This window comes from Clostridium vincentii (assembly GCF_002995745.1).
Taxonomy (GTDB): domain Bacteria; phylum Bacillota; class Clostridia; order Clostridiales; family Clostridiaceae; genus Clostridium; species Clostridium vincentii.
On the sequence record NZ_PVXQ01000007.1, the window covers coordinates 57672 to 115342 of the forward strand.

At 30.3% G+C, this 57671-nt stretch carries 54 protein-coding genes, 1 tRNA gene and 3 pseudogenes (1 of these 58 only partly in view); 48 read left to right on the forward strand and 10 right to left on the reverse strand.

All coding sequences use genetic code 11. The features are described from left to right. Positions 1 to 62: 62 nt before the first annotated feature. The 7 genes and pseudogenes from CLVI_RS04795 (at position 63) to CLVI_RS04820 (ending at position 6771) form a co-directional block, all read left to right on the forward strand. Positions 63 to 755: an iron-sulfur cluster assembly scaffold protein gene (locus CLVI_RS04795; protein WP_106058988.1), complete on the forward strand. Its 693-nt coding sequence runs from the start codon at positions 63 to 65 to the stop codon at positions 753 to 755. 24 nt (positions 756 to 779) lie between these two features. Further along, positions 780 to 1781: a GGGtGRT protein gene (locus CLVI_RS04800; RefSeq protein ID WP_106058989.1), complete on the forward strand. Its 1002-nt coding sequence runs from the start codon at positions 780 to 782 to the stop codon at positions 1779 to 1781. Between the two features lie 1068 nt (positions 1782 to 2849). Then, on the forward strand, positions 2850 to 2990 hold the full coding sequence (locus CLVI_RS17370; RefSeq protein ID WP_170065590.1) for a hypothetical protein: 141 nt from the start codon (positions 2850 to 2852) through the stop codon (positions 2988 to 2990). Between the two features lie 1004 nt (positions 2991 to 3994). Beyond that, entirely contained in the window at positions 3995 to 4738 is a 744-nt protein-coding gene (locus CLVI_RS04810; RefSeq protein WP_106058991.1) for a phage replisome organizer N-terminal domain-containing protein, read from the forward strand. 125 nt (positions 4739 to 4863) lie between these two features. Then, positions 4864 to 5136, forward strand: a complete 273-nt coding sequence (locus CLVI_RS17800; RefSeq protein WP_242980560.1) for a hypothetical protein — start codon at positions 4864 to 4866, stop codon at positions 5134 to 5136. 60 nt (positions 5137 to 5196) lie between these two features. Then, positions 5197 to 5567 (forward strand): annotated as a pseudogene (locus tag CLVI_RS17805) (DUF1287 domain-containing protein). A gap of 214 nt (positions 5568 to 5781) precedes the next feature. Then, complete coding sequence (locus CLVI_RS04820; protein WP_106058992.1) at positions 5782 to 6771, forward strand: 3-oxoacyl-[acyl-carrier-protein] synthase III C-terminal domain-containing protein; 990 nt, start codon at positions 5782 to 5784, stop codon at positions 6769 to 6771. A gap of 32 nt (positions 6772 to 6803) precedes the next feature. On the opposite strand, the gene CLVI_RS04825 is transcribed toward CLVI_RS04820, so the two are convergent. Beyond that, entirely contained in the window at positions 6804 to 7172 is a 369-nt protein-coding gene (locus CLVI_RS04825; protein WP_106058993.1) for a hypothetical protein, read from the reverse strand. Positions 7173 to 7425: 253 nt separating this feature from the next. Here CLVI_RS04825 and CLVI_RS04830 point away from each other — a divergent pair, with 253 nt between their 5' ends. The 21 genes from CLVI_RS04830 to CLVI_RS04925 all read left to right on the forward strand — a co-directional run bounded on the left by CLVI_RS04830 (position 7426) and on the right by CLVI_RS04925 (position 30745). Next, positions 7426 to 8403: a D-isomer specific 2-hydroxyacid dehydrogenase family protein gene (locus tag CLVI_RS04830; protein ID WP_106058994.1), complete on the forward strand. Its 978-nt coding sequence runs from the start codon at positions 7426 to 7428 to the stop codon at positions 8401 to 8403. 145 nt (positions 8404 to 8548) lie between these two features. Continuing rightward, on the forward strand, positions 8549 to 9685 hold the full coding sequence (locus CLVI_RS04835) for a 5-methyltetrahydropteroyltriglutamate--homocysteine S-methyltransferase (RefSeq protein ID WP_106058995.1): 1137 nt from the start codon (positions 8549 to 8551) through the stop codon (positions 9683 to 9685). A gap of 134 nt (positions 9686 to 9819) precedes the next feature. After that, positions 9820 to 10224, forward strand: a complete 405-nt coding sequence (locus CLVI_RS04840; protein ID WP_106058996.1) for a pyridoxamine 5'-phosphate oxidase family protein — start codon at positions 9820 to 9822, stop codon at positions 10222 to 10224. A gap of 146 nt (positions 10225 to 10370) precedes the next feature. Then, positions 10371 to 13538, forward strand: coding sequence for a DEAD/DEAH box helicase (locus CLVI_RS04845; protein WP_423237130.1), 3168 nt, complete (start codon positions 10371 to 10373; stop codon positions 13536 to 13538). Positions 13539 to 13657: 119 nt separating this feature from the next. Further along, positions 13658 to 14299, forward strand: a complete 642-nt coding sequence (locus CLVI_RS04850; RefSeq protein WP_170065591.1) for a flavin reductase — start codon at positions 13658 to 13660, stop codon at positions 14297 to 14299. A 101-nt stretch (positions 14300 to 14400) separates the two neighbouring features. Then, positions 14401 to 15348 (forward strand): AEC family transporter, encoded by a 948-nt coding sequence (locus CLVI_RS04855; protein WP_341458734.1) that lies wholly within the window; start codon positions 14401 to 14403, stop codon positions 15346 to 15348. Positions 15349 to 15431: 83 nt separating this feature from the next. Further along, the gene (locus CLVI_RS04860; RefSeq protein WP_106058999.1) at positions 15432 to 15701 is read left to right on the forward strand and encodes an ATP cone domain-containing protein; all 270 of its coding nucleotides are present in this window, start codon (positions 15432 to 15434) and stop codon (positions 15699 to 15701) included. A gap of 26 nt (positions 15702 to 15727) precedes the next feature. Next, the gene (locus CLVI_RS04865; protein WP_106059000.1) at positions 15728 to 15985 is read left to right on the forward strand and encodes a hypothetical protein; all 258 of its coding nucleotides are present in this window, start codon (positions 15728 to 15730) and stop codon (positions 15983 to 15985) included. Positions 15986 to 16063: 78 nt separating this feature from the next. Beyond that, positions 16064 to 17272: an NADP-dependent isocitrate dehydrogenase gene (locus CLVI_RS04870; RefSeq protein ID WP_106059001.1), complete on the forward strand. Its 1209-nt coding sequence runs from the start codon at positions 16064 to 16066 to the stop codon at positions 17270 to 17272. A 204-nt stretch (positions 17273 to 17476) separates the two neighbouring features. After that, positions 17477 to 17794: a hypothetical protein gene (locus CLVI_RS04875; protein ID WP_106059002.1), complete on the forward strand. Its 318-nt coding sequence runs from the start codon at positions 17477 to 17479 to the stop codon at positions 17792 to 17794. A 204-nt stretch (positions 17795 to 17998) separates the two neighbouring features. Next, complete coding sequence (locus CLVI_RS04880; protein ID WP_170065592.1) at positions 17999 to 18607, forward strand: DUF3284 domain-containing protein; 609 nt, start codon at positions 17999 to 18001, stop codon at positions 18605 to 18607. Positions 18608 to 18775: 168 nt separating this feature from the next. Beyond that, a complete protein-coding gene (gene polA / locus CLVI_RS04885; protein ID WP_106059004.1) occupies positions 18776 to 21373 on the forward strand; it encodes a DNA polymerase I in 2598 nt (865 codons plus the stop codon). 15 nt (positions 21374 to 21388) lie between these two features. Beyond that, positions 21389 to 22012 carry a dephospho-CoA kinase gene (coaE, locus tag CLVI_RS04890; RefSeq protein WP_106059005.1) on the forward strand — a complete coding sequence of 208 codons (624 nt, stop codon included), beginning with the start codon at positions 21389 to 21391 and terminating at the stop codon, positions 22010 to 22012. Beyond that, positions 22002 to 22547 carry a lytic transglycosylase domain-containing protein gene (locus tag CLVI_RS04895; RefSeq protein WP_106059006.1) on the forward strand — a complete coding sequence of 182 codons (546 nt, stop codon included), beginning with the start codon at positions 22002 to 22004 and terminating at the stop codon, positions 22545 to 22547. The genes coaE and CLVI_RS04895 overlap by 11 nt, the downstream gene beginning before the upstream one ends. A 172-nt stretch (positions 22548 to 22719) precedes the next feature. Then, positions 22720 to 22805, forward strand: a tRNA-Leu gene (locus tag CLVI_RS04900). Further along, positions 22766 to 22927 carry a hypothetical protein gene (locus CLVI_RS17375; protein WP_170065593.1) on the forward strand — a complete coding sequence of 54 codons (162 nt, stop codon included), beginning with the start codon at positions 22766 to 22768 and terminating at the stop codon, positions 22925 to 22927. The genes CLVI_RS04900 and CLVI_RS17375 overlap by 40 nt, the downstream gene beginning before the upstream one ends. Then, positions 22906 to 23826, forward strand: a complete 921-nt coding sequence (locus CLVI_RS04905) for an alpha/beta hydrolase (RefSeq protein WP_106059007.1) — start codon at positions 22906 to 22908, stop codon at positions 23824 to 23826. The genes CLVI_RS17375 and CLVI_RS04905 overlap by 22 nt, the downstream gene beginning before the upstream one ends. A 40-nt stretch (positions 23827 to 23866) precedes the next feature. After that, the gene (locus CLVI_RS04910) at positions 23867 to 25804 is read left to right on the forward strand and encodes a sensor histidine kinase (RefSeq protein WP_106059008.1); all 1938 of its coding nucleotides are present in this window, start codon (positions 23867 to 23869) and stop codon (positions 25802 to 25804) included. Next, the gene (locus CLVI_RS04915) at positions 25794 to 27842 is read left to right on the forward strand and encodes a sensor histidine kinase (RefSeq protein WP_106059009.1); all 2049 of its coding nucleotides are present in this window, start codon (positions 25794 to 25796) and stop codon (positions 27840 to 27842) included. The genes CLVI_RS04910 and CLVI_RS04915 overlap by 11 nt, the downstream gene beginning before the upstream one ends. A gap of 70 nt (positions 27843 to 27912) precedes the next feature. After that, positions 27913 to 28413 (forward strand): TspO/MBR family protein, encoded by a 501-nt coding sequence (locus CLVI_RS04920; RefSeq protein ID WP_106059010.1) that lies wholly within the window; start codon positions 27913 to 27915, stop codon positions 28411 to 28413. 175 nt (positions 28414 to 28588) lie between these two features. Continuing rightward, positions 28589 to 30745 (forward strand): type IA DNA topoisomerase, encoded by a 2157-nt coding sequence (locus CLVI_RS04925; protein ID WP_106059011.1) that lies wholly within the window; start codon positions 28589 to 28591, stop codon positions 30743 to 30745. Between the two features lie 79 nt (positions 30746 to 30824). On the opposite strand, the gene CLVI_RS04930 is transcribed toward CLVI_RS04925, so the two are convergent. The 6 genes from CLVI_RS04930 to CLVI_RS18095 all read right to left on the reverse strand — a co-directional run bounded on the left by CLVI_RS04930 (position 30825) and on the right by CLVI_RS18095 (position 34917). Continuing rightward, positions 30825 to 31541 (reverse strand): LrgB family protein, encoded by a 717-nt coding sequence (locus CLVI_RS04930; RefSeq protein ID WP_106059012.1) that lies wholly within the window; start codon positions 31539 to 31541, stop codon positions 30825 to 30827. Further along, positions 31522 to 31902: a CidA/LrgA family protein gene (locus CLVI_RS04935; RefSeq protein WP_106059013.1), complete on the reverse strand. Its 381-nt coding sequence runs from the start codon at positions 31900 to 31902 to the stop codon at positions 31522 to 31524. Before CLVI_RS04935 ends, CLVI_RS04930 begins: the two co-directional genes overlap by 20 nt. A 96-nt stretch (positions 31903 to 31998) precedes the next feature. Continuing rightward, a complete protein-coding gene (locus CLVI_RS04940) occupies positions 31999 to 32787 on the reverse strand; it encodes an ABC transporter permease (protein ID WP_106059014.1) in 789 nt (262 codons plus the stop codon). Next, entirely contained in the window at positions 32784 to 33545 is a 762-nt protein-coding gene (locus CLVI_RS04945; protein WP_106059015.1) for an ABC transporter ATP-binding protein, read from the reverse strand. Before CLVI_RS04945 ends, CLVI_RS04940 begins: the two co-directional genes overlap by 4 nt. Before the next feature lie 89 nt (positions 33546 to 33634). Continuing rightward, complete coding sequence (locus CLVI_RS04950) at positions 33635 to 34654, reverse strand: ABC transporter substrate-binding protein (RefSeq protein ID WP_106059016.1); 1020 nt, start codon at positions 34652 to 34654, stop codon at positions 33635 to 33637. A gap of 152 nt (positions 34655 to 34806) precedes the next feature. After that, the gene (locus tag CLVI_RS18095) at positions 34807 to 34917 is read right to left on the reverse strand and encodes a DUF5670 family protein (protein ID WP_423237131.1); all 111 of its coding nucleotides are present in this window, start codon (positions 34915 to 34917) and stop codon (positions 34807 to 34809) included. 242 nt (positions 34918 to 35159) lie between these two features. Between CLVI_RS18095 and CLVI_RS04955 the strand changes: the two genes are divergently transcribed. From CLVI_RS04955 to CLVI_RS05010, 12 genes and pseudogenes are all read left to right on the forward strand, one after another. Continuing rightward, positions 35160 to 35432 (forward strand): DUF5661 family protein, encoded by a 273-nt coding sequence (locus CLVI_RS04955; protein WP_106059017.1) that lies wholly within the window; start codon positions 35160 to 35162, stop codon positions 35430 to 35432. Between the two features lie 370 nt (positions 35433 to 35802). After that, positions 35803 to 36627, forward strand: coding sequence for an alpha/beta fold hydrolase (locus CLVI_RS04960; protein WP_106059018.1), 825 nt, complete (start codon positions 35803 to 35805; stop codon positions 36625 to 36627). 75 nt (positions 36628 to 36702) lie between these two features. Then, on the forward strand, positions 36703 to 36864 hold the full coding sequence (gene rd / locus CLVI_RS04965) for a rubredoxin (protein WP_106059019.1): 162 nt from the start codon (positions 36703 to 36705) through the stop codon (positions 36862 to 36864). Positions 36865 to 36928: 64 nt separating this feature from the next. Next, positions 36929 to 37303: a desulfoferrodoxin gene (locus tag CLVI_RS04970; protein ID WP_106059020.1), complete on the forward strand. Its 375-nt coding sequence runs from the start codon at positions 36929 to 36931 to the stop codon at positions 37301 to 37303. A 56-nt stretch (positions 37304 to 37359) separates the two neighbouring features. Continuing rightward, on the forward strand, positions 37360 to 37950 hold the full coding sequence (gene rbr, locus CLVI_RS04975) for a rubrerythrin (protein WP_106059021.1): 591 nt from the start codon (positions 37360 to 37362) through the stop codon (positions 37948 to 37950). 663 nt (positions 37951 to 38613) lie between these two features. Further along, positions 38614 to 38796: pseudogene (locus CLVI_RS18100) on the forward strand (hypothetical protein); the annotation flags it as partial. Between the two features lie 152 nt (positions 38797 to 38948). Continuing rightward, on the forward strand, positions 38949 to 39317 hold the full coding sequence (locus tag CLVI_RS04980) for an amidase domain-containing protein (protein WP_278320501.1): 369 nt from the start codon (positions 38949 to 38951) through the stop codon (positions 39315 to 39317). Between the two features lie 7 nt (positions 39318 to 39324). After that, positions 39325 to 39768 (forward strand): DUF4829 domain-containing protein, encoded by a 444-nt coding sequence (locus CLVI_RS04985; RefSeq protein ID WP_106059023.1) that lies wholly within the window; start codon positions 39325 to 39327, stop codon positions 39766 to 39768. Between the two features lie 247 nt (positions 39769 to 40015). Beyond that, positions 40016 to 40660: a CPBP family intramembrane glutamic endopeptidase gene (locus tag CLVI_RS04990; protein ID WP_106059024.1), complete on the forward strand. Its 645-nt coding sequence runs from the start codon at positions 40016 to 40018 to the stop codon at positions 40658 to 40660. A 453-nt stretch (positions 40661 to 41113) separates the two neighbouring features. After that, on the forward strand, positions 41114 to 41728 hold the full coding sequence (locus CLVI_RS05000) for a DUF4878 domain-containing protein (RefSeq protein ID WP_106059026.1): 615 nt from the start codon (positions 41114 to 41116) through the stop codon (positions 41726 to 41728). Positions 41729 to 42352: 624 nt separating this feature from the next. Further along, the gene (locus tag CLVI_RS05005) at positions 42353 to 43060 is read left to right on the forward strand and encodes a ferritin-like domain-containing protein (protein WP_423237132.1); all 708 of its coding nucleotides are present in this window, start codon (positions 42353 to 42355) and stop codon (positions 43058 to 43060) included. A 329-nt stretch (positions 43061 to 43389) separates the two neighbouring features. Then, complete coding sequence (locus tag CLVI_RS05010; protein ID WP_242980561.1) at positions 43390 to 43854, forward strand: cytochrome b5 domain-containing protein; 465 nt, start codon at positions 43390 to 43392, stop codon at positions 43852 to 43854. A gap of 192 nt (positions 43855 to 44046) precedes the next feature. On the opposite strand, the gene CLVI_RS05015 is transcribed toward CLVI_RS05010, so the two are convergent. Beyond that, a complete protein-coding gene (locus CLVI_RS05015; RefSeq protein WP_106059028.1) occupies positions 44047 to 44664 on the reverse strand; it encodes a GGDEF domain-containing protein in 618 nt (205 codons plus the stop codon). 396 nt (positions 44665 to 45060) lie between these two features. On the opposite strand from CLVI_RS05015, the gene ablB reads away from it, so the two are divergent. The 8 genes and pseudogenes from ablB to CLVI_RS05060 all read left to right on the forward strand — a co-directional run bounded on the left by ablB (position 45061) and on the right by CLVI_RS05060 (position 56197). Beyond that, entirely contained in the window at positions 45061 to 45939 is an 879-nt protein-coding gene (ablB, locus tag CLVI_RS05020; RefSeq protein WP_106059029.1) for a putative beta-lysine N-acetyltransferase, read from the forward strand. Positions 45940 to 46016: 77 nt separating this feature from the next. Next, complete coding sequence (locus CLVI_RS05025) at positions 46017 to 47609, forward strand: ClC family H(+)/Cl(-) exchange transporter (RefSeq protein ID WP_106059030.1); 1593 nt, start codon at positions 46017 to 46019, stop codon at positions 47607 to 47609. Positions 47610 to 47931: 322 nt separating this feature from the next. Then, entirely contained in the window at positions 47932 to 48417 is a 486-nt protein-coding gene (locus tag CLVI_RS05030; RefSeq protein WP_106059031.1) for a hypothetical protein, read from the forward strand. 44 nt (positions 48418 to 48461) lie between these two features. Continuing rightward, the gene (locus tag CLVI_RS05035; protein WP_106059032.1) at positions 48462 to 50126 is read left to right on the forward strand and encodes a ribonuclease J; all 1665 of its coding nucleotides are present in this window, start codon (positions 48462 to 48464) and stop codon (positions 50124 to 50126) included. A 283-nt stretch (positions 50127 to 50409) separates the two neighbouring features. Then, entirely contained in the window at positions 50410 to 52272 is a 1863-nt protein-coding gene (locus CLVI_RS05040) for a sensor histidine kinase (protein WP_106059033.1), read from the forward strand. 145 nt (positions 52273 to 52417) lie between these two features. Further along, positions 52418 to 54501: pseudogene (locus CLVI_RS18105) on the forward strand (chemotaxis protein CheB). Positions 54502 to 54504: 3 nt separating this feature from the next. Then, positions 54505 to 55158, forward strand: coding sequence for a PAS domain-containing protein (locus tag CLVI_RS05055; RefSeq protein WP_106059036.1), 654 nt, complete (start codon positions 54505 to 54507; stop codon positions 55156 to 55158). An 88-nt stretch (positions 55159 to 55246) separates the two neighbouring features. Then, complete coding sequence (locus tag CLVI_RS05060) at positions 55247 to 56197, forward strand: DUF3231 family protein (protein ID WP_207655330.1); 951 nt, start codon at positions 55247 to 55249, stop codon at positions 56195 to 56197. Between the two features lie 66 nt (positions 56198 to 56263). On the opposite strand, the gene CLVI_RS05065 is transcribed toward CLVI_RS05060, so the two are convergent. Continuing rightward, the gene (locus CLVI_RS05065; RefSeq protein WP_106059038.1) at positions 56264 to 56515 is read right to left on the reverse strand and encodes a kinase to dihydroxyacetone kinase; all 252 of its coding nucleotides are present in this window, start codon (positions 56513 to 56515) and stop codon (positions 56264 to 56266) included. Positions 56516 to 56574: 59 nt separating this feature from the next. Next, a protein-coding gene (locus CLVI_RS05070; RefSeq protein ID WP_106059039.1) for a DUF4317 domain-containing protein crosses the window boundary here: on the reverse strand, positions 56575 to 57671 show its 3' portion. It continues 253 nt past the right edge of the window; only the last 1097 of its 1350 coding nucleotides appear in the window; its start codon lies off the right edge, out of view; it ends in the stop codon at positions 56575 to 56577.

The window sequence follows — 57671 nt, forward strand, 5'->3', positions numbered from 1 at the left end:
CCTCAATTATGTAGTTTATTATAGGCTACAATTATTTAATAATTAAGGAGGAGAAAATCAATATGATGTATTCAAGAGAAATTGAAGAGATGTGCGTAGTTGCGCAAGGCGCTAACCATGGACCTGCACCAATCCCAGAAGAAGGGAAATGGGTTTTATCTAAAGAAGTAAAGGATATTTCTGGTTTAACTCATGGAATAGGCTGGTGTGCACCTCAACAAGGAGCATGTAAATTAACACTTAACGTTAAAGCCGGAATAATACAAGAAGCATTAATTGAAACAATCGGATGTTCAGGAATGACTCATTCAGCTGCAATGGCTTCAGAAATCTTACCAGGTAAGACTATATTAGAAGCATTAAACACAGATTTAGTTTGTGATGCTATAAATACAGCAATGAGAGAATTATTCTTACAAATTGTATACGGAAGAACTCAAACTGCATTCTCAGAAGGTGGACTACCTATCGGAGCTGGACTTGAGGACTTAGGAAAGGGACTTAGATCACAAATCGGTACTATGTACGGAACAGTTGCTAAGGGACCTAGATATTTAGAAATGGCTGAAGGATATGTAACTAAGGTTGCTCTAGATGAAGATAATGAAATTACTGGATATAAATTCGTTCACCTTGGAAAGATGATGGAAATGATAGCTAAGGGACTAGACGCAAATGAAGCTTTAGAGAAATCATCAGGACAATATGGTAGAGTTGACAATGCAGTTAAACTACTTGATCCAAGACACCAATAATTTAAAGGTAAGGAGGAATAAATTATGCCATTATTTGAAAGTTATGAAAGAAGAATAGGACAAATAACTCCAGTACTAGAAAAGTACGGAATGAAAACTATAGAAGATGCTAAGACTGTATGTGAATCAATAGGAATTGATCCATATACAATAGTTAAAGAAACTCAAAATCTTGCATTTGAAAATGCTGGATGGGCTTACACTTTAGGTGCTGCTATAGCTATAAAGAAGGGTTGTACTAAGGCTGCTGAAGCTGCTGAAGCAATCGGAGAAGGCCTACAAGCTTTCTGTATACCAGGTTCTGTTGCAGATGACAGACAAGTAGGATTAGGACACGGAAACTTAGGAGCTATGCTTTTAAGAGAAGAAACTAAGTGTTTCTCATTCTTAGCTGGTCACGAATCTTTCGCAGCTGCTGAAGGTGCTATAAAGATAGCTGAAAAAGCTAACAAAGTAAGAAAAGATCCATTAAGAGTTATTTTAAACGGTCTTGGAAAAGATGCTGCTATGATAATTTCAAGAATCAATGGATTCACATATGTTCAAACTGATTTTAACTATTATACTGGAGAATTAACAATAGTTAGAGAAAAAGCTTATTCAGAGGGTGCAAGAGCTAAGGTTAAATGTTACGGTTCAAACGACGTAAGAGAAGGTGTTGCTATAATGCATCATGAAGGCGTTGACGTATCAATAACTGGTAACTCAACTAACCCTACAAGATTCCAACATCCAGTTGCTGGAACATACAAGAAAGAATGTATAAATCAAGGTAAGAAGTACTTTTCAGTAGCATCAGGTGGTGGTACAGGTAGAACACTTCACCCAGATAACATGGGTTCAGGCCCTGCTTCATACGGTATGACTGATACTATGGGAAGAATGCATTCAGATGCACAATTCGCTGGTTCATCATCAGTTCCTGCTCATGTAGAAATGATGGGATTAATCGGAATGGGTAATAACCCAATGGTTGGAGCTACAGTTGCAGTTGCTGTTGCTGTTGAAGAAGGAATGAATAAATAAGACTAGTTAACAGTTTTGTACCATTATAATAAAGTTCCCCAAACTCATAATAAAGTTCGGGAAAAATAGATGATGGACGGCCCCGTATTTAGCCCTAATCGGCTAAATACGGGGCTTTTATTTTCGCCTATAATATAACATCAGACCATCCCCAAAGTCCTCCACCCCCCTTTAAAAACATGAATAAAGCTCCTTATTTATTCCCTACATCCTTTCTTGTTTTTACCCCATAAATCGTAGATTAAAGGATAGATTTTTTGCTTGAATAGTAGATAGAAGTATAGAAGGAAGAAAGTCAGCCGAAGGCTTGGAAATGATAGTATTATGGGTGATATGATGATTGATTTAAGTGCGTGAAAAGGATTGAAAAAGAGAGAGAAAAAAGGGTTTGATGAGAGATGAAGAGCAATAAAAGATTGAAGAGATGGCAGAAAAAATGCGTGAAAAAGAATAGATTAAATTGCTTTTGCTTATGCAAAAGCAGATATGAATTAGGGAGAAAAAAGGCGAGAAAAGATGGGTGAAAAGTGATTGAGATTTAGTGTTTATTTTTGGGGAACTTTATTATGATTTCAGGTTTTTACCTTGTTTTTAATCTGTGGATAAGTCGGGAAAAAGGGGCGATTTTTGTGGGGAACTTTATTATGATACAGAAATTGGAAATAGGGCGGGAGGGGAGATGGCGGAAGGGATTAGAGGGTGGTGGGGCGGTGGGGATCTTAATTAGGAGGGATCACATACAAATAAACATCCCCATCTAATAAAAAACCTCCCCATCTTTCAATAAGATTTCGGGAAGAATAGATGACGGACAAGCCCTGCGTTAGCTTTTATCGGCTAAATGCAGGGCTTTTATTTTCGCCTGTTTTCAATATCAAACCATCCACCCAACCCATTTATCACCATCTTAAAGCATGAATAAAGTACAGGATTTATCCCCTGCACCAACTCATGCTTTTATTTTTTTCCTTTCGTAAACAGCAGATTAGAGAGTAGATTTAAGGAAAGGTAAAAACGAACCGAAGGCTTGATGGGCAAGGGCTTGAGTGGGGTATGGTGATAGATTAAATGGCTGAAAAGGAAGAGAAAAAGAGAGATGAAAGATTGAAGGGGTGTAAGAATAAATGCAAGAAATTAGACAGACTAAGTTGCTTTTGCTTATGCAAAACGAGAGATAAATTAGGCAGAGAAAAGGTGGGAATAAAGTAGGGATAAGAGGTGGAAAATAGGGTAGAGATTTTGGGGAACTTTATTATGATTTTTGTGGGGAACTTTATTATGATACAGATTTAGGAAAGAGGGCGGGAAGGTAGGTGGGAGAAGGTGTGAGAGGGAGTGGGGGATTTGGCGAGGTTTTTTATTGGGGAACAAAAATTGTTCATTCATAATAAAGGTCCGAACTTTATAAAATAGTTTGAAAAAATTATAATAAAGTTTCGAAAAAATAAGGTTTTGTATATGACTTTTATGGTTGTGTACAGGCCTTTTTTTACGTTAAGATAGAGCTAGAGAAGAAAATTGTGGTGAAACTTTTGGATCGAAGGCGTAAGGGCAGATGCTAAAGAATAGGATTAAGGTTATATATTAATCTGAATTTATGCTATAGTTAACACTTCACCTGTTGGTATCATGGAGGTAATAATTGTTTAATAACATTAAGTTCAAAAAGTTTGGGAAGATAATATTTTTTAATACACTATTTTTATTTTTATCGTCGTGTATGTTTAGGAACTATCTATCTTTATTATTCTTAGGTTCTTTTGCAGTATATAATAGAAGAGTATTATCAGAAGCACGTGAAGAATCTCGGTCTGAGTACTCATGGACTGGAGCATTAATAGTAACTATATTTATTTTATTTATTATAATCAACTCAATTAGGTATCTTTTGTATTACTCTTAATTGATATATTATAAACTTATATAAATAAAGAGGTAATTAAGCTAAAATAATAAATAAAATCTATAACATATGAAGATAAAAAGAACTCTAGCAATGGGGTTCTTTTTTGTTTTCTGTAAAAATTCATTTAAAAGGAAACCTGACTAGTAATTACTCGCTGCGTAAGCTCAAGTTGTAAAATATAAAAGCCTTTATGAAAAACTTGTAGAAATTTAATAGAAAAAAATCATCCAATTTACTGTAATAATATTAAGTAAAGCATATATATAAAGTGAAAAGACAACTACATTATACAAGGAGGGTTATTATTATGAGACAAAGAAAAATTGTGAAAATAAGAATTGATATGTACGAGGATATCAAATTAAAAATAATTGATACAAGGCCTGAAAGGGATCTTATTCAACATATTTGGTCTAGGCTTGTAAATTTAGCTGGTAAGGTTAATTTGGAAGGTGATTTATACATGTCGAAAAATATGCCATATACTATTGAAACCTTAGCAATAGAATTTAATAGAGACATTAGGCAAATTAAGTTAGCCTTAGATACATTTATAGAATTAGAAATGGTTGAACTTAATGAAGTTAATGTTTATAGAGTTAAGAATTTTGCTAAACATCAAAACATTAAGGTACAAGAAAAAATAAAGTTTAAAGATGAAGAGGTAAAAAATAAGGAAATAGTGGTAAAAGAAGATCTGAAAAAAGAGATATATGATAATAAAGATAAAGAACTTGAGAAAAAAATGGATCAGAATGAAGTTAAAGTTGTTAAAACCCAGGCTAAAGATAACTTGGAATTTACTAGTAGTAGCATTAACAAAGTTGATAATATAATTAAGGACAAGACTAACAATAAATTGCAGGAAAATATTCTTTTACGTTTGGAAACCAAGAGAAATAAGACGATTGATAAAAAGAAGAAAAAAGAGAAAATATTTGATTTTGCTGAGGAAGAAAATGTTGAAGATAATAGTATAGATACTTTTCAGGATTATGATGAGAACAAACCTTTGGGTGAAGGTGATGTTCCTTTGTGGTCTTTTAGATAGAACTATCAATAATGTAGCCTTGTGAAAAAATGGCGAAATACGTTACAATATAAAATATGAGATATTTTGTCAGTCATCATATAATAAGTTGTATTAATGGGCTAAAATTTAATGGGGTGTTAAATGTGAAAAAAAGAAAAGTAATTGTTATATTAGTGAGTTTAATGGTTATATGTTCAATAGCTACAATAGTAGCACTGAAATTTCCATATGATAAATTAAAGAGTTATTTAGAAAATACTGTTGATAATTTGATAATAAATAAAGTTAACGTTCCAGATGAAAGCTCAAAGATAGATACAAATGAGAATGGAATAGTTGACCCTATAGATATAGTGAATTCTGCAAGGCGAGAAGTGCAGCAGCAAACTATATATAAAGATGCATACTATTCTTGAGGATATCCACCAGATGGCGAAGGGGTTTGCACTGATGTAATATGGAGAGGTTTCAAAGAGATAGATATATCAATTAAAGATTTGATAGATAAAGATATTAAACAAAATATGGATCAATATAAGGGCGTAAATGGAAAGGCGGATTCTAATATTGATTTTAGAAGAGTTGTAAATCAAGATGTATATTTCAAAAAAATTGTATTCAATTAACTCTAGAACTTAAGGAAGGTGATATTAATAATTTGAAAGAGTGGCAACCTGGAGATATAATAGTTTTTATTGAAGGATATGAGCATATTGGTATCATTTCAGATAAAAGGGATGAGCAAGGTATTCCTTATGTTATTCATAATTCTCACCCCTCTGCATCAGAGAGTAAATTAAGCTGGTTTACGAGTCCAATTCATGGTCATTATAGATGGCAATATTAGGCTGGATTATCAAGCAATCTTAAGTTGTGGATAATAAAAACAAATAATTTTTGCGTATTAAGTCATATTGTAATAAATAGAAGATAATAATGAATAAAAACATTGTATATATGTAATGAATTCTATAAAATAGAATTATATAGAAATTCATACTATTTTAGCAGTATTTCTATACAATAAAGATATTGAATTATTTCAAGGAGGAAATACATCAATGAAAAATGTAAGAATTAGAGCGGTAGAAGTCTATCATCCTGATAATCAGGTGGATAATAACTTTTATCTTAAACACTTTAAAGATCAAGGAAAAGATATTTCAGGTTTATTAAAATCATTCGGAAGAGATAAAAGATATATAATAGACAATGACTATGAAAACACAATTACTATGGGTATTGAAGTGGCTCAAAAAGTATTAAAGAGTGCAGGATTAGAAGGAAAAGATATGGACATGATACTCTTTTCTTCTCAGCTGCCTGAATATACATTTCCAAGTCAATCTTTAATAGTACATAATGCAATTAGCGGAAAAGAAGACTCTATGTGTATGGATACTAATGCAAATTGTGTTGGTATGCTTATAACAGTTGAAACAACTATAAGGGCTATGATGGGAAATCCTAATGTAAAAAGAGCTTTAGTAATAGGTTCGGATTATGCTTCATTGCACTGTAGGAAAAGTGATGAAATGACATATCCTAATTTCGGAGATGGAGCAGCTGCTATTATCCTAGAAAAGGTAGATGAAGGTGGTTTTATAGATAGCACATGTAAAAGTAATGGTGCTGAGTGGCGTTTAGTTAGGTATCCTGCTTGTGGTATGTCTAAAATATATAAAGATAACTTAACAGTTGAAGACAGAAACTTAGCATGGACACCTTTTAATGGTACATTTGCAGTTGATCATGCGGTAGAGTCTATTCATACTCTACTCGATAGAAACAATCTTAAAATAGAAGATATAAAGAGCTATTGTTTTTCTCAATACGCAAAGATATTTACAATACTTGGATCGGAAAAATTAGATCAAGATATAAATAAATTTATTTATATAGGAGATGAGTACGGATATACAGGGACAAGTAGTCCTTTTATAGCACTCTATGAAGGAATTAAAACTGGCAAGATAAAAAGAGGTGACATAGTTTGTCTATGGTCAGTTGGAACTCATTGGTCTATTTGTACTATGCTTATAAGATATTAAAAAAACGTGGGGTTACCCACGTTTTATTTTTATTAAATAACTTCAAAGTTTGGAAGATCAGCTTTTTTTGCAAGTCTTGATAATTGCATTTTTATTACAATGTTTTTGTCACAAGTAAATATCACTTTTTTAAATCCATCCTTCTTATACTGGTCTATACAAGCTGCTAATAAAGCAGTCATATCTGTTCCAGTTTTTAAATCTTTTCCTGTAACCTTTAAATCCTTGCAATCAAATAAAAGTTCATATTCAGTTGCATTAACAGGTTTAAGAATTGTAAGATATTCTTGTACAAAAGCATTAGCATCATTAGGTCCAAAAGAACCAAAAGCCTTAGCGAACAGTATTTTTTTAGCTTTATCTAAAATTAATTCGTATTTTTTTTCAGTAGTCGTTGTCATTTAAAGCACATCCTTTTCATATTATATTTTCTTAATAAAATTTATTGGTAATTATTGCGAAACTATACTAATTATAAGATTGTACAAAATTAATGTCAAGGATAAAAAGCGTTAAAGAGGCAATAATGTCGATAAATATAAAAAAATGTTAAAAGCAATCAATTAAAAACATACATAGTGAGTTAGAAATTGCTACATGGGTATGATAAAATAAAGGCTTAATAGATATTGTACAAGGAAGGAATTGATGTAAATGAAAATTTTAGCATATAGTCATAGATCCGATGAAACAGAATTTTATAAAAAATTTAGTGAAAAATATAATGTTGAAGTTGTGCTATGTGATGAGGAACCAAGCATGGAGACTGCAGAACTTGCAACAGGATTTGATTGTATTAGTATAATTACAACAATGATACCAGCAGAATTAATCGAAAAGTTTCATAAAGTAGGAGTTAAATTTATTTCTACAAGGACTATTGGATATGAACATATAGATTTGAAAAGAGCTAAAGAATTAGGAATGCATATAGGTAATGTAACATATTCAACAAATAGTGTAGCAGATTATACAGTTATGCTAATACTTATGGCAATTAGAAAAGTTAAACTTATTATGGAAAAGAGTAATGTACAGGATTATTCTTTAAGAGGAATACAAGGAAAAGAATTACCTAATTTAACTGTGGGAGTTTTGGGGACCGGAAGAATTGGGCAAACTATTATTAAAAATTTAAGTGGTTTTGGTTGTAGGATATTAGCTAATGATATATATGAAGCTGAAAGCATAAAAGATTATGTTAAATATGTAGATTTAGATACCTTATTGAAAAATAGTGATGTTATTACACTACATATTCCAGCTACAAAGGATAATTTTCATATGATTAATGAGAGTTCTATTAGAAAAATGAAAGATGGAGTTTTTATTATAAACACCGCTCGAGGTTCGCTTATTAATACTAATGATTTGATAAAAGCAATTAAAGATAACAAGATAGGTGGAGTAGCATTAGACGTAATCGAGAATGAAGCAAATCTATATTATAATGATTTAACAACTGAAATATTAGATAATGAAGATCTAGCAATTTTAAAGTCTTTTCCTAATGTAATTGTAACACCGCATACAGCTTTTTATACCAATCAGGCAGTAAGTGATATGGTTGAGAATTCAATAAAGAGTTGTGTTCTTTTTTCAGAAAATAAGAATAATCCATGGGAACTTTAGAAAATAAGAATATATTTATATATAGATTTTAACTATATCAGGTGATAGTATTTTAGAATTACTCTATATCAAATAGTATATGATATACTAACCTCATCAACAAGAAATTACTAAAATATACATAAGAGATGGGGAGAATATAAAAATGAGTAAAACATTTAATAATGCAAAAAATAGAGAAATACCACCTTTTAGATATGACATTGTGGGAAGTTTTCTTCGTCCTAAGAGACTTAAAGATGCAAAAAAGGACTTAGAGGATGATAAGATAACTATAGATGATCTTAAAAAAATTGAAGATGAAGAGATAATTAAATTAGTAAAAAAACAAAAAGATGCTGGATTGAAAGCAGTTACAGACGGTGAGTTTAGAAGGTCGTGGTGGCATTTGGATTTTATGTGGGAACTTGATAATGTTAAAAAGGTAAAAACTCAACAAGGTTATATTTTCAATGGAGTAGAAACAAGAGCAGAAACTGTTCAACTTTCAGGAAAAATAGGCTTTAGTAATCATCCATTTTTAAATCATTATAAATTCTTGAAAAGTATTGCAGGTGAAGATGTACTAGCTCGTCAAACAATTCCATCACCAGCACAATTTCTAGCGGAGCTACAAAGAGGGGATAATCAAATAATTACTGATAAATATTATAAAAACATTGATGAACTTGTAGCTGATATCGCTAATGCTTATAAAAATGCAATTAAAGCATTTTATGATTTGGGATGCCGTAATTTGCAGCTAGATGATTGTACATGGGGAATGTTTTGTGACAAGGCTTATTGGGAAGCACGCCAAAAAGATAATGTGGATGTAAATGAAATCGCAAAGTTATTTGCAAGGGTAAATAATGAAGCTCTTAAAGATCATCCAACTGACATGATAATTACAATGCATGTTTGTCGTGGAAATTATAATTCTACATGGGCTGCATCTGGTGGATATGAACCTATTGCTGAAATTTTATTTGGATCTGTAAATGTAGATGGTTTTTATTTGGAATTTGATACAGAACGTTCAGGTGATTTTTCACCATTAAGATTTATAGGAAAGAAGCAGGTTGTACTTGGGTTAATTTCTTCTAAAACTGGTGAGTTAGAGAATAAAGAAGATATTATAAAGCGTATTGAAGAAGCCACTAAGTATGTAGATATTAATCAATTATCACTAAGTCCACAATGTGGGTTTGCATCTACTGAAGAAGGAAATATTTTAACTGAGGATCAGCAATGGAATAAAATAGCATTAGTAAAAGAAATTGCTGATTCAATATGGAAATAGTATAAATTATAAAAGCAAGTAGGCCCTCTGTAAATAACTTAGTATAGCTATAGTATCTGCTTGATAGGGTAAAAAACTAATGATATAATTACCATATAGTTAACTAAAATTAAATTATACCAGGGGGGAGAAAGATGGAAGATATACTAGAATTTTTAAGCTCGAATCCAGTATTCTATTTTGCTACAGTAGATGGTGATGAACCAAAGATACGTCCTTTTGGGTTTCATATGGAGTATGAGGGAAAATTATATTTTGGAATTGATAGTCAGAAGGAAACTTATAAACAATTAAAGGTAAATTCTAAATTTGAAGTTTGTACAGCAAGTAGAGATGGAAATTGGATAAGAATTAAAGCTGAGGCTATATTCGATGAAAGAGCACAAGTATTAGAAAAGGCTTTTGAAAACACTCCTAGCTTAAAAGAAATTTATACAAAGAAAAATGGACCAAGGTTTATACTGTTTTATGCAAGTAAAGGCAGTGCACTTATAGAAGATATGAGTGGAAATAAAGAAGTTTATTCTATTAGTGAATAGAGATTAAGGAAATAACCCTATCAAAATAAAGTATTAAATTACTTATATTTGATAGGGTTATTTCTTTGTAAATGTAAAATTATTATCATTAGTAACAAACACAAGGTTTTATAATATATAAATATAGGATATAATGATATATTGAGGTGATAAAATTGCATTTAGAATTAGAGAAAATAATAGATGATTTCAATGACATATGTGAACCAATAAAAGCAGTAAGAGGAAAAAGACTTATAGGGCATCTTACTCATTTGTTAGAAAGAAAACACTACGATAACATGGTCATTGAGGGAAGAGTGAAATCGGAGAATAATAATGCTACTTATTCAACCTCTATAGAGATTAATACAGATAGTGAAGAAATAATTTCAACTGACTGTAATTGCTTTGATTATATAGAAAACAGTCATGATAAGCATATATATATTTGTGAGCATATAGCAACTGTATTTTTTAAGTTTAGTGAAGTGAATGGTAAAAAAACAGGTGAAAGTGAGACTGGTGAGGCAGTAATAGAACTACTCGACCAATTAAATTCACAAAAAACAAGAGCTGATTTATCAGTTACATTAACATTAGATAAATTAGTTGATATTGATTGTGTTAAGGCAGAATTTAGAATTGGTACAAAAAGGATGTATGTATTAAAGAATTTAAAAGAGTTTGTTAATGCCAAAAATAATTATATGGAAATAGAGTATGGAAAAGAGTTCACATATAATCCCTATGAGCAAGAATTTAGTGATGAGGACTATAAAATAATAGATTATATAAACAATTTCATTCAAATGGATTTGTTTGTAAATAAATTTCCTTATGGATCAGCTCTTGTTAATGGAAAGTTTTTAAATATTATAGGTGGTAATTTAGTAGGATTTTTGGAATTATGTATTCATAAAGATATTGAATTTAATGAAAAGAAAGTAAAAATACTAAAAGAAGATATGCCCCTTAAATTTTCTGTAAGCAATGAGGAAGAAGAAAAATATTCGATAAGTTTTGAAGGGGAGATACCAGAGACTTTAAATTCAAAGTTTGATGTATTTTTATATAATGGCAATATATATTTACCATCTAGAAAACAGTGCCAAAATTTAAAAGTTTTCTATAATCAATTGACACATAAGAAAATAATAAAATTCAAAAGTAAAAGTAACATGGAGATATTTAATAAGGTGATACCTGCCTTAGAAAAAATATCAGAGGATGTAGTCCTTGATGATGCAATTAAAAATGTAGTAAAAAACGAATTGCAATGTGAGTTCTATTTAGATAGCAGAGGAAATCAAATTTCATTAGAAGTTAAGCTTAAATATGGAGATGAGATATTAGATTTCTTTGAAAACAATACTGAAAAAATTGTTATAAGAAAAACTGTTAAGGAAGACGAGATACTACAAGCTATAAATAGATTAAATTTCTTAAATAGAAACAAAAAATTCATTTTTAATGGAGATGATGAGGGGATATATAATTTCTTAATAGAAGGGTATAAAGAACTTGAAGAATTAGGTGAAGTATATTACTCAGATAGATTTAAGGCAAGAAGAGTGTATAAAACCCCTACTATTAATGCTGGAGTAAAAAATAGAGAAGATGGATATTTAGATTTTAGCTTTGAGATAGAAGATATTCCTTCAAAGGAATATAATAAAATATTAGCTGCATTTAAGGATAATAGAAAGTTCTATAAATTAAAGGATAATAGTTTTATTAATCTTGAGAATAAAGATACTCAAGAATTCTTTGATATGATTGAGAAAATAGTCAATAATGAAAAAGATATTAGTGATATAAAATTGCATAAGAGTAAGGCTATTATGCTAGAAAACTATGTTAATAGTAAAGATATGACATTTTTTAAGGGCACCGAAATTATTAAAGATATAACTAATAAGCTTGAGGAAATTAAGGAGTGCAATTATGAATTGCCAAAGGAATTAGAAGCCACTTTAAGAGAATATCAAATAACAGGATTTAATTGGCTTAAAAATTTAAGTCATTTAGGCTTTGGTGGTGTATTAGCTGATGAAATGGGCCTTGGTAAAACTGTTCAAACAATAGCATTTTTACTATCAGAAAAGAATAAGAAGTCTTTAATAGTTACACCAACTTCTGTAATATATAACTGGAAAAACGAATTTGAAAGATTTGCCCCAACTGTTAAGGTTAAAATTGTTCATGGAAATAAAAAGGAAAGAGTAGAAATATTAGATAGAGTAAATGAATATGATGTTATTTTAACTACCTATGGAACATTAAGAAATGATGAGGACTACTATGAAAAATTGAACTTTGATTATTGCATTATAGATGAAGGACAAAACATTAAAAATCCTTTAGCACAAAGTAGTAGAAGTGTTAAAAACATAAATTCAAAGATTAAATTTGCTCTAACAGGTACACCTATAGAAAATAATCTTTTAGAACTTTGGAGTATATTTGATTTCGTAATGCCAGGATATCTATATAATGGAGCTATATTTAAGAAAAAATTTATAGGAGCAGAGGCTTCAATAGAAGAACTTCAAAGATATATAAAGCCATTTTTGATTAGAAGATTAAAAAAGGATGTAATAAAGGAATTACCAGATAAAATTGAGAAAAAGTACTATGTTGAACTTCCTAAAGAACAGAAGAAGATATATAGTGTTTTTGTTAAGGATATAAAGGAAAAAATAGGAGATATAAATTTCAAAGGGGATAAGATAACCATGTTTTCTTACCTAACAAAGCTTAGGCAACTATGTTTAGAGCCGAAGCTTATAGTTAAGGACTATAAAGGAAGAAATGGTAAATTAGAAGCTGCTTTGGAGATTGTCACAAACAATATAAATAATGGACATAAGATAATTTTATTTTCTCAATTTACTTCAGTTTTAGCTAGTATATCTAAAAGTTTAGATGAAAATCATATAGAGTATATGTACTTAGATGGAAGTACAAGAGCCTCTAGAAGATTAGAGTTAGTAGATGAATTTAACAACAGTGAAAAAAATATGGTTTTTCTAATTTCATTGAAGGCAGGGGGAACTGGGCTTAATTTAACCTCAGCTGATATAGTAATTCATTTTGATCCATGGTGGAATCCATCAATAGAGGAACAAGCAACAGATAGAGCCCATAGAATAGGGCAAAAAAAGGTAGTTCAAGTATTTAAATTGGTTGCACAAGGGACTATCGAGGAGAGAATAATAAGTTTGCAAGATGAGAAGAAGGAACTTATTGATAAAGTTATGAGTGCTGGTTATGCAGGGGGAAATGTGTTAACATCTCTTTCTACTGAGCAGATTAAGGAACTTTTTGTATAATCTGAAGATTGACTTAGCTTAAAATTAATGATAAAATTAAGTGTAAAGTCGGGACTGTGTATTTGAAAAAGTACACAGTTTTTCTTATATAAAATAGCACATATTGGAGGAGAATGAGAATGGATCAAGCAGCATTATTTACTATACCTTATGGGGTGTATATACTAACAACAGAATATGAGGGAAAACAAAATGGATGTATAATAAATACTTTAGGGCAGGTTACAGATGAGCCAGTTAGAATAAGTTTTACAGTGCTAAAGAGTAGTTTAACTCATGATTTAGTCTTTAAATCAAATAAATGTTCATTGTCTATATTAAGTAAAAAAGCATCTTTAGATATAATTAAGCAGTTTGGATATGTTAGTGGAAGAGATGTGGATAAGTTTAAGGGTATGGAATATAGATTAGATGAACTTAATAACCCTATAGTAGAAAAAGAGTGCGTAGCTACAGTATGTTGTAAAGTCACTGATAAGATTGACCTTGACACTCATACTCTATTCATATGTGATGTTGTGGATGCAAAGAAACTAAATAATGAAAAGTCTATGACTTATAGTGATTATAGAGATATTAAATCAGGCAAGAGATTAAAGGAAGACGAAGCGGAAGATTCACAAAGAGAAGAGGAGCCTATATACGAATGTAAAGTTTGTCATTACATTTATGATGGCGATATTCCCTTTGAAGATTTACCAGATGATTATATTTGTCCAATATGTAAGAAACCAAAATCTGTATTTATCAAACAAAATTAATTATAGTTTTAAATCATTAAAGACTATTTCATTTAGAAATAGTCTTTAATCAAATAATGAATAATGTGATAAATTTTATGATAGTGAGTTAAATTCAGGAGGTGATTGCTATAGAAAACCTCATAATATCAATAAATGTTGTACTTCCATTATTTTTAATAATATCATTAGGATATTTTTTTAGAAAAATAAACTTATTTGATGATCATACATTAAAGGTTATGAATAACTTAACCTTTAAATCTTTTTTGCCGATATTAATATTTTTTAATATTTATAATGCAGATTTAAGTTCAGGAATAGATTTTAAACTCATAATTTTTGCAGTTATGAGTATCGTTTCAATATTCTTAGTAATGACTTTTATAATTCCTAAGATTGAAAAGGATGATAAAAGAAAGGGTGTTTTGGTACAAGCTATTTTCCGTAGTAATTTTGTTCTTTTTGGACTACCAATTGCTATATCGTTATTTGGAGAGGAAAAGGCAGGAAGTGTCTCTATGCTTATTGCATGTATAATTCCAACTTTCAATTTTTTAGCTGTAATTTCTCTTGAAATGTATAGAGGTTTAAAAATAGATGTTAAAAAGATATTAAAAGGGATAATAACTAATCCTCTTATTATAGGATCGACAGTTGGACTCTTTATGTTAGCAACAGGAATTAAACTTCCTAATGTTCTTGAAAGCACTATAGGAGATTTGTCAAATGTAGCAACCCCATTAGCGCTTGTAGTATTAGGGGGAAGTTTTAAATTTGATGCTTCTCAGGAAGGTATGAAACAATTAATAATTGGAGTAGTAGGTAAACTAATTATAGTTCCAGCTGTTTTTATTCCTATTAGCATATTTTTAGGATTTAGAGATGTGGAGTTAATAACTCTTCTTGTTATGTTTTCAGCACCAGGAGCAGTATCTTCATTTACTATGGCAGAGCAGATGGATGCAGATGGTGAGTTAGCAGGTCAAATTGTTGTATTTGGATCAACTTTTGCTGTATTTACAATATTCTTTTGGATATATATTGTTAAAAGTTTGGGATATTTTTAAAGTGGAGATATTAGAAAAATTAGTGTTGAATACTATATGATAAAAAACGTATAATATAATAAAAGAAAGAGGTGGAATTTATAATGAATATAATAAAGAAGAATGGAAAAGTTGAAGAGTTTAAAGAAAAAAAGATTTATACTAGCATATTAAATTCAGCTACTGATATAGGCAAATCTGAACTAAATGAATCTGATCTTAAAGTATTAGTTTCAGATATAATAAGAAAAATAAGCGAAATTAGAAAAGATGGTACTCCAACTTCTTCCTATGAAGTTAAAGGAGTAATTATTAATGTTTTACTAAAGGATGGATTTAATGAGGTTTGTAAGTCTTATATACATTTTAAATAATAAGTAAAATAACTAGGAGCAAAAATATGAATAAAATTTTATATATAATAATAATAGTTTTAATTATGGGAGTCTTTCTTAGGATATTTCCATATTTATTGATATTCGGAATTGTAACATGGGCAATAGTGAAAATTTATGGATTCTTTAACAGAAAACCAAATACAAATAATAAACAAGGTTCAACCTATAAGTATGATGCACAAGAGAAGCAAGAGAATGTTTCAGAAGATGATTCAGATGATATAAATGAAGCAATCGATGTAGATTACAAGGATGTCTAAATTGCATATAGAGTGCAGTTAATGTATAATAATACTATTAAAATAAGTTTTTACAAACATTTTTAGAGGGGGCACACAATGAAGAAAATTAAAATGACTACTCCATTAGTTGAAATGGATGGAGATGAAATGACAAGAATTCTATGGAAAATGATTAAGGATGAACTTATAAATCCTTTTGTTGACCTTAAATCTGAATATTATGATTTAGGATTAGAATATAGAAATAAAACTAATGACCAAGTAACATTAGATTCAGCTGAAGCTATTAAAAAGTATAAAGTTGGAGTCAAATGCGCTACAATAACTCCTAATGCAGGAAGAGTAACAGAATATGACTTAAAGGAAATGTGGCAAAGTCCAAATGGTACAATAAGAGCAATATTAGATGGTACTGTTTTTAGAGCACCTATTGTAGTAGATTCAATTAAGCCTTATGTTAGAAATTGGGTTAAGCCTATAACAATAGCAAGACATGCCTATGGTGATATTTACAAAAATGTTGAAATGAAAACTAAGGGAAAAGGTAAATGTGAACTTGTGTTTACATCTGAAACTGGAGAAGAAACAAGAGCATTAGTACATAACTTTGAAAGCGATGGAGTAGTTATGGGAATGCATAACATAAATAAATCTATCGAAAGTTTTGCTAGAAGTTGCTTTAATTTTGCATTAGATATAAAACAAGATTTATGGTTTGCAACTAAGGATACCATATCAAAGAAATATGATCATACTTTTAAAGATATTTTCCAAGATTTATTTGATGCAGAGTATAAAGAAAAGTTTGATGCAGCTGGTATAGAATATTTCTATACATTAATAGATGATGTTGTAGCAAGAGTAGTTAAGTCTGAAGGTGGAATGATTTGGGCCTGTAAGAATTACGATGGAGATGTAATGAGTGACATGGTAGCTACAGCTTTTGGTTCTTTAGCTATGATGACTTCAGTTCTAGTTTCTCCAGAGGGAAATTATGAATATGAAGCAGCTCACGGAACTGTTCAAAGGCATTATTATAAACATCTTAAGGGTGAGGAAACTTCAACAAACTCAATAGCTACTATTTTTGCATGGAGTGGCGCTTTAAGAAAAAGAGGCGAGCTTGATTCAAATAAGGAACTTATGGAATTTGCAGATAAAATGGAAGAAGCTTCCATAAAAACTATTGATGATGGTATAATGACTAAAGACTTAGCAGTACTTACATCTTTGAATAATGTTAAGACTGCAAATAGTTTCGAATTTATTAAGGCTATTAGAGATAGGTTAGAAAAACTTATCTAATAATTTAGAAAACTAAATCCGAAATTACAAATAATATTGTAATTTCGGAATTTTTTTATATCTTTGAGATTTACAGCTAGAGAAAAATGTTATACACTAGTACTAGTAAATGGTTTCAATAAATTTAATTTATAGTTTGGACGAATAGTATGATAACGTTATAGTTTACATACAGTTATATTATAAACAGGAGGATATGAAAAAATGAATGATGTTTTAGTAATATGTAAAGGTACAACAGGACAATCCAAGGCTTTCCAGAAATTTATGGGTGAGTATATTGTAAAAGAAAATTTACCAATAAATTGGGTATATGCTAATGAAAACCAATATCTCAATGAAATTTCAACAAAGGATATAAAAATGGTACTTATATCACCAGAAGTCCTATTTGTTGAAGCTAAAATAAAGGCAGAGTTAGATTCTAAGGATATTAAATATATATCAATTAAACCAACTGCATTTGGATTAAGACAAACAGAAAAGTTTATGCCAGAGGTTAAAAGTATTCTAGGAATATAGGTATTATTTATGAAAATTAATAGTAAGAGTCATATTTAAAGAGAACATCAAGGGATACATAATATCTTGGTAGAACAATTTATATTTAAAGGAAACAATTTAAATTTTGTATAACTTAATTTAAAGTGTTTCCTTTAATGTTTATGTATGACTTTAATAGATTATAAAAGTCAGAAACTTATATTTTGAAAGGGAGGGATTATAGTGGCATTTTTAAATTCAGCAATAGTAAAGTATCCAGTAGAAGAAGTTTTTAGTGTATTTATTAGAACTGCAAAAAAAGATTTTCCTAAATTTGATGAAAAAAATCCTGTTGGGACATCTGTTGTAAAGAAAGTTAGGGGTGCGAAGAAATCAGCTAAATCTGCAGATTTAAAAGTTGAAATTACTGAGTATAAAAAAAATGAGTTGTATAAAATAACTAGTACAAGTGCTGATACAGTTTATTATTCAACATATAAATTTGAAAAAAGCGATGAAAATTCAACCATGATTACACTGATAGAAGAAAATGAAACAAAGGGAATGATTAGATGGGCTAGCCATTTATTGCAAAGCTTATCTTTTAGTGGGAAAGTCAAGAAAAGATTTCTCTATTTTATGGACATACTAGAGCGAGAAATAGAAAGCATGAGAGAAAAGCTTGAGAAGAATTCCAAATCAAAAGCAGAAGAAGAAAAAAAGATAAATGATAGGGCTGATGCTAAAAAAGTTAAGGCGACTTCATTACTAGCTGAAAAAGAAGCTAAGAAAATTATACTTGAAGCAAATAAAACTGAAGTAATAGAGGCTAAGGAATCAGGAGAAGAATAAAAGTAAGATTTTTAAAACATCCTTGATTAGTAAAAGGAATAATATTAAATTTGTATATATAAAAATGTATCGATGCCTTCGATACATTTTTTTCTTGTGGTATAATGTAACCTAAAGATAATTATATATCCAGCTAAGGCTAGGGTAGAATTGAAATAGGAGGAACCTATGGAAAAATTGTTAATATTAGATTCTAATTCACTTATGAATAGAGCATTTTATGCGTTACCACCTTTAACTAATAGTGAGGGAATTCATACAAATGCAATATATGGATTTACAAATATGCTGCTAAAGTTAAAGGAACAAATAAAGCCAGATTATATAGTGGCGACCTTTGATAGAAAGGCACCTACATTTCGACATAAAGAGTATGAGGAATATAAGGCAGGGAGGAAAAAAATGCCTCCAGAGCTTGCAGAACAATTTCCTTTAATGAAAGAATTATTAGAGCTTTTAGCAATAAGTATATATGAAATAGATGGTTTTGAAGCAGATGATATTATTGGTACAGTAGCAAAAATCGCAGAAAAGAGTAATATGGAAGTATACATAGTTACTGGAGATAAGGATGCGCTTCAACTTGCAACAAAAACTACTAAGATTGTTATAACTAAAAAAGGAGTATCAGAGACAGCTGTTTATGATGAAGATACCTTTATAGAAGAATTTTCAGTTACCCCTAACCAATTTATTGATGTAAAAGGATTAATGGGAGATAAGTCAGACAATATACCTGGAGTACCAGGAATAGGAGAAAAAACTGCATTTAAATTAATTCAAACCTATGGGTCAATAGAGGAAGTATTAAAGAATATTGACAAAATTAGTGGAAATAAACTTAAAGAAAATTTAGAGAATTACAGAGAACAGGCTATTTTTTCTAAAAAGTTAGCAACTATTTTAACTGAAGTACCAATTGATATTAATTTGGATGAAATAAAAAGTAGAGAAAACTACGATAGAGGAAAGCTTAAGAAGCTTTTATTTAGATTGCAAATGAAAACTTTACTAAATAAAATTAGTGAGGGTGAAGAGGAAGAAGAGGATAATATTGTTGTAGAGAAGATTAATACCTTAGAAAAGATGAAGGAAGCATTAAATTCAGAAAAAGATACTTCATATATTGCCTACAAAACATTAAAATCATTACTATATTCTAAGCTAGAACTCGATACTATTATATTAGGTGGAGAAAGCCTAGTAAAAGAAATAAATATTACAGAAATATTTGCACAGAATAGAGAAGAGGCTATAAAGGTTTTGAAAATATTTATGGAGGATGAGTCACTTAAAAAAGTAATTCATGATGCAAAGGAATTAATATCATTTTTATATAAGGAAAAAATACAGTTAAAATCTTTGGAGTTTGATACAGCAATAGCTGCATATTTAATAGATTCGTCTAAGGGGCAATATAAATTAATTAATGTAGTTAATGAATACTTAGGAGAAGATCCTAAGGGTGATGACGGGGAGGCTAAGCTTGCAAGTTACATTAAACAACTAGCAGATGAGTTTAAAAACAGAATCGTGAAGGATAGTATGGAGGAGTTATATTATGATATAGAGCTTCCATTAGTATTTGTTTTATCTGATATGGAATGCCAAGGTTTCAATATAGATAGTACTAAATTAGATGAATTAGCAGTTAAATTTAAAGGTCAGATAGAAGAAACTCAAAAGGAAATATTTGAGCTAGCTGAGGAGGAATTTAATATTAGTTCCCCTAAGCAGATGGGAAAAATATTATTTGAAAAGCTTGACCTACCAGTAATAAAAAAAACAAAGACTGGATATTCTACGAATATTGAAGTATTAGAGAAACTTTTAGATAAACATCCTATTATTGAAAAGATTATTTTCTTTAGACAAATAACAAAATTAAATTCAACTTATGTAGAAGGATTAAAAAATGTAATTGATGAGGATGGAGCAATACATTCAAGCTTTAATCAAACGGTAACTACAACAGGTAGATTATCAAGTACTGAACCTAATCTTCAAAATATACCTATAAGGCATGAAATGGGTAGAGAAATCAGAAAGGTATTTATTCCGAAAGAAAAGGGCGATATTTTATTATCTTGTGATTACTCTCAAATTGAATTAAGAGTACTTGCTCATATAGCAGAGGATGAGAATATGATAAATGCTTTTAAGGAGCATAGTGATATTCATACAAAGACAGCATCTGAAGTTTTTAAGGTTGATTTAGATGAAGTAACTCCAATTATGAGAAGTAGGGCAAAGGCAGTTAACTTTGGAATTGTATATGGCATAAGTGATTTTTCATTAGCTCAGGATTTAAAGATTACAAAAAAAGAAGCTGGTGAATATATGGATATTTACTTTGAAAGATATCCTAAGATAAAATTTTACTTAGAAGATGTGGTTAATACTGCAAAGAAAGATGGGTATGTCCTTACTATGTTAAATAGAAGAAGATTTATCCCAGAGATAAAATCATCTAATAAGATAGTTGAAGCATTAGGAGCAAGGCTGGCAATGAATGCACCAATTCAAGGAACAGCAGCAGATATTATAAAAATAGCAATGGTTAATGTATATAATAGATTAAAAAGAGAAGAATTAAAAAGTACTTTAATTTTGCAGGTTCATGATGAACTTATTTTAAATGTTAAGGCAAATGAAGAGGAAAAGGTAAGAAAATTAGTTGAAGAAGAAATGGAAAATGCCCTTAAATTACTTGTACCTATGGAGGTAGATGTAAATGAAGGAACTACATGGTATGAAGCTAAATAAAGGAGGTATTCTAAAATGTTAAAAATCGGATTAACAGGAGGTATTGGCACAGGTAAAAGTACAGTTTCAAAAATGCTTTTTGTATCTGGATTTAAAATTTTAGATGCTGATCTTGTAGCAAGACAGGTCCTAATTACTTATCCAGAGATATTAGAGAAAGTTAAAATAGAATTTGGAGAAGGATATTTTGATTGGAGAGGGGAATTTAGAAGAAAAGAGTTTGGAAATTTTATTTTTAGATTTCCTAAACAAAGAGTGAAATATGAAGCTATAATAATGCCATATATAAAAGATGAAATCGAAAAAGCGTTTAAAAGATATGAATCAAATGGAGAAACTTTAGTTATATTAGATGCACCATTACTAATAGAAACAGGTCTTTATAAAGAAATGGATTATATAATATTAGTATGGGCAGAAAATAAAAATCAGATTCAAAGAGTGAAAATCAGAGATAATATATCCAATTTAAATGCAATTAGCAGAGTTAATTCTCAGATGTCTATTGAAGAGAAAAAACAATTTGCCAATATAATAATAGATAACAATGCAGAAGTATCAAAGACTGAAAGTCAGGTCAGAGATATAGTAGAGTTCTTGAAAGAATTAGGCTGGAAAGGAGATAAGGATGAAGTTTAAGAAATTAGTTATAGCATTAATATTAGTTGCTATGGTTATAGGTGGTGTTAACTATGTTGTAAAGGAATATATTTTTCCTTTTAGACATAGAGAAGTGATTTTAAAGTATTCAAAAGAAAATAATCTAGATCCTTATCTTGTTGTATCAGTAATTATGGCAGAAAGTAAGTTTAATTCAGAAGCTAAATCTAATAAGGATGCTATGGGACTTATGCAAATCACCACTGAAACTGGAAAATGGATAGCAGAGCAGATGGGGCTTGATGAGTATACTGAGGATAAACTATACCAAGAAGAATATAATATAAAAATGGGATGTTGGTATTTAAATAATCTGTATGAGGAATTTGAAGATATAGATTTATCTATAGCTGCTTATAATGCAGGTAGGGGACGAGTTAATGAGTGGTTAGCTAGTAAAGAATACTCTTTGGATGGGGAAAATTTACATTACATACCCTATAAGGAAACAAAAAAATATGTAGATAAGGTAAATACATATTATAAGATATATGCAAAAATATATGGAAATTAAGAAAGTATAGCACAAGGAAAAAATAATAAAAATTTTCTTATGATTTCTATGAATATTTTAGTAGGCATTGTTAGCTTGGAGGAAATTTTCAAATAATAATTAGAAGTTAACGTTTATTATTAACTTCTAATTATTGCAATATATATATAGATGATATATTATATAGATATAGGCAGATGTGGTGGAATGGCAGACACGATATCTTAAGGGGGTATTGAGTGAATACTCGTGCGGGTTCAAGTCCCGCCATCTGCACCAAACAAAAAGCAGCAACTTTTTTAGCTAAGTTACTGCTTTTTATTATTGTAGCACTAGCTAAAATTAAAATAATAAAACATCTTTCATTAAGGGGTGGAATATGGAACAATTTAATTTTATAGATGAAGAGAAGAAAAGAATTGTTTATTATAAATGGAAATCTGATGATAATAATGTAAAAGGGATAGTACAAATAGCTCATGGTATGGAAGAAAGAGCAGGAAGATATGATTATTTTGCAAAAAAATTAAATAAAGCCGGATATGTAGTTTATGCTAATGACCATAGAGGCCATGGAGCTACAGCAAAGAACAAAGAAGACTTAGGATATATAGCTGATAATGATGGTTTTAATTTAATGGTTAAGGATATGCATCAACTTACTGACATTATAAAAGATGAAAATCCTAATATACCTGTGATTTTATTTGGACATAGTATGGGATCGTTTTTAAGTCTTAGATATGTAGAATTATATGGCGAAAATATAGATTCTTTGATTCTATCAGGTACTAATGGCAAGCCTAAAAGCATTACAAAGCTAGGGATATTAATTTCAAAACATGAAATTAAGAAACATGGTAGAAAGCATTTAAGTAATGTTATGGAGCGGTTAGCCATTGGAGGATATAATAAAAATTTTATGCCTTATAGAACAAGCTCAGATTGGCTATCCTCTGATAAAGAAGAAGTTGATAAATTTGTAGCGGATGAATATTGTGGGTTTATATGTACATCTTCATTTTATTTTGATTTATTAAGAGGTTTATGGGAAATGCATGAAACAAATAATCTTGGAAGAATCCCCAAAAGGTTACCTATTCATATGGTATCTGGAGAAATGGACCCTGTAGGAAATCAAGGTAAGGGTGTAATTAGTCTATATGAGACATTAAAAAAAATAGGGCTAGAAAATGTTAATTATAAATTGTATAAAGATGGAAGACATGAAATGTTACATGAAATTAATAAAGATGAAGTGATCCATAATATAATAGAATGGATAAAAAAGGATATATAGTCTGTATTTAATATCATAAATTACCAATAGGGGAGTACTAATGAATAATAAAGAAAGTTATGATAGGATTTTATATATAGAAAAGAATAAATCTATTTTTGTCGCCATTATCGCATTAGTGATAAGTGGTGTCATAGGAATTTTTTCAAAAGATTTTCCTGATATAAGTGGCCATTTCTATTCTATTATATATCTAGTGTCCTGCTTTATAGTTATCCTATTAATCACATCTATATTAAAAGTGGAGAAGAATGGTTACTATAAATTTATACGTATAATATATTACTGTATTGTAATTTATAATGTGAAGTTTTTATTACCTGAAATAAGTGAACCTAGTTCATTTATTATAATTCAATATAAAGGGGCAGCTACTGTAAGTATATTAATGAATGTGATAGTACTAGTATTTTTGAAAATAACTAGGGGCATAAATAATAAGGGTGTTAAAAACAATATTATGTATGTTTTATTTTTTAGCTTACTAATAATAAATCACATAGTATTGATGCAGGGAAAGGAAGCTGGAATAGCAGTTTTTATAAACATAATTAATTTATTTTTGATTGTAATAATTAGACTTAATTTAAAGGGATATAGTATAATAAAAGGAAAAAAAATCAATATTTTATTATTTATATTATTAATGTTAAGCTTGGTTTCTTGTTTAGACATTATTTACATAATTCTTCCAAGAAAAATATTAATGGTTGAAATAATAATAGAGATAATAACTTTTATTGGTTTTTGCATTTATACTATATTCACATTGGAAAAGTTATTAAATAGTCCTTATAAAGGCTTATTTAATAATCTATATAATCAAAATTTAAATATGAATAAGATTAATAATGAGATTGAAAAAAAGAATATGGAATTAGAATTTTCTCAGGTACTTATAAGAAAAAAGGAAAGAATGTTTAAAAACTTTTTCACAAATATTCCAATGCCCTTAGCCATTGTTTCTAGTAATGAAAGGATTCTTTTTACTAATTCAAGTTTTAAGGATTTAATTGATAAAAAGATGATAAAGAGCATAATAAATAGAAAGATATTTTCATTGATTTCTGTAGAAGATAATATAATGGAAGATGCTAATAGCCAAGTGAAAATTATTAGTGGACAAGTTATTATTAATAATGAAATCAAGTACATAGATATGGAATTCATGGAGATATCAGAAAATAAAGATGACATACTTATAATATTTAATGATGTAACCTCTAAAGTCAAAATTAATAAATTAAAGACGCAAATGGAAAACACCTCATTTCAAGAGAAGATAAAAAGGGATTTTTTATCTAATATCTCTCATGATTTAAAGACTCCCATAAATGTTATATATTCAGCAGCTCAGCTTATAGATGTATACATTAAAGGCAATAAAATAGATCAATTAAACAAATATATTGTTATTTCAAAGCTTAATTGTATGACATTAATTACACTTACAAACAATTTAATTGATAATAGCAGAATTTATTCTGATTATTTATCTGTAAACTTACAAAATGAGAATATTGTTAGAATCGTAGAAGAAACAGTAACATCCTTAGTTGATTATGCTAAAAGTAAAAAAATAAATTTAATTTTTGATACTGATAATGAGGAAATTTATTTGAATATAGATGAGGATTTTATAAAACGAATAGTAATTAATATTATTTCTAATTCAATAAAATTTTCTAAAGAGAATGGAGAAATCAGTGTTTTAATAACAACTCTTGCAGAAGAGGTTTTAATAAAATTTAAGGATAATGGAGTAGGCATGGATGAGGAATTCACTAAGACTGCATTCTCAAGGTATTCAATGTCTAATAAGAATAAAAATCTCAATAAAACGGGAACAGGAATAGGATTATTTGTAGTTAAAAATTTAGTTGAAAAACAAGGCGGAAATATAAGTATTAAGAGTAAAATAGATAAAGGAACTGAAATTGAAGTGAAGTTTAAAAAGGGGTTATTAGATGAACATTGAAAAGAATAAGATAATAACACAATTTAATATAAGCGAAGGATGGTATGTGAGTAAATATTTCAAAATCATAGTTCCAAGTGTAGTTATATTATCATTACTGTTTACTAAAGGAGATATCTTATTTTTTTCTTTGACAGAAGCTTTATGTGCATCTTTTGCAGCGGGGGTACCTATAATAACTTTTTTAAGAAAAGATGAAAAGGAAGAAATGTTTTATAAATATGTTGGTATTGGATTTTTATTTATAAGTTTATTAACATTTGCAAAAGCAATAATACTTAGTGAAATTGCTGTATATCTGGAATACAATATAATAAATATGCTTAATTTAATTACATTCTATTTAGAGTACATAGTAATATTATTAGCTTTTTATTTAAAACTTAAAAAAAGATCGTTGAAGACTTCAATATATATAAATTTATTTATTTCAATTATATTTTTAGGAATTGGAATAGGGATATATAACAATATTATTACAAATACAATTATTCTGAATTCTGAATATCAGTTAGCCATATTAGCATTACTTACCATTATAATGGTAGCCTATAAAGGGAAAAATATAATAGGCAAGGATGAAAGAAAAATTATATTTAGATACATAATATTTATTGTGCTTCATCAGAGTTTTTATGTTCTATATGTTAATTTAAATGTAAATTGGATATACTTAGCAGGAGTTTTTAAATACTTAGCCTATTATACTGTGTATGAGATAATATTAAAATATGTTTTATATAATTCCTATTCAAGAGTTAAAAAAGATCTGGAGAGTTCAAAAAAGGTTGAAGAAGAATTAAATACAATACTAAAAGGTAGAAATAGGACTCTAGTAGAAATGGAGAATATAATAGATAAGAGGGGAAAACGATATGGTCAGCTTATTGATTCTATTTCAGATGGAATAATAATTTTTTACTTTGATAAAATTTATTACGTCAATAAAGAAGCTTTGAATTTAATTGGATTTAATGACTATACTGATCTAATAAACATGAAATTTAATTTTTTTGTGGAACATATTTTATCAAAACAAGTTACACTAGATAACGTTAAGGATATAAGTTTGTTAATAAAAAAAGTACAATCTGGAGATGAAAAAGAAATCAAAATTGACATATCAAGCAATGATGGAAGTCAATATGAGATGTATATTATGAATATTGATAATTTGAATAGATTTATTTATATAAAAAATGTTACTGAAATGAATAAGAATCATGAATTTAAATTAAGGTATAAAGAGTTTTTAAAGTCAGAAGATCTAAAAACAGAGTTTTACGCTAATATATCTCATGAACTTAGAACACCTATTAATTTAATATATTCAGCTATTCAATTAACCCAAATTAATATAAATGATAATAATATGGAAAGTATACAAAAAAGCAATGAGATTATAAAACATAATTGCCTAAGATTAATTAGAACAATCAATAATTTTATAGATACTAATAGAGTTTCTGAAGGCTACTTAGTTCCTAATTGTAAAATCTATAATATTATTTCTATTGTAGAGAATATTGCCCTTACTTCTAATAAATATATAGAGCAAATTGACAATACACTAATGTTTGATTCAGAAGAAGAAGAAGTTTATGCTGAATGTGATAAGGAAATTATGGAAAGAGTTATTTTAAATATTCTTTCAAATAGTGTTAAATTCGGAAAACGTGGAGGCAAAATTGATATTAATATATCCTCTGAATCTGATATAATAACAATAGTAATTAAAAATAATTCATATATAATAGATGAAAAATCAAAACTCTTCTTATTTGATAAATTCACAAAAATAAACAGGTCTTTAAATAGAAAAGAAGAAGGAAGCGGCTTAGGCTTATACTTAACCAAAGAGCTTTTACTTTTACAAAAAGGGACAATAACATTAGAATCAGATGTTTCTTCAGGAACAAAATTTATTATTACATTGCATAGATCCCATGATTCAAAACATTTTGAGTTAGAAGAAGATTTCGAGATGAATCCTGTTGAGAATGTAGTAGATATAGAATTTTCTGATATATATCTATAAAATGAAAGCATAACAAATTTCTTGAAAGCATAAATATATAAATAATAATACTATGTTAAGAGAGGTTATAATGGGAAAAATATTTAAGGTAAATGGCCAATTTAAATTACTGCCTTTAATAGGGTCGATACTGCTACCTATTTCAGGATCAGTATTAGTGGGATATTTAAATAGAAATGCAATGGCTATTTATAGTAGTTTAGAAAGACCTAGTTTTGCACCACCGAGTTGGATATTTATGGTGGTTTGGCCGATTCTTTATATTTTAATGGGAATATCGGCCTATAGGATATATATGATTAGAGATCAGGGTAAGGATGTTGGGAAGGCTTTGTTTTTTTATCTTATTCAGTTATTATTAAACTTTTTGTGGAGTTTTCTTTTCTTTTCTTTTCGATTATATGGATTAGCCTTTATAGAGCTAGTAATATTATTTATCTTTGTATTGATAACTTTTGTAAAGTTCATAAAATTAGATAGGGTAGCAGGTTTTTTATTGATACCATATATTCTTTGGCTTATGTTTGCTGGAGTATTAAACTTTATGATTTGGGTGAAAAATGAGATGTAGATTTAAATTTTATTATAAAGTTTAAATAGTATTGGTAAAAGTATTGAATTTTAATGTAGAAAAAAATATAATTATAACTATAATGTAGATAGTCGATTATCTAATCTAGATTTAAATAGGCATAGAAGTGTGCCTATTTTGTTTTATTAGGGCTATTTTAAGAAAGGAAGTATTTATGAGTAAGGTAATTATTGCAGAAAAGCCTTCTGTAGCTAAGAATATCGCAGAAGCACTGAAAATTAAAACAAGAAAAGATGGATACTTCCAAGGTGAAGGGTATTATATAACCTGGGCGTTTGGACATTTATTGCAGCTGTATGATGCAAAGGATTATGATGAAAGCATGAAAGGTTGGAGATTTGAAAAATTCCCATTTATACCTCAGGAATTTAAATATAAAATAAAATCTGATGGGGTAAATAGAAGTGCTGAGGATAAGGGAGCTAAAAAACAAATTGGAATAATTAAGTCCCTGATTGAGATGCCAGATGTTGATGGGGTAATATCTGCTACAGATTTCGATCGTGAAGGGCAAGTTATAGCAGATGAACTTTTTGGATACCTTAAGGTTAATAAACCAATTTATAGACTGCTATTAAATGAATGGACTCCAGATGAAGTTAAAAAGGGGATGGAGAGCCTTAAGGATAATAAGGAAATGGAACCTCTTCAAGATGCTGGTATTGGAAGGCAATGGTCGGATTGGATTATTGGAATTAATCTAACATCTGTTAGTACTTTAAAATATAATTTTGAAAAGAATAAAACTATAAATATAGGTAGAGTTCTTCTTCCGACTCTAAAAATTATTTATGATAGGGATAAGGAGATAGAAAATTTTCAAGCTACTACTTATTATAAGCTAACTTCAACATTTAAGACTGAAAAAAAAGATGAATTTGATGGCTTATATTATGAAAATGATAGTGAAAAATTTGAAGATAAAAGTGCCTTAGATAAACTTCTTCCACTTTTAGAGGGAAGTTGTGCAAAGGTTGTGGATAAACAGACTGAAAAGAAGAAAGAGTATCCTCCTTATCTTTTTAATTTATCAAATTTACAAGGATACATAACTAGTAAATATAAGGGGTGGACATCTGATAAGGTATTAAAGGTAGCGCAAGCCTTATACGAAAAGAAATTCACAACCTATCCAAGAACTGCAAGTGTGGTTCTTGATGAAAGCTTAGCTGATAAAGCTAGAAAGGTTTTAAATGTTATTAAGGTTGGGCTTCCATATGAGAAGGATATTAAATTTGTAAAGCTTAAGAGAGTTTTTGATAGTTCTAAGGTAGAGAGCCATAGTGCAATTACTCCAACTTATATTAAGCCAAATGGTTTAAGTCAAGATGAAGGAGTAGTTTATACTGCAATTAAGAATAGATTTATAATGCAGTTTATGCCCGTGGCTGAATTTGAGGAAAGTAAGATAACCTTAAAAGCAGAATCTGAAGAAGTTTCAGGTGAATTTATAGCAAAGGGTAAGGTTCAATTAGTTGAAGGGTTTAGAGTAGTGGAAAAAATAGAAACTAAGGATACTATTTTACCTATGGTAGAAGTAGGAGAAAAGGTAGATATAGCACAAAATAAAATAGGGATGGTAACTAAAAAGCCACCAAAGAATCATTCGGAAAAAACCTTGCTTAGGGTTATGGAAACCTGCGGTAAGGGGCTTGAGGATAAGGAAAATTCTGAGGAGATGATGAAGTCTATCCTTAGTGGATTTAGTATAGGAACACCTTCCACACGTGCGGAAACAATGAAAAAGCTTAAGGATATTGGATATATACGGACAAAGGGTAAAAGTTTAATTTGCACTGACCTTGGTAGGACAATAGTTGAAATTTTTCCAGTACCGGAGCTACTAGATTTAGAATATACAGGTAGACTTGAAAGCACTTTATCAGATATAGAAAAAGGGAAGTTTAAAAAAGTGGATTTTATGAAGCTTATTATAGATTTTACTAAAGAGGCAGTAGAAAAGATAAAGAAAGATACTGGAGCCTTATCTAAGTTTAAGGTAGAAATACCAAAGGATGTTGAGAGTTTGGGTAACTGCCCAGCTTGTGGAAATCCTGTAATTGAAGGAGAAAAGGGCTTTGGATGTAGCAACTGGAAAAGTGGATGCAAGTTTACAATTTGGAAGGATGATAGATATATATCATCCTTTGGGAAGCAAGTATCAAAGGAAATGGTTCAACTTTTACTTAAAAATGGAAAAGCTGGATTTAGAAATTTAAAGAGTAAAAAGGGTAATACCTTTTCTGCTTATTTTAAATATATAAGAAATGAGGAAACGGGATATTATAATTGGGAATTAGAATTTATCTAAAGGAAAAGAGATTTTAAATGAGTATACAGTATAAAAGCTAATTGAGATAAAAAAAAGGAGCCCTTGGGCTCCTTTTAGTTTATTTAATAAATATAGTATAGATATAGTGACCAAAGCTATAAGAAAGTGGGGCTACAAAAACTGTCATAAGGCCTGCTATTCCTATGGATAATCCACTCATAGCACCTTCAGTTTCTCCAATTTCTAGTGCTTTAGTAGTACCAATGGCATGGGCTGCTGTTCCAAGAGAAACCCCAACTGCTACACTATCTGTGATTTTGAAAACTTTACAAATAGTTGGACCCAGGATAGCTCCAATTATTCCAGTTACAATTATGGCAAGGACTGTTATTGGAACTATTCCACCAATTTGGCTTGAAAGTTCAATTCCTATTGGGGTAGTAACTGATTTTGGTAGTAATGATTTTATTATCATGGCATCTAGTCCTAAGGCATAAGAAAGGCTCATTACTGAAAACATACCTATGATAGAACCAAAGAAAACTCCTGTCAAAATTGCTTTTGCATGTTTTTTTAAGGATTCGATTTGTTTATATAAAGGTACTGCAAGTATTACTGTAGCAGGTCCTAAAAACATGTTTATAAATTTTGCCCCGGTATTATAAACCTCAAAATCTATATTAAAGGCAACTAAAAAGATTATTACTAAAGCTATAGCAACAAGTAAAGGATTTAGAAGTGGAAGTTTTGTCTTTTTGTTTAAGTATAAACCAATTTCAAAGGCAACTAGTGAAAGAACTATTCCAAAGAGTAGGTTATTTGTTAATATGTTCAAGATTTTCACCTCTTTTATTATTTTTCCTAGTTATGTATTGAACTATAAGACCTGTGCTAGATATAATTATTATAGTAGTAGCAATACAAACTACTATAAGTTTAAGCCAACTATCCTTTATTATGTCAACAGACGTCATAAGTCCAACACCCGCAGGTATGAAGAAAAATGCTAGGTGATCTAAAAGGAAGTTTGAAATAGTATTAATTTGTTCAAGCTTTATTATCTTAGTACATAATAAAAATAATAAGATAATCATTCCTAAAATATTACCTGGGACAGGTAAAGATAATACCTCAGAGATGAATTCTCCAAGTAAATAAATCCCTAAAATTATAATTGCTTCTCTAAAAAGTTTCATTTTAAAATTCCTCCTTATTATATATAATAAATGTATCACTTTGAAATTTATATGTAAACTATGTAAAGGTTAAACAAAAAAAGATTCTTAGATTTCCTAAGAATCTTTTAAATATTTTTTTTCAACCATAAAGACTAGCTTGTACATTATAAAAGCCAAGAAGGATAGTATTACTATACTCATCATTACCATATTAAGCTGAGATATTTGACCTCCATATACAATGAGAAAACCTAGACCCTCACGAGCAACTAAGAATTCTCCCATAATTACTCCAACCCATGATAAACCAACATTTATTTTTAGAGCTGAAATTAATATTGGAATGGAGTAGGGAATAATCAAATATCTAAGTGTTTTAAGTTTGCTAGCTTGGAAAGTCTTCATGAGAAGAAGTTTTTCTTTATCAATTTCTTTAAAGCCTGTGAATACTGCAATTATAGTAGTAACAATGGAAATTAAAAGAGCAATAATAATTATTGCAGAAGTACCAGTACCAACCCAGAAGATGATTATAGGTGCTAAAGCAACTTTTGGTAAAGCATTTAAAACTACTAAATAAGGATCCAATACCTTTGCTGTGAGAGGACACCACCAAAGAATAATTGCAATTATTGTACCTAAAATAGTACCAAGAGAAAATCCTAAAATGGTTTCATAGCAGGTAACATAGATGTGTCTAAAAATAGTACCATCATTATAAAGACCAATGAAGGAACGTATCATTCTACTTGGACTTGAGGTTAGAAATGGATCAACCCACTTTAAATTAGCAGATATCTCCCAAAGGGTAATAATAGAAATTAATATAAATACCCTAAAGAAAGTAACTTTCATTTTATCAAATCGTATTTTTCTTATATATGCTTCATGTTCACTGCTCATTTAGAATCTAACTCCTTCCACAAGCTATCAAAATAGTTCTTAAATTCTGGCTCAGTTCTTCTTTCAAATGGAGTTGCCTCTTTATTTGAAAAGTTTATAGAGACATCACATTGCAAAGATCCAGGCCTTTTACTTAAGACTAATATTCTATCAGATAGAGAGATTGCCTCACTTATATCATGGGTAACCATAATAGCTGTCTTGTTTTCTTTATTTATAATAGATTTAACATCATCACAGACGGCAAGCCTAGTTTGATAATCTAATGCAGAAAAGGGTTCATCTAAAAATAGAACCTCAGGATTAAGTGCAAGGGTTCTAATTAATGCAACTCTTTGCCTCATTCCACCTGATAGTTCTCTGGGATAATGATCTTTAAATTTTATTAGATCATAATCTTCAAGAAGTTTTTCTACTCTTTGGATATTAGTATCTGTCATAAGATTTTTAATTCTAAGACCAAGGGTAACATTTTCAAAAAGAGTATCCCATTCAAAAAGATGATCCTTTTGAAACATATAGCCAATTTTGTTAAGATTTTTATGAATCTCAGCCCCTTTAAAAAGAATTTCTCCAGTAGAGGGTTCTAGTAGGCCGCACAATATATTTAAAAGCGTTGATTTTCCGCAACCAGAAGGGCCTAGGATACTAAGAAATTCACCTTCTTCGACTTTAAAGTTAATATCATCTAATGCTGGAGTTTCCCCCTTTAATGAGTGGTAATTTTTAGATATATTATTAATATAGAGTAAATTCATTTTTTCACCACCTTATTTGATATGTACATTTAAGGAGAAATATAAATGTAGGGAAGCCCTAAATTTGGGCTTCCATCATTATTCTATAATTATTTTTTTTCACTTATAACTTTTTCAGCAAATGAATTATTAACTATTTTGTCATATGAAGGTCTTGAAGGGATTAGAGCTGAATCATAAGATTGTATAACATCCATTAATTTATCTAAGTCTTCTTCTTGTAAGCTTGGAGTTTCTGCTAAAGCCTCAATTTCTTTATAATTGTCAATTACCTTAATCATAATGTCCTTATCAGTACCTGGGAAAAATGAGATAATTGAGGTAGCTATTTCTTCACTTGAGTTAGCTTGAATCCATTGTTGTCCTTTGTATATAGCTCTTGTAAATTTCTCGATAGTTTCAGGATTTTCATCCATATAGGATTTACTTGAGAAAAAACAAGTATATGCAAGTTTGCCTGAAGATTCACCGATGGAAGCTACAATAGATCCTCCGCCTTCAGCTTCTAGCATAGATGCAGTAGGTTCGAATAATGCAACATAATCAGATGAACCAGCTTTGAAAGCACCTGCAGTTGCTGTAAAATCAATATTAGTAACCATTTCAACGTCTTGTTTAGGATTAATACCATGATTTTTCATAACATATTCAAGAGCCATTTCAGGAACACCACCAGGTCTGCCCCCTATTATTTTCTTACCCTTTAATGATTCCCAAGTAAAATCAGGTTGCTCAGTTTTAGAAACTAAGAAGGACCCATCTTTTTGAGTAAGTTGAGCAAAGAGTATAGGATAATCTTCACGCCCTTGATTGTTAATATAAATTACTTGTTCAGGTCCACAAAAGCCAATGTCTGCATTTTTGCTTAGGACAGTTTGCATAACCTTATCTGCTCCTTGTGCTGTGCTAATTTGAACGCTTAAACCTTCTTCTTCAAAAAAACCTTGATTTATAGCAGCATACATTGGAGCATAAAATACAGATCGAACTACTTCACTTAGACGAACTTCTTTTAATTCAGTATCAACTTTTTTTTCACAACCAACAAATGACATGGTGAATGTTAAAGTTGTTGCAAGTAAAAGAGCTAATTTGGATTTCTTATTCATTCAGGTTGTCCTCTCCCATAAGTACTTATGATTTATTGTATGATTTGTAATTGGAGAGTGTTAATTTATTTTAATTTGGATAGGGTTATGACTATTAGAAAATTTAGATTGTTTTTTTTAGGGTAGGGGACTTAATTTAAAGAAAGATAATATCAAGGGAGACCAAGGAGAGGTATAATATTTCCACCAATATGAAGTACAAACCCCAGTAACCATAATATTACCAACACTCCTATTATCCACCGTAAAAATTCCATATGCATCTCTCGTTCCCTATACTAAATTTCAATAAAAACCATTGATAGGTACAGTTATAATTAAATTATATTTTATAAAAATTCAGAATTTTTTACTGTTATATCATGTAAATAAATATATTGCAACAAATTATGACAAATAATCTTATTCATTAAGTATTATCGAAAAGTGTTATAATATAATTGTATGAGTGATACTGTATAAAGAGAATATTCTTAATTTTCAGTAAAAACGGAGGGTGATTTTTATGCTAGAAGAAAAAGTATTTACGATTCAAGAAGCTAAGAAAATAGGCGAAAATATAGGAATAAATTGGGATAAATTTAACATAGAACAATTTAGAATGGGCATGGTAGTTGAGCTTGAGCATGGAAAAATAAATTCAAACACCAATGTCACAGATAATAATCCATTGGTTACAGGCAAAATTGCACTTGCACATTTGGAGGAATTTCCTGACTATTATACTAGACTTGAAAAAATGGAAAATGATGCAGAAAAATATTGGAAAAACAAATAAACCTATATAATGAGCAGGAATCAGAGACAAGATAATCCCAATACCTGATATAAATTCAAGGTATTGGGATTGCTTTTTTATATCATTTAAAGTTCTTTATCATAGTTTAATGGCCCACTATAGCTCTAATTTAGAATTATAGCAATAAATCCTTCATCTATTTTAACCAAGAGGCTATCCAATGTGTAAGTATAAATGACGAATAAATTCACATACCATATATTGGTATGTTTTTCTTGATAACAGGTCAACAATATAAAATTATTTGTCACAATATGTTGAGTTATAGTTGTTCAAGTGTTATGGTATAGAAAACATTCCGAATCTTTTTAAAATTTAGTTAATTATAAATTTAGGAGGCGGTAAAACAATGAACATTATTACTATGAAAGATGGTACTCAAATTTATTACAAAGACTGGGGTACAGGACAGCCTGTTGTATTTAGTCACGGTTGGCCACTAAATTCTGATAGTTGGGAATCTCAAATGTTGTTCTTAGCCTCAAATGGCTATCGCTGTATTGCCCACGACCGTCGTGGTCATGGAAGATCAAGCCAACCCTTTAACGGTAACGATATGGATACTTATTCCGATGACCTTTCTGAGCTAATCGAAACCCTAGACCTAAAGAATGTTATTTTAGTTGGGTTCTCTGCCGGTGGTGGTGAAGTAGCCCGCTATATAGGTAGACATGGAACAAGTCGTGTGGCTAAGGCTGCTCTTATATCAGCTGTTCCACCACTTATGATAAAAACAGTAGCTAATCCACTTGGTTTAACTATTGATGTATTCGATGGGATCCGTGCTGGTTCCCTCGCAGACCGTTCCCAGTTCTACAAAGATCTTGCTAGTGGCCCATTCTTCGGAGCCAATAGGCCCGATTCCAAGGTATCACACGGTATGATGGATTCGTTTTGGCTTCAGGGGATGCAAGCAGGTAGTAAAAATACATTTGATTGCATTAAGGCGTTCTCAGAAACAGACTTCACAGAAGATCTTAAAAAATTTGACATACCAGTACTTATCATTCACGGTGACGACGACCAAATTGTGCCGATAGGTGCTGCGGCTCTTAGCTCATCAAAGCTAATAAAGAACGCAACCCTAAAGATTTATAAGGGCGCACCCCATGGCGTAGCGTACACTCATAAAGACCAGCTTAATGAAGATTTACTATCATTCATTAAGCTGTAAGATAGATTTTAGGGTAGTGGTATAAATACTATTAAGTCGTTTCGAATATTAAATAAATTTAAAGGAGATGTTTTTATGGATATTTATGTTTGTTCAGTATGCGGTTACGAGTATGATCCAGCAATAGGAGATCCAGATGGAAACATAGCACCAGGTACTAAGTTTGAGGATATTCTGGAAGATTGGGTTTGCCCCGTATGTGGAGTTACAAAATCAGAGTTTAATAAGAAGCAATAAAGTTTCTTATAAATAATAAAATTAATATTTAATAATGAAGCAAAAAAATTTGGGAGGTATAATTATGACTAAACTTAAAGAAATCTATAAATGTGAAATTTGCGGTAATATAATTGAGGTTATACATGAAAGTGTTGGGATTTTAGTTTGTTGTGGACAACCAATGAAATTACAAGTTGAAAACACTGTGGATGCAGCAAAAGAAAAACATGTGCCCGTTGTTGAAAAAGTTAAAGGCGGAGTTCTTGTTAAAGTTGGTGCAATTGAACACCCAATGCTTGAAGCTCATTACATTGAATGGATAGAAATTCAAACTGCAAATAAAATATACAGAAAACATCTAAGTCCTGGAGAAAAACCTGAGGCTAAGTTTCTTGTAGAAGAAGAAGTTTTAAGTGTACGAGAATATTGTAATGTTCACGGATTATGGCAAGCATAGAATATTCTATTTAATTTGATTAAATATAGATATAAAGTTTATGAGGAGGCTAAAAATTGAGATGTTTAAAAGGAACAAAAACTTCCGAAAATCTTTTAAAATCATTTGCAGGAGAATCTCAAGCAAGAAATAGGTATACATATTATGCTTCAGTAGCTAAAAAAGAAGGATACATCCAAATGGGAAACATATTTACTGAAACAGCAGGTAATGAAAAAGAACATGCAGAAAGATTCTTTAAATTTTTAACTGACAGTGATTTAAATGGAGACCCAATTGTTATTAAAGAGGCTGGTTATCCTATTTACCTAGGAGCTACTAAGGAAAACCTATTAGCAGGAGCTGCTGGTGAGAATGAAGAGTGGACGACTTTATATCCTAATTTTGCAGAGGTGGCAGAAGATGAAGGTTTTATTGATATTGCAAATGTATATAGAAAAATTTCTGAGGTTGAGAAAAGACATGAGATTAGATATAGAAAGCTAGCCAAAAACATTGAGGATGGTACTGTGTTTATTAAAAATGAAACAACTCTGTGGAAGTGCAGTAATTGTGGATTTATATTTGAAGGTAAATATGTGCCAGAAGTTTGTCCAGCATGTGATCACCCTAAAGGCTATTTTGAGATATTTACAGAAAATTATTAAAAATGTAATAAAAAAGCATCTACTGATAGGCAAACAGATTTACTAAATAATTAACACAGGGTATTTTAGGAGGCCACTGAAAAAGTGTCCTAATAGTATCTTCAAAAAGTCGTAGACTAAAATAGTCTGCGATTTTTTCTTGCACAGAAACACTGGAGGTACTGATTTTAGAATTTCTAAGAATTTATAGGTTAATATTGATGCACAAGATATATATCTATAATAGAAACATTAGTTTATATGTATAAATATTAAGATATATAGAATAAGAGATAGGGGATTAACCCTAACTCTCAATTCTTATCAAAATACACCAATCTCTTCTAACTGTACATAAAGTTTATAGGAAAGCTTAAATTTATCACTAGCAAAGTGATTTATTGTATGATTCGTAATTGTAGAGTGTTAATTTATTTTAATTTAGATGAGGTCATAATTAATTAAGTAGGATTTCAAAGAACTAGCAAACTATGTAAGCAAAAATCCTAGAGGGGATAGATTAGAGAAAATTATTGATAATATATAAAGAATATAATAAACTTTTATTAATTTTTTTTTGCCAAGAAGAGTTTTTAAGGCGTATTGGAAAATCAAGGGTTTCTGAAAATTTAATGTTAAAAGAAGGGCTTCTTATATAGTCTTAGCGAATTTAAAAGTAGACCTTCAATAGATGCGGATTATTTACTTAAAAATCAATCTAATGATATTGAAAATATCAAAGAAATCATTTCGGAAATAGCATTGATTTCAAAGGAAGATGACTTTATAAAATTTGGAATAAAGAGTTTAGAGCCAATAGCAGAACAAAGGGAATATAATGGAATTAGGGTAAATATGATAGGGTGAATATAGAAGAAGATGAGGCATTTTATATATGGAAGCATGAACAGAAACAATATTTAAAGATAAAGGTTGATAAGTAGGTATATATATTACAAGCAGACAAGACCAGCAAATTATTAATTGCTGGTCTTTATATTAGGATTAGATACAAAAAAATTAAAATTCAAGAAGATGATAATACAAATTTTGTATCTCAATGTGCATTTGCGGAAGAGATAAAATATCATGGAAAATGGCAACCAGAAATGAGAACTTGGCTAGTTGTAAAAGATTTTTATGATGATATGATTAGTAATGGATATGCGTCTGATGATGGTAGTGGATGTAAGCGTTCTAAATTAGGTGATATTATTCAGTTTTTCAGTAATGGTAAAAAAGATTGGACTCATTCTGCCATTTTAACAAAGTTGGATTCTACGGGAATGTATTATAGTGCACATAGTAAGAATAGGTATGATTGGCCAACATGGCAGCCTATAATGAGTGGTAATTATACAGATAATAGGGTTATTAAATTTTGGTGAGGTGAATATGAGACATATTAAAATTAAAGCTATAGTTTTGGTGGTGATTATTGCAATAATTACTATATTTAGTTATAGCTATTATAAAAAAGTGAACTTAACGCCTAAGGAAGTAATAGAAAAAAATTGTGATGCATATAATTCAAAAAATCTGATAAAGTTAAAATCTACATGGTCTAATAGATTATCCGGTGGAGTATTAATATTTGATGATTCAGTAAATATAGAGATTTATAGTATAGAAGAAGATTTTAAATTAAAAGATGGTTATATGGAATATGGAAGGGGTTCTATAAATGGAATCAGTAAAGATAATGTTAAAGCATATAAAGTCATTTATGAAGAAGTAAGTAATACAATTGATACTAATAGTGAAAAGTTATGGAAAGATATTATCTTAATAAAAAAAGGGAATAGAAGTCCTTGGTTAATCGATGATATTGGAGTATGACTTTTAGTATGTGATAATTGTGGAGAGATACAAGATAGTAATGATTTTACAGTAGAGGAAAGTGAATAGTAAAATAAAGATAATTCTAATTATTTAGAAACTAAACCATATCAAAGTAGAAGAACCCTTAAATTGGTGTTTTTCTCCTGGGACAGGCTAAAAAAGGGAAGGCAGGACAAGCATCTAAAGTGCTTACCATGCCTTCACACAATAAATCTACAAATTTTAAATAGGGGAGAAAAATAAAATGGTTAAGAAAAAATCTATAGGAGTTATTATTGTTACAATAATTATATTTATGATTGCATTTATAGCAGGAGTTGCATTCCCTAAATTCTCAGGAATGACAATGCCAATAATATATTATTTAACTCTAATGTTTGTTATTGTATTTGTAGTAAAGAAGTATGAAGGCAAAAAGCTGAATAGTGTAGGATTATATTCTAATAACTTAATAAAACAAATTGGTATTGGCATTGGAATTTTTTTAGTTTTAAGTTTATTTACTATAGCTCCATTACTAGCAGGAGTTAGTATTCAAGAGGTTCTTAATTTCAAACCTAAAAATCTTGGCGTATTAATATTTTTTATATTCTTTGACATCTTTTGTGTTGGATTTGGTGAGGAACTTGTATTTAGGGGATATTTTTTTAAAAGATTAAATGAAATATTCAATTCTAAAGTGTGGGGAATTGCAATTTCTTCAATTTTATTTGGATTATTTCATTATCCAACCAATCATGATATAGTACAAGTTATTACTGCAATCTTCTTTGGAGTATTTATGTCATTATGTACATTGAAAATTAAAAATTGTGGATTGATTTCATTAGCAATAGCTCACGGATTAACAGATGCATTTGTAATATTTTTAGGATATTTTCTCCTATAAAATAAAAGAAGCTATTTATTAGTATCTGAGATAGAGGAGTATGACTTGGATAAAATAGTACACTCTTTAGAAACAGAATTTAATAAATAATAAAGGAAATAACATAGAGCATCTATCAAATGGTAGGTGCTTTTCTTATGACTATTTTTAGAAGGGAGCGTGATTCCTATGAAAATTCTATCTGGAATATTCAAGTCGAGAGACAAGCTTAACACAGACAACACAGCAGGTAACGGACATCAATTTTTATTCGGTGGATCCACTTCCGGCAAAGTGATGTATTGTACTAATGCTGGAATTCATAATTTCGCCAATATTTTTGTTTATGGTGGCGCTGAGATAGTAAATATTTAGTGATATCTTTATATGTACACTAAAAACGAAATGATTTTTGTCACAAATTTCATTATATGGTAGAATAATTGGGAATGAAAAATTAAGGGGGAAACAATAATGAAGCAATTAAAAAGAGTAGTCTTAATTATGCTATTTTTTACATTAGTAGGGGGAGTATATGGATGTGGAACTAAATCTCCATCCAATACGGTAGAAGACTATTTAGAAGAAGTAAAAAAAGGTGAAAGTGGGGAATTTTCTGATTTACTAAATCAAACCTTAGATAAAGCAGAAAATAAAGAAGAAACACAAAAACAAGAAATTTCAGATGAAACAACTAAAAAATTAAGTAACTCTATACAAGATTTAACGTATACTATAAATTCTGAAAAAATAGATGGCGATTCTGCGACTGTAAATGTAAAAATTAATGGGCCAGATATGGCTGCAGTAATGACAGATTATATTCAAAAGGCGTTTACAAATGCTTTCGCACAAGCGTTTTCAGATAAGAAAGCAACTGACGAGGAAAATAATAAACTATATGATAGTATGTTATTAGAATGTCTAGATAATGTTAAATATACTGAGAGAACAGGAGATATTTCATTAACTAAAACAGAAGGTGACTGGAAAATAAATAAGGATGATGCATTAACAGAAGTATTAATTAATATAGATAATTCTGCTTTTAATTCACAAACACAAAGTGAAGAAAATAGCATTAGTTAAATTAAACAGATGACATTAAAGTAGCCATAGTAGATGATTAAGGAAATGTACTTGGAACTTATCTAGTATATGATAAAAATAGAAGTCCAAAAAATGTTCCAGTAGGAGGGAAATGTCAAGCTAGTGATACTTTTGCAATTAAGCTTGGACTAACTTTATTAATAGCCATTGTATTACACCTCTTTTATCTTATTTCATCGTATATATATGCATTTATTAGAATAATTGCAGAAATAATCGAAGATAAATAAAAAATAAGTATTATCATTAAAAATTGTTAATGATAATACTTATTTTATTGAGAAATTCATTGGTGTAAATGAATATGTTTTAATTATAGACAGTAAATAGAATATATATTCATTAGTAATGAATTTATACGTCAATAGGAGGAGTTAATGAGTTTATGAGTGAAACTGATGTATCATTTACGTTAAATAGAATTTTTACTGAATGGTATAGGGAAGTCAACTATTAGGAATTCAAGGCTAATTTAATATATATGTTTTTAGGATTATTATGTAAAGAGAAAAAAGCACATAAATACATGGAATTAATACAATATAAGTGAGTTAATTATTTTTAGGAGAATCAATAGTATTTATGGAACAATATAATAATCAAATGACTAATAAAAAACAGTCACAACAGGCACTTAAAGAAGTAAAACAAGCAGTTCAGGGGGAAAGAGAAGATGAATTATTTTATGATTATCTTATTAGTGAAGCCCCGACTAGTGAAGAAAAAGAAATAATAGGTTCTATCAGAGATGATGAACAGAGACACAACCAATTATTTAGAATGATTTATGAAGATTTTGCAGGCATGGAAGTTCCAATAGGTGGTGAAGAAACTTTTGAAAGACCTGAATCATATCTAGATGGTATTAAAAAGGCTTTATTTGGAGAATTAAGAGCAGTAGAAAAATATAGAATTATTAGAAGAAGACTCCCTAGGGGACCATATAGAGATATATTATTTAATATAATTACAGATGAACTAAAACATGCTTCAAAATATAATTATCTGTTTACATTAAACAGTAATATGAATAATTCATCTATGAATAGAAGTGCAGCGCGGCAGGATACATCCAAATTTACTCCAGATGATTGGGTTAAGTACATTACACCATTAGTTAATCGTGCCTTAGCAGAGGCTAAGGAAGGTATTAATCCTGAACACTTATATCAAGAATTTATCCTATCAGGTGTACTTGTTGGATTAGGAAAGAATCCTCAAGAGGCTATTGAACAAGTTGAAGAATGGGAGAAAACAGGGACTTCACAGTTGTTGGCAAAGAGTAAGATGAGTAGGTACTTTAAGTATTAAGACTATATTTAATAGTTGTCAATTTCTTGATTTTTAAGTAAAAGAAGTTAAAGAAATATTAAAATAAAAAGATAGTTGGAATTAATAAAAAGAGAGAAAGCTGAACAATGGCTTATCCTCTCTTTTTTTGTTATATTGCATGTGTGTAGGGACTACTTGGGGAGTAATTACAAGAACATTTTGCACTACTATAATCATATAATTTATAGATAGAAATATTTAAGAGGTATTTATGTCCATTTATTTTGATTTCAAAACTATTAATGAACTTATAGGAGATAATTATTATAGAGAACAAAAAGAATTTACTTTAGAGGAACTATCACAGTATGTATGGAAGTAACGGAAAACCTGCTTATGTAGCAATAGAAGGTATAGTTTATGATTTGAGCAAAGAATCAACTTGGGTAGGAGGAACACATTTTGGTCTTACAGCTGGAAAAGATTTAACAGAGCAATTTAATTCTTGTCATGGAATGATTAAAATTCTTAATAGTGTACCTAAGGTTGGGATACTTGCAAAAAATAATAATATTATGAATGCAACTATAAGTAGAGTAGAAGAGACATATAATTTCAGTCCTGATGATTGGGTTAGATATATTACTCCATTAGTTAATAGTGCATTAGAAGAAGCTAATGGTGGAATTAATCTGGAACACTTGTTTCAGAAATTTATTTTGGTAGGTGTACTTGTAGGTCAGGGAGAAACTTTTCAAGAAGCCATTAATCAGATAGAGGAATGGGAGGATACTGGTATATCTCAGTTGTTAGAAAAGAGCAAGATGACTTGAGGTTATAATTAAGGAAAATCAATTATGATAAAGTTAGAACAGCCAGTAACTTTATTTTAGTACTGACTGTTCATTGTGGATTAGCCATCTTTATGCATTCATTGACATAAGTGATGAAGACAGTTGGGCACATTCAACAAGAATGCTTATGCAGTTTTTTTTGTGAGTAATAAACTTAAAGTAGATTCTTTTTTATCTACTATACTTTTTAAATAAATCATCAAGAGCTTCTCTGAGAAGAAATGCTTCAGTTCTATCATTTGCCTTGGATAGTCTAGAAAGTCTATCAAGCTGAGTTTTAGTAAAATAGTTGGATTTTAAAACCATACTTTCTGCTTCAGAAAGACATACCCTGTTTTTCCCTAATTCCTTTGCTCGAAACAGAGCACTATCTGCTACTCTAAAAAGTTCAACTACATTCTTAGCATCCCTAGGATAACTTGCTACTCCGAAGCTTAGCGTAAAGCATATATTATCTGCTTGATTATCACTTAGGCTAAAGGTATTATCTGATAAATATCTTCTTATTTCTTCTAATTCCATAAAGCTTCTTTCAGCACCTTTTTTTACAAGTAATATATTAAATTCATCACCAGTTCTACTAATAACATCTGTTGAAGACAAATTATTGGTTAAAATTGAAATAAGTTTGTTTATCACTTCATCGCCAATAGAATTACTATATAAGTTGTTTAAATTTTTAAAGTTATCAATATCAGCAACTACAACACTGAATGGTCCTTCATTTTTTGATATCAGTTCTTTAGTTTTAGATATCAAATCTTCTTTTGACGAAAGTATGTTATCCATAAATAACCTCCATATATACTTATTGATTTTATAACTAATGCGTATAATTGTTAATAATATTTATACTAACATCAACATATATACGTGTCAATATATACGTTAACGTATATATGTGTAGATATATACATTGACATATATATGTCTAAATGGTATGGTTACAGTTGAAGATAAGTTTTTTGCATGCTAATTAGGATGCTTTTTTAGTGTATATATAAATAATAAGGATTAATAAGCTGTAGAGACTTCTCTACAGCTTATTAAGACTTATTTTAGTAATATAGAGTTTTGCTAGTAATAAAAAATATAGATTTAGGTGGGTTAATTAGAATTCAAGAAATGCAGAGATAATATTAAGAATGAAAGTTAATGTTAGAATAAAAAGGAGGGGACAATTTAATGAGAGCAGATAGCTGTACCTTAATTAATAATTATTATACTAAAATAGATCGAACTAAGATATATATGGACTATGCTAATAAATGTGTAAAAATAATTGATTTTAATAATATATCAGTTCAAAATTTAAAAAGAATTATTCGCTTTTCATCAAAACAACATTTAAGTAAAATTATTTGTAATTGTGATATTGAATCTTCTGAAATTTTTATTCATGCAGGATTTGATTTAGAAGGAAAAATCAATGGTTATTTTAGAGGCAAAGATGCACTTTGTATGTCTTATTTTATTAGTAGTGATAGAAAAGCTTGTAAGGATTTTTCTAAGAAAGAGTTAATAGTAAAACAGTGCTTGGATGTAAGAGATACTTTTATATATAGTGGTAATAAATTCACATACAGTATAAGGAATGCAGTTGAAAGTGATATAAAGGAAATGATAGCACTATTTTCTACCGTATTTACAACGTATCCATCTCCAGTTTATGATGAAGAATATTTAAAGCAAACAATGGAGGGGGAAATTTTATATAAAGTTGCTGTCTATAATAAAAAAATAATTGGTGTAGTTTCAGCAAATATGGATAAAGAAAACTTAAATGCAGAAATAACTGACTGTGCCACTTATTCGTGTTATAGATGTAAAGGCGTACTAGCAAATAGTATTTATTCTTTAGAATTAGACCTTAAAAATATGGGGTTCATTACTTTATATAGTCTATCTAGGGCAATGAATCCAAGTATTAATATTGTGTTAAGTAAACATAATTATGAATTTACAGGTAGGCTAATAAATAATTGTAATATATGTAGTACATTTGAAGATATGAATATTTGGGTGAAAAATATCAATAATACCTTATATCATAGGTTTAAATAGAGATTATCTACAGTCGTTTGGAATCATTTAATAGTGAGTAAAATGATTAGTTTTGTAGTAATAATGGAGGAATAGAAATGGAAGAAACAAACAAACATAATACCCATAACACATTATTCCATTGGCATAGCTTTAAATTAAAGCTTGTATTTGAAGGGATTGGGATAGGGCTTATTACTGGTTTATTAGTTGTGTTATATCGTTTTGCACTTGAAAAGGCGGGAGTTCTTTTAATTGATGTGTATAAAGCTATATCTATAAATTCTATGCTTATTTTACCCTGGATTGGAGCATTAATAATTATAGGATACATTGTAGGAGTAATGGTTAAACGCGACCCAATGATTAGTGGAAGTGGGATACCACAAGTTGAAGGAGTTTTACTTAGAAAAATTGATATGACATGGTGGAAAGTTATACTAGGTAAATTTATCGGAGGAGTTCTTACAATAGGGTCAGGTCTTTCTTTAGGACGTGAAGGGCCATCGGTTCAATTAGGTGCAGCCGTGGGACAGGGGTTTAGTAAGGTATTTAAAAGAATAAAAATAGAAGAAAAATATCTTATTACAAGTGGAGCCAGTGCAGGGTTATCCGCTGCTTTTAGTGCACCTTTAGCCGCAGTAATGTTTGCATTAGAGGAAGTTCATAAAAATTTTTCACCATTAGTTTTACTTTCAGCATTATCAGCCGCATTATCAGCTGATTTTGTAGCTAGCGGATTTTTTGGGCTAAAACCAGTTTTTAATTTTAAGAACATATCTATATTGCCTCTTAAGTTCTATTTTTATATAATTTTATTAGGTGTTATTCTAGGAATTTTAGGTGTGTTGTTTAATAAACTTATTTTAAAAACTCAGGACATGTATGTTAAGCAAACATGGCTCCCAAAACAAATGAGAATAATAGTACCCTTATTAATATCAGTTTTACTTGGAATTTTATTACCACAAGTTTTAGGTGGAGGACATGAACTTATAGTTTCACTAGTTACAGAAAATTTTTCTTTAACTATTTTAGTGATTATAGTTTTTGTGAAATTTTTATTTACTATGGTTAGTTACGGATCAGGGGCACCGGGAGGAATATTTCTTCCACTCCTTGCGATTGGAGCTTTAGTAGGAAATATTTATGGAATGGTACTTGTGCATTTTGTGAGTTTTGATAGCATGTATATTAATAATTTTATAATACTTGCAATGGCAGGATATTTTACAGCTGTAGTTCGTGCACCTATAACTGGAACTATTCTAATTACTGAGATGACAGGTTCATTTAGTCATTTGCTTTCTTTATCTATTGTTTCTATAGTTGCATATATAGTTGCAGATATTTTAGCATCTAAGCCTATTTATGAATCATTACTTGAAAAGTTTTTACATAGTCAAGGTGAAAAAATATCTTTTGGCAATAAGAAGAATAAGTCTATATTAGAGTTCGCAGTTTGTATGGGATCAGATTTAGATGGAAAACAGATTAAAGAGGTCAATTGGCCAAATTATTTTTTACTAGTAGCAGTTAAGCGGGGAGAAGATGAAATAATCCCAAAGGGAGATACTGTTATTCTGCCAGGTGACTATTTGATTGTTCTGACTAATGAAGATAAAGTAGCTAAAATAAATGATGCTTTAGCAATAATGACAGGAAGTTGTGAGATATTAAATAAACAATAAATAGTTACATTTATCTGTCTTCAATAGCAGAAGCAAGTGCGATTTTATTAATAAAAATCGTACTTGCTTTTTTTATAGAATATTATGAATTCATAACCTTTATTAAACAATCGGATTAATAAAAACGCCATAAAATATAGAGTTTTGGGAAGTTGTTTAGGTAGATGAAGAGTTAGTTACTATACTAATTCCAATTGCCTATAAAAAGAATAATTTTTGAAGTTTCAGAGAAAACTAAAAATAATGAAAAATTAGTAGTAATAAAACGTAGCGGATTAATTTTAAGACAATAAAAAATGATATTGAAAGGAATGAATAAATTATGCCTACTATTACAAATGTAGAGATAAAAGATACTGATAGTTTAGTTGTAAAAAAAATAAAAGCAAAGCTCAATGATGCAGACGGACAAACAATCATTACACTTTATAGCGGTGATAGTTGTGATATCCGATTTGCTGAAGATGCTAAAGGTCTTGTCTCGTCAAAGATACCTTCAGAAGATCAACTTGGATGGGAAGCTTTTGATGCTGCAGTTGAGGTGACAATGAATAATGGTGGCAAAGCAAAAAAAGGAAATGCCCAATCCGGTGCCAAGCTAGGCAGTGCAAAATTGATGGTTAACTCAGTTGAAGGATATATTGCAAATAAATTACATGGAGTTGAGGAGGGTGAAGGCGCCTTTGGGCCTAGTTTTGTTATTTGCGCTATTCTTGATTGGGCTGAAATTTGTAAAAATGAAAAATCGTTTCTTTCAATTGAACCAATGTTTTTAGAAGAATATAAAAAAAATAATAAAGAAGAATAAAAGAAATCATATTAATAATTGATGTAAATGAAGGGGAGGATATAGTGGAAAATAATGGAAGTATAAAGGTTGTTCCTTTAGGAGGTCTTGGAGAAATAGGTAAAAATATAACGGCTATTGAGTATGAGGATGAAATCATAGTTATAGACTGTGGTATAGCTTTTCCTGATGAAGAAATGCATGGTGTAGATTTAGTAATTCCAGATATAACTTATTTAAAAAATAATGCAGAAAAAGTAAAAGGAATTTTTTTAACTCATGGACATGAAGATCATATAGGATCATTGCCCTATATTTTAAAACAATTGAATCTACCTATTTATGGTACTAAGCTAACTTTAGGGCTAATTGAAAATAAATTAAAAGAACACTATATGCTTTCAGACTGTGAGCTTCATAATGTAAATGCTGGAGATGTAATAGAACTACAAAATCTTAAAATTGAATTCATAAGAGTTACTCACAGCATAGCAGATTCTTGTGCTATTGCCATTCACTCACCACTGGGTGTTATATTACATACTGGTGACTTCAAAATTGATTTTACCCCCATTGATGGATTAGTTATGGATCTAGAACGTATTTCAAATTTAGGTAAAGAGGGCGTTATGCTGCTTATGGCTGATAGCACAAATGTGGAACGGGAAGGGCATACAATTTCAGAAAAAGCTATAGGAAAGACTTTAACTAGAATATTTTCTAATGCCCAAGGAAGAGTTATTGTAGCCACCTTTGCCTCAAACATTCATAGAATACAGCAGATAGTAGATGCCTCTGTAATGTATGGTAGAAAAATTGTTTTTAGTGGACGGAGTATGGAGAACATCTCACAAGTAGCTATGGACCTAGGATATCTTCATATACTAGAAGATTACATTATAGGTATAGATGATATGCATAATTACTCTAATAAAGATATTACAATAATAACTACTGGAAGTCAGGGAGAGCCTATGGCAGGCCTTGCTAGAATAGCTTTTGCTACTCATAGAAAACTTGCCATTGAGCCAGAAGATTTATATATTATTTCTGCATCTCCAATTCCAGGCAATGAGAAACTTATATCTAGAGTGATAAATGAATTATTTAAAAAGGGAGCAGAGGTAATTTATGAGGATTTAGAAGAAGTGCATGTATCTGGTCACGCCTATCAAGAGGAATTAAAATTAATTCATGCATTAGTTCATCCAAAATATTTTATGCCAGTTCATGGCGAATACAGGCATTTGAGGCATCATGCTAAATTAGCACAAAAATTAGGTATGCAGGATAAAGATATATTTACTATGGAAACAGGGCAGGTTTTAGAACTTACAAAGGAGGAGGCTAAAGTTACAGGAAAGGTACATACTGGATCTGTATTTGTAGATGGACTTGGTGTGGGGGATGTTGGAAGCATAGTACTTAGAGATAGAAAGCTTTTAGCAGAAGATGGAATGCTCACTATAGTGGTTACCTTAGAGCGGGAATCTTATAGTATTATTGCAGGACCGGATATAATAACTCGTGGGTTTGTATATGCGAAAGAATCAGATGAATTGATTAATGAAGTAAAAGAGATTGTCAGGAACGAACTTAATAAATGCTTAGATAATAGAATTATTGAATGGTATGTATTAAAATCTAATATGAAAAAATCCGTAGAGCGATATTTATATAGAAAAACAAAGCGTAATCCAATTATTCTTGCAATTATCATGGAAATATAACAACATTTCAAAAGCCGAGGGATTAATATAAAGCAAAAAAGTACTTAACATGTAATAAGATTATGTTAAGTACTTTTTGTTATGCACTTATTAGTCCTGTTTTCTATATGCAGAGTTTGACGAAAGTTGCGGGAGAAATATAGTGTTAAAAATAGTATAATTATAGAAAGTTATGGATATTTGTAGATATGTAGATCTATTAAAGTTCAGATAAAGTAATGCAATAATTAATAATAGGATTAAATCTATTATTTCAATAAATAAACAAAAGGAGATATGCATTATGAGAAATATAATGCCAAGTATGGGTTTGGATTCTAAGGATGATAATGTTGATAAAAGCAAATATATAGGGGAATCTGATTTGGAAAAAAAGTTAAATAAAAGAATTAGACAACTTGAAAATGAGTTGCAGTATACCAAGGAATGCCTCCAAATATCAAATGAGGAGCATCTTGTTTACAATGAGGAACTACAGAGTACAAACGAAGAAATTCAATCAGTAAATGATGAATTACTAAAAATCAACATCCAGTATCAATATAAGAATCAAGAATTGGATGAGTTATACAATGATATGACAAACTATTTAAACAGTGGAGATATTGGAACTATTTTTCTTGATGAAAACCTTTGTATAAGAAAGTTTACACCGAGTATTACTAAAGAGATAAATCTTAAAGTACAGGATATTGGGCGTCCAATGCATCACATATCCAATAATCTGATTAATGATGACTTAAATATAAATGCAAGCGAAGTATTGAACAGTCATATGTCATCTGAGAAGGAAGTTCAAAGTAAAAATGGAAACTGGTATTTATTGAAATGCGCACCATACTGCACGTTTGGGAATTTAATTAAGGGAGTAGTAGTATCTCTTGTGGATATAACTAGAAGTAAGAATGCTGAATTAGATATGTTTAGAAGCAAGGAGAAGTATGAGCAGTTGGTTGAAAATTCGCCTTATTCTATTTATATAATACATAATGGCATGTTCTATTTTTCGAATTCAGCAGGAATAAAATTATTAAATGTAAAAGATCTGAATGAATTAATGTTTGTAAATTATGGCTATTACTTCAATGTTGATGAAGAAGAGCTAATAGATAATGGTGTTAATAGCATTCAAATGCAAGGAAAAACTATCATACCAAAAGAGGATAGAGTTGTTCTGCCTGATGGGACGGTACTCTTATTGGAAATATCAGCAATGCCACTTATCTTTGATGGGAGAGTAGCAAAACTATTATTAGTAAGGGATACTTCCTTTCTTCTAAAAGAAAGGCTTTTAGAAGAAGAAAATGAAAAAAACAAGAAATTATTAGATGAAACAATTTTATCAGAAACTTTAAAGACGGAGTTTTTCAGTAATCTTTCTCATGAACTGAGAACGCCTTTAAATGTAATTTTAAGTGCTTTACAGCTTTTGGATACCTATACAAGTAGCAGTGGTATTAATGATAAAGAAAGAAAATTTAAAAAGTATAGTAACATAATGAAACAAAATTGTTACAGACAATTAAGACTCGTTAATAATATGATTGATATTACAAAACTTGATGCTGGTTTTTTTGAGTTAAATCTACAGAACTGTAATATCGTCGATGTTGTTGAGAGTGTTACTATGTCAGTATCCGAATATATCAGAACTAAATCTATTGATTTGATTTTTGATACTGATATAGAGGAGTGTATAATATCTTGTGATCCAGAAAAGATTGAAAGAGTGATATTAAATCTACTTGCTAATTCAATAAAGTTCACAAAACCAGGTGGAAGTATGAAAGTAAACATGTATGATAAAGGAGAAAATATTATAATATCAATAAAAGATACAGGCATAGGCATTCCAAATGATAAGTTAGATATTATTTTTGATAGATTTAGACAGGTAGATAGGTCGCTTACACGAAAACAAGAGGGCAGTGGTATTGGATTATCCATAGTAAAATCCCTTGTGGAGCTACATGGAGGTGAAATTTCTGTATTGAGTGAATACGGCAAAGGAACAGAGTTTATCATTGTGTTTCCAGTAATAGTAAAGCTTGAGGAGAACGATATATGTGGAGTATTTGAAGCTGAATCACAAGAAAGAATTGAGAGAATACATATTGAGTTCTCGGATATCTATTCCTTAAATTAGAATTATTCGTATATATGTCATAGTTAAAATAGATTGCTGAAAAAATAATGTAGAAAATTAAAATCTAATATATTCTGTTTACAAATAATTTGTTATAATAAGAAGAAAAATAATGCGTGCATCAATCTGTGAATGGAGGGCTATGATGAAAGAGAATAGGAAACTTGACACAATCGTAAGGACTAAAAATTCTGAGGATAATGTCTCCAAAATAGATACTGTAAAAACAGACTTTTCAATAGTTGGCATAGGGGCTTCGGCAGGAGGATTGGAGGCTCTGGTAGCTTTCTTGGGTAATGTGCCTGAAAATAGTGGATTGGCTTTTGTTATCGTTCAGCACATGGAGAAGAATAGTAAGGATATTTTGGTTGAGTTACTTCAGAGTGCTACTACTATGAATGTTGTTCAGGTACGTGATAACATATCAGTGCAGCAAGACTGTGTCTATGTAATTCCGCCAAATAAAAATATGTCTATTAAGGATAATGTGCTAAACCTTTTTGATTATGTTGAGACTCACACTCTACATCTGCCTATAGATTACTTTTTTTCTTCCCTAGCGGATGATAAGCAGGAGCGAAGTATTGGCGTCATCCTCTCAGGCATGGGTAATGACGGTACATTAGGACTTAGAAAAATCAAGGAAAATGGAGGAGGAGTATTTATCCAGGAACCGTCTACTGCTAAATTTGAGGACATGCCTAACAGCGGCATTGAGGCAGGGTTATCAGATGTTATATCGACAGTAGAGACTTTACCGTCAAAGATTATTTCCTATCTTGAACACAAGGTATATATAGTTAAGGATGATCAGGAACATACAGATAAACTTATGAATTACTTCGATAATATTATAGAACTGTTACGAATACATACAGGTCATGATTTTTCTTCATATAAAAAAAATACTATACAACGTAGGATTGAGCGGTGTATGGGTATCCATCAAATTGATGATATAGCTACATATGTAAGTTTTTTGAAAGAGAATCCTCAGGAACTGAAATTGTTATTTAATGAATTTTTAATTGGGGTTACCAGTTTCTTTCGCGAGTCGGCAGAATGGAATTTGCTAAAGGACAAAGTTATGCCGGAACTCTTAGCTGATCGGTCACCTACTGATACTATTCGAGTTTGGATATCTGGATGTTCCACTGGCAAGAGGCTTACACATTAGCGATTGTCTTTAAAGACGCACTGGATCAATTAAAGCCTTTCAAAGACTTTTCGATTCAAATTTTTGCTACCGATCTAGACTGTGGAGCTATTGATAAAGCACGGGAGGGGATTTTCTCGGCTAATATTGCAAAAGATATGTCCACCGAGCGCCTAAATAAGTATTTCGTCAAAGTGGATAGGGGTTATCAAGTTATCAAGTCAATTCGGGATATGGTCATCTTTGCTCAGCAAAACATGATTAAGGATCCGCCATTTACAAAGATCGATATATTGCTCTGCCGGAACCTACTTATATATCTGACACCCGAGATTCAGAAAAAGCTCATTCCTCTTTTTCACTACAGTCTTAATAAAGGTGGTTTTTTATTTCTGGGAAGTGCGGAGTCCGTAGGGAACTTCACTAATCTTTTTAAACCACTTGATCTCAAATCGCGAATCTACCAGCGACTCCAACCATTAATTCAGACGGAGCCCGTAGAATTACCAACCTCTTTTATCCCAGCTCGTTCTGTAGTGAACAAGCCTGCGAATGAGGTGAAGAACTTGCAATCGCTGGCTGATAAACTGATTTTGCAATATTATTCACCGGCCACTGTGCTAGTCGACGGTAAAGGGGATATCCTTTATATTACCGGGCGAACTGGTAAATACCTTGAACCGGCTGCTGGTAAAGTCAATTGGAATGTTTTTGCCATGGCTCGTAAAGGGCTAGACTATAAACTGAGTGATACCTTCTACAAAGCTGTTCGGCAAAAAGAGGAAGTTACTTTTAAGAATGCTATTGTGATAAATGAAGGTGGACCGCTTATGGTTGAAATATCAGTAAATCCACTCAAAGAGCCGGAGGCACTAAGTGGTATGGTAATGATTGTTTTTACCGATGTGACAATTCCTAATGTAAATCAAACAATAAAAGCAACTGGACAAACCTCTGTTAGTAATAAGCGGGAGGAAGAGCTGGAGCGCGAACTACTACAAACACGCCAAATGTGGCAAGTTACTGGTGCAGAAATGCAGATATCCCAAGAAGAATTCAAATCCAGCAATTAGGAATTGCAGTCATGTAATGAAGAACTCCAATCGACAAATGAGGAACTGACTACAACCAAGGAAGAAGTACAGTCATCAAATGAAGAGTTAAAGACAATTAATTTCGAACTACAGGCCAAGTTAGACGGCTTGTCATTAGTCACTAACGATATGAAGAATCTAATGGACAGCACGAAGATTGCCACCTTGTTTTTGGATAACACGTTACTGGTTAAGCGTTTCACCAACCAAATGACTGTAGTCTCTAGGTTGATTTTGAGTGACGTTGGTCGACCAATCACTGATATCGCGTCTGATCTTATTTATCCTGAACTGACAGAAGATGCTATGGAGGTGCAACGTACACTGATTGCTGTTGAAAAACAGATCATGTCTAGAAATGGGAATTGGTTTAGTGCGCGTATTCTGCCTTACCACACGTTAGATAGCGAAAACGATGGTGTAGTAATCACTTTTGTAGATATAACTAAATCCAAAGTGATGGAAGTGGAGCTTAACAAAACAAAATTGGCTTTGGAGCAACAAATTGTAGATCAAGAGGTCGAGCTATCACTAGTGAATAAAAAGTTGTTGGCAAATAACAAGTTGCTGGATGAAGTACAACAAGGTTATAGAGAAGTCGCTGCGTCAAAAGATTCGGATTATAATAATTTATAGGTATTTAACCCCTCAAGGTATATGTAAAAGTTATTCTACACATACTAATAATAATAGAGGGGTGAACATTTTGGATGTAATTTCATTAATGAAAAAAGTTAAGAAGAGAGAAGAGAGTGTAGATATCCAGGAGGCATTTAATATATATAATCTTCTAAGAGCAAGATATGTTAGCGTTCAAACTGTCCAATTATTTAAGAATTTTGTTCATGACGTAGATTGGGAAATAATCCTGGATAAATTTCAGGGGCATTTTGAAAAGCAAATAAAAAATTTAGAGAAATTAGGTGAAAAATTTCGTATTATTATGCCAAACAGGCCTCCCTTGGATGTCAAGTTTGCAACCCGTATTAATGATATAACAGATGATTATATCTATAAAAAAATATTCCATGACCTCATAGCACAGCTAATGTCCCTTATCCATGCAGTTCGTTCAACCAGTACAAATGATAATTTAAGAAGTATTATCATACAAGATTTAATAGTCCATTTTGAGGATTTTGATACCCTTTATAAGTTTGGTAAATTGAAAGGCTGGGAAGAGCCGTATCCTACCTTCAAGACTTCTATTATTCAGGAAGAAGAACCGCTTTCTACATCAGAAGCATTTCATATTTGGGATCATATAATTATGAGATATGAACAAATTGAACTTATAGCTATATTCTCTAGTTTTGCTCATGATACTGAGTTTAAGGTAATACTTGAGCATGGGTTATATATTTATAACAAGCAGATTAACAAGCTTGAACAGTTAGCACTAAAGCTTAATGTACCTCTGCCTAGCAGACCATCACAACCAGTAACTGCTCCAATAGATCCTGAAACAATCACGGATAGATTTATGTACCGAATTATATTAAATCTGGAATTGTCTTCCTTGGATACACATGTCAGAGCAACTATTGAGACGATTAGGAACGACACATTGCGTAAGTTATGGAGCGGGCTACTTAATTCAGAGCTTGAGTATTATGATAAATATCTGAAGTATGGAAAAATGAAAGGTTGGACAAGAGTGGTCCCAATGACGTAAATAATTCTTCAGTATACATAAATACCTTCAACTTCTTCATGAAGTTGAAGGTATTTATTTTCTTATTTAACCTTTAAGACCATTGGTCTGGCGGTCCATGTTTTCTATAACAATATCATGAATATCACCTAATGAAGTACAATACTCAAGTAATTTCCATGGAGTATTTGTGTGAAAATGAATTTTAATAAGTTCCTCATCACCAACAGCAAGTAAGCAATCGCCTTCGATGTTTTGTGTAATATACTCATTAATTTTATCTTCTGAAAGATTTTCGCCTTCAATTAATAGCTGCGTATCAAATTTATATTCAAGCATAATTATTCTCCTTTCTAGTTTTACATATTCTGATTTATCTATTGGTTAATTTATATAACTTAAATAAAATCATCTAAGCCATTAACTGTAGTTTGTTCATTCTCATTAATAGGAATAACTATGCATTTTTGGCCATTAATTATTTGAGATTTTATCTGAGGTATTTTTTCAGGATTTACTTGAAGTATAACATCATAGTGAGGAGTAACCTTATTATCTTCTGAATTTGCATCCTGAACTTCCTCTAAATTAGTCTCTAAAGTTTCTTCTAAAACCACATTATCATCATCAATTTCTGTAGACAGTTGAGTTTCATTATCTACAGCAGTCTCTTGTTTAACTTCATCAAGTCTATTTTGAAGTATCGCTACTTGTTTCAGAAGGTATTCTTCCTTTTTTCTTTGCTCATTTGCCTTAAGTGTTTTTGCGTCAATTAAACTTTCTGCTAAAGGAAGATCATCGCCAAAGTTTTCCACATAGGATTTTTCAATCTTAGTAATAATTTCTTCGGAAACTCCACTTTCTATTAAAAGGTTTTGTATAGCCTTATTTGATAAGCTTATAGGTTCACAATCTGTATCATCATACATATCATTATGTTCATCAATCATAGTATTTAGGTTTTCTTGTATTTCTATAAAAATTTTATCAGCTTTCTTTTCATCAGTACTAAAAGAATTTTTAATAATTGATTGGAATGTTTCTTTTTGTATAGTAGCAGTTTGTTTTGAATAACAACCTAAAGCAGTTTCCATTAATTCAGGATGTGTATCCTTTGCATTTTTTGTGTAATACATAATAGAGTTAACATCTGAACTACGATCAATAAAAGCAGGAAACACAAAGCCATTAATTGGTGCATCAACTACCCAATTTCTAATACGTGCTTTTATTTTATTTTCTTCTTCAAAGTATCTAAGACCAGATTCTGATAGTGAAACAGGACATATTGCACATAATACATATTCATATACTTCTTCAGATTCATCTATCTTTATATTATCTTTGGTTTTAGCAATAACATCATAAGCATCATGAAAAACAAGTATTAAAAAATTACCAGTATAATCATAAGTATCTATAATAGATTTATAAAAATCATCAAGAAGAGCATCATCCTTTAATTGACTTTTTTTAAGCTGCATAAGAGAAACTT

Coding starts and splice junctions, on each gene's coding strand:
- CLVI_RS05060 (WP_207655330.1), top strand. CDS start 55,247: ATGAAAAAAGTTAAGAAGAGAGAAGAGAGTGTAGATATCCAGGAGGCA.
- CLVI_RS05010 (WP_242980561.1), top strand. CDS start 43,390: ATGTATGGAAGTAACGGAAAACCTGCTTATGTAGCAATAGAAGGTATA.
- CLVI_RS04795 (WP_106058988.1), top strand. CDS start 63: ATGATGTATTCAAGAGAAATTGAAGAGATGTGCGTAGTTGCGCAAGGC.
- CLVI_RS04835 (WP_106058995.1), top strand. CDS start 8,549: ATGAGTAAAACATTTAATAATGCAAAAAATAGAGAAATACCACCTTTT.
- CLVI_RS04800 (WP_106058989.1), top strand. CDS start 780: ATGCCATTATTTGAAAGTTATGAAAGAAGAATAGGACAAATAACTCCA.
- CLVI_RS04990 (WP_106059024.1), top strand. CDS start 40,016: ATGGTTAAGAAAAAATCTATAGGAGTTATTATTGTTACAATAATTATA.
- CLVI_RS04865 (WP_106059000.1), top strand. CDS start 15,728: ATGAATAAAATTTTATATATAATAATAATAGTTTTAATTATGGGAGTC.
- CLVI_RS04970 (WP_106059020.1), top strand. CDS start 36,929: ATGACTAAACTTAAAGAAATCTATAAATGTGAAATTTGCGGTAATATA.
- CLVI_RS05040 (WP_106059033.1), top strand. CDS start 50,410: ATGAGAAATATAATGCCAAGTATGGGTTTGGATTCTAAGGATGATAAT.
- CLVI_RS04825 (WP_106058993.1), bottom strand. CDS start 7,172: ATGACAACGACTACTGAAAAAAAATACGAATTAATTTTAGATAAAGCT.
- CLVI_RS04830 (WP_106058994.1), top strand. CDS start 7,426: ATGAAAATTTTAGCATATAGTCATAGATCCGATGAAACAGAATTTTAT.
- CLVI_RS04910 (WP_106059008.1), top strand. CDS start 23,867: ATGAATAATAAAGAAAGTTATGATAGGATTTTATATATAGAAAAGAAT.
- CLVI_RS04935 (WP_106059013.1), bottom strand. CDS start 31,902: ATGAAACTTTTTAGAGAAGCAATTATAATTTTAGGGATTTATTTACTT.
- CLVI_RS04945 (WP_106059015.1), bottom strand. CDS start 33,545: ATGAATTTACTCTATATTAATAATATATCTAAAAATTACCACTCATTA.
- CLVI_RS17370 (WP_170065590.1), top strand. CDS start 2,850: ATGGCTGAAAAGGAAGAGAAAAAGAGAGATGAAAGATTGAAGGGGTGT.
- CLVI_RS04955 (WP_106059017.1), top strand. CDS start 35,160: ATGCTAGAAGAAAAAGTATTTACGATTCAAGAAGCTAAGAAAATAGGC.
- polA (WP_106059004.1), top strand. CDS start 18,776: ATGGAAAAATTGTTAATATTAGATTCTAATTCACTTATGAATAGAGCA.
- CLVI_RS04905 (WP_106059007.1), top strand. CDS start 22,906: ATGGAACAATTTAATTTTATAGATGAAGAGAAGAAAAGAATTGTTTAT.
- CLVI_RS05065 (WP_106059038.1), bottom strand. CDS start 56,515: ATGCTTGAATATAAATTTGATACGCAGCTATTAATTGAAGGCGAAAAT.
- CLVI_RS04840 (WP_106058996.1), top strand. CDS start 9,820: ATGGAAGATATACTAGAATTTTTAAGCTCGAATCCAGTATTCTATTTT.
- CLVI_RS04985 (WP_106059023.1), top strand. CDS start 39,325: ATGAGACATATTAAAATTAAAGCTATAGTTTTGGTGGTGATTATTGCA.
- CLVI_RS05005 (WP_423237132.1), top strand. CDS start 42,353: ATGACTAATAAAAAACAGTCACAACAGGCACTTAAAGAAGTAAAACAA.
- CLVI_RS04915 (WP_106059009.1), top strand. CDS start 25,794: ATGAACATTGAAAAGAATAAGATAATAACACAATTTAATATAAGCGAA.
- CLVI_RS04870 (WP_106059001.1), top strand. CDS start 16,064: ATGAAGAAAATTAAAATGACTACTCCATTAGTTGAAATGGATGGAGAT.
- CLVI_RS04820 (WP_106058992.1), top strand. CDS start 5,782: ATGAAAAATGTAAGAATTAGAGCGGTAGAAGTCTATCATCCTGATAAT.
- CLVI_RS04920 (WP_106059010.1), top strand. CDS start 27,913: ATGGGAAAAATATTTAAGGTAAATGGCCAATTTAAATTACTGCCTTTA.
- CLVI_RS04810 (WP_106058991.1), top strand. CDS start 3,995: ATGAGACAAAGAAAAATTGTGAAAATAAGAATTGATATGTACGAGGAT.
- ablB (WP_106059029.1), top strand. CDS start 45,061: ATGAGAGCAGATAGCTGTACCTTAATTAATAATTATTATACTAAAATA.
- CLVI_RS04860 (WP_106058999.1), top strand. CDS start 15,432: ATGAATATAATAAAGAAGAATGGAAAAGTTGAAGAGTTTAAAGAAAAA.
- CLVI_RS05015 (WP_106059028.1), bottom strand. CDS start 44,664: ATGGATAACATACTTTCGTCAAAAGAAGATTTGATATCTAAAACTAAA.
- CLVI_RS05025 (WP_106059030.1), top strand. CDS start 46,017: ATGGAAGAAACAAACAAACATAATACCCATAACACATTATTCCATTGG.
- CLVI_RS04950 (WP_106059016.1), bottom strand. CDS start 34,654: ATGAATAAGAAATCCAAATTAGCTCTTTTACTTGCAACAACTTTAACA.
- rd (WP_106059019.1), top strand. CDS start 36,703: ATGGATATTTATGTTTGTTCAGTATGCGGTTACGAGTATGATCCAGCA.
- CLVI_RS04895 (WP_106059006.1), top strand. CDS start 22,002: ATGAAGTTTAAGAAATTAGTTATAGCATTAATATTAGTTGCTATGGTT.
- CLVI_RS04925 (WP_106059011.1), top strand. CDS start 28,589: ATGAGTAAGGTAATTATTGCAGAAAAGCCTTCTGTAGCTAAGAATATC.
- CLVI_RS05000 (WP_106059026.1), top strand. CDS start 41,114: ATGAAGCAATTAAAAAGAGTAGTCTTAATTATGCTATTTTTTACATTA.
- CLVI_RS18095 (WP_423237131.1), bottom strand. CDS start 34,917: ATGCATATGGAATTTTTACGGTGGATAATAGGAGTGTTGGTAATATTA.
- CLVI_RS05030 (WP_106059031.1), top strand. CDS start 47,932: ATGCCTACTATTACAAATGTAGAGATAAAAGATACTGATAGTTTAGTT.
- CLVI_RS04875 (WP_106059002.1), top strand. CDS start 17,477: ATGAATGATGTTTTAGTAATATGTAAAGGTACAACAGGACAATCCAAG.
- CLVI_RS04960 (WP_106059018.1), top strand. CDS start 35,803: ATGAACATTATTACTATGAAAGATGGTACTCAAATTTATTACAAAGAC.
- CLVI_RS04940 (WP_106059014.1), bottom strand. CDS start 32,787: ATGAGCAGTGAACATGAAGCATATATAAGAAAAATACGATTTGATAAA.
- coaE (WP_106059005.1), top strand. CDS start 21,389: ATGTTAAAAATCGGATTAACAGGAGGTATTGGCACAGGTAAAAGTACA.
- CLVI_RS04850 (WP_170065591.1), top strand. CDS start 13,658: ATGGATCAAGCAGCATTATTTACTATACCTTATGGGGTGTATATACTA.